We start from the raw sequence: 54,137 nt of genomic DNA, 5'->3' as shown, positions 1-54,137 counted from the left end.
CAACGCCGCTTCGAGTTCGCGATAGGCCGCCAATACGAGCCTGCCATGATCGGTTACGACAGCCCCGCGCCGCGCCCGCGGGCCGTCGCGTCGACCAGCTTCTTGTCGAAACACCGGTTCATTACGTCGACCTGAAGCCACGTGTAGCAATAGCTTATACCGAGCGCCCGGCCGGCGGCGGAGATCGAGCCGTGCGCCGGTATGGCGTCGAGCAGGTCGGCCTTGCCCGGTCCCATGGCGCGCTCGCTGCCGCAGATCAGCTGCGGTTTGAGCTTCAACGCGCCAACCCGGGGAACCACTTACTTGCCGATCAGGACGTCGCTGGCCTTGACGATCACGGTGACGTCATCGCCTTCGGCGAGGCCGAGGTCGGCGACGGCTTCCTCGGTGATGCTCGAGGTGACGACGTTGCCGCCGCCGATGTCGATCTTGACCGTGGCATTGACCGCGCCCGGTGTCACCGAGACGATCCTGCCCTTGATCTGATTGCGCGCACTGATCTTCATGTTAGTCTCCTTTGGCGCGCCTATATCATCACTTCCTGGCGAGAAGGAGCCGTTGCTGCCGCAGCGACGGCACTATGCTTCTGGCGACGGTATCCGAAACTGCTAGGCGGCTACCGGCCATTTTCGTGTCGACAGGCCGCACCCCTTCGGCCGCAAACCGTGCGTTGGCCTGCGGTCTCGACGGATTTTGTGCGCCTAGTCGACGAAAGCCGCTTTTCGGCTTTAAGAGCGCTTTGCGAGGCGGATCGATCGTAGTTGGTGCAAACGCAGATGGTGCTCAGACGAGCGAGGATGGATTTCTGGGGGAGCGGCCCGAAGGCGCGTGAGGCGGGGGGGTACAGTTTCCATCTGCTGAACGCGAACGCTCCCGAAGAGGAGGTTAGACGGCATAGCCACGACGAGGCGCATTTCGTCCTTGTCCTCGCCGGCGGATACATGTCGTCGGCCGTTGGCGCCCCGCTGGTGTCCGATACGCCGGTGCTGATCTACAATCCGCCCGGCACGACGCATCAGGATCGGTTTCATGGCGGAAGAGGGCGATTTCTCGCCATATCCGGCGGGACAGGCGGCGACGCGGCGGCGCTTTGCATGCGCGAGCCCTATGCCTACCGACTTGCCCACAGCATTGCGCAAGAAATCGACTTAATGACGCCGTTCAGGCTGGAGGCGCGCGCCCTACAGCTTCGCGGTTTCGTCTCTCCGCTATCATCCGATGAGCCGCGCGCTGCCGGACGCCCGCCGGGCTGGCTTAATCGTGCCGTCGAGATGATCTTTACCAGCGACGATCCTGATCTTTCGGTCGCTGCGGTCGCATCCAACGCCGGCGTTCATCCGGTCCATCTCGCCCGCGTGTTCCGACGTTTTCTCGGCTGTTCACCCGGTGATTATCTGCGCGGCCACAGGATGGAACGTGCCGCAGCCATGCTTGGAAAGGGCATTGCCTCGCTTGCTGCAGTGGCGCAATCGACAGGCTATGTCGATCAGGCACATCTGAACCGGACATTTCGATCTCGTCTCGACACGACGCCAGCCCGGTGGCGAAAAATGCGGTATGTTGCGCCGATACAAGACGCGGAGGGTAGTACGCGTCAGGAACCCGCTGCTTCCCTTTAGGAATACAGCCAGTGAGACCTTTCAAATTCGCCAGCGTTGCGATCGGCGCTATCGGGCTGTGCGCGGCTGCCCCCATACCGCAGCACGATCCCGCTATCACTCAGGCGCTTGCAGTCTTCGATCATGACGAACATCTCGATCTGCGCGGGGTCGTTGTGCTCCGCCATGGACGAGCGATCGCGGAGCGCTACTACAATGGCGAAACAGCGACCGACCTCCACGACATTCGCTCCGCCGGAAAGAGCGTTACGTCGCTTCTGGTCGGAATAGCGATCGACCGAGGTAAGATACGTAGCGTGGAGGACACGGTCTCAACCTATTGGCCAGAAGCCGAGGGCAGTGCGATCGGCGACGTTGCCCTGAGGGATGTCCTGACGATGCGGTCCGGCCTCGCCGCTTTCGATGCGGATCCAACATCGCCAGGCAACGAAGACAAACTCGATGCGGCGTCGGATCCACTATTGTTTCTGCGTTCGGTTCCACGGGCCGAGCCGCCGGGGACGCAATATCACTACAACTCTCTCACCGCCTATACTGCCGGCGTCATAGTAGCGAAAGCAACCGGTCGGTCGATGGCTGAATTTGCCCGCACATCGCTGTTCGATCCGCTGGGCATTCATCGGTGGCAATGGGCATCGGATGCTGCCGGTTATACGAAAGGCCAGGGGAACCTGTCTCTCACGCTTCGCGATTTCGCCGCGATCGGCGAGATGGTGCGAGGAGAAGGTCGGTACCGAGGGCACCGGATAATAAGTGCGGGTCGGATACGCGACGCGCTCGCGCCCAAAATCGCGATCTCCGCCAGCGACCCGTATGCCGACGGCTATGGCTATTTCTGGTATTCGAAGGTCCAACAGATCGATGGCAAGCCCGTCGCGGTATCATTCGCGTCGGGTAACGGCGGCAACAAGATTTACGTCATACCGAGCCGCAATATGGTTGTTGCCATCACATCGAGCGCCTACGGCCATGCGTATGGACAGCGGCGTTCAGAATCGATTCTGAGGGCCGTCCTCTCAGCTGACCGACCTTAGCGAGCGCCTGGTTTATATCCGGTCTGGGTAAGCCGATCCCGTGTGCAGGCACCGCCCTTCTAATCGGGTGCTCAGTCGGCGATGATCCGCAGTAGCATGTCGATCAACACGGCCTGCTCGCTGGCTGTAAGCGGTGCGAGCGTTTGCTCGGTCGAACCCGCGAGCCTCGCTTCGACCTTGCTCGTCATCACCTGCCCGGCGGCGGTCGGGTCGACCAGCAGCAGTCGCCGGTTGGCTGGATCGGGGCGCGTTGCGACGAGCCCCGCGGCGACCATCCGCTTGATCAGCGTATGCGTGTTGGCGGATTCCATCCCGATTTGCCGGCCCAGCTCGGCCTGGGTCAGCGCGCCGCTTGCCAACGTAATCAGCGCCGTTGCCTGGACCGGCGACAGGTCGCCGAGGTCGGCGAGCGCCGCCGAGGAATTCTTACGAGCCACGGCATAAGCGCGCCGCAGCAGGTGGCCGACATAGCGCTCGACGCCGATCGCCGTCGCGTCGTTGCCTTTGCCTATCTGCGATCGTCTGGTCGACGCCATGATCGGCCTTCCTTGATCAGGGCATCGCGGCTTGTCCAGTCCCGGGCGGCGGCGTCACCCGGCGCTGAGCGCGGCCGCCGCATAACTTGCCTGCCCGATCTTCGCGTCGTCGAAGATTGCCCGGTCTTCGACCCACTGGTGGGTCTTGTCGTACATCGCCGGCGAATAGGGCTCGAAGACGATCCGTTCACCCGGACCGAAGGCGCCGACGTTGATCCGGTCATGGTAGATCGCGGGCACTTCATTCAAATAGAAATGCGCGTATTGCTGATGATGCAGGTCGATATCGTGTTGGGCACGACGCAGCGCTGCATAGTATTTCTTCACGTCATCCGCATCAACCCCGTCGGGCACCAGGCCGATGATCATGAAGCTGGTGTCGGCGATCTTGCGAAAGCCCAACTGCTCGGCGATGTAGAGCTGGATGCCGAACAAGGTCGACGCGGCAGCTTCGCCGCGGTCGAGCCGGGCGAGCCGCTGGTCGGGCGACCCGGCGAAGTTGAGCTTGATCCGATCGGGCGCCATCGCGGTTTCGAGCGCCTGGATCGTCGCATAGTGGCTGCCCGACTGATACCCGACATCGACGGTCACGCCGGCAAGGTCGTCGAGCGTGCGGATCGCGGAATCGGCGGGGACGAAGATGCCGCACGGCGAGACCGAATAGGCGTCGCCCCACAACCGGCCATGCGCGTTCGACGCGGCCATGTTGACCGTCCAGTGACACGCGCAACTGATGCTCGCGTCGCGGCCCTTTTCATAGGTCTGGTAGGCGCCCGACGGATCGTCCTGCGTCGAGGCATCGAAGCTGGCAAATTCGACCTGGCCGAGCGTGTAGTCGGTCAGGCCGGCGTCGGCGAAATAGCCATTGGCGTCGGCGATCCATTCCTGCAGCCGGCCGTGGGTATGAATGCGAAACGTCATGGGTCGTCTCCTGTCCAGCCAGCTCTCGCGGCTGCTATGCTATGATCATAATGTTATGATCATAGCAAGACAGTATCTCACCTGTTCAAGCGGGGCGGCGGCGCTTTGCGGTGAGCAGCAGCGTCGCGGCATAGGTCCATGTCACCGCGATCACCGCTCCGGCGAGCGCCGCGACCCACCACGTCGAGCCGTCGCGGAACAGCAGCGTGCTGACGAAGATGTTGCCGATCGCGCCGGGTGCGCACACCGCGGCATAGCCGACGAAGCCGCGCAGGAACGCTGCCCCGCGCAAGCGCAAGTCGCGGTAGGTCAGCGTGTTGGCGAGGAGATAGTTGAACGCCATCGCCGCGATCACGCCCGCCGGCAGCGCGACCGCGAACGAGATGCCCGCGTGACGGAACAGGCTCCCGATCACCATCAAATTGATCGCCAGTCCGAAAAGCCCGGCCCCGGCGAACATCAGGAAGCGCACCGGCACATAGCGGCCGAGCATCTTCTCGAGGAGCAGGACAAAAAATTCGTGCGCGACGCGCGGGTCGAGTTTGCTCGTGCCGGCATGGCGCGGGCGGAAGGTATAGGGGATCTCGCGGATCGCCAGCGGTGCGGGGCTCGACGCGACAACGTCCATCAGGATCTTGAAACCGATGTTCGACAGGTGTGGCGCGCTCGCCATGAACGCGTCGTGGCGCACGGCAAAGAAGCCGCTCATCGGGTCGGCGATCGTCGTCCGGAGCGTCGCGTTGGTCACCCGCGTCGCGGTGCGGCTGATCAGCTCGCGGACGCCGGTGAAGCCCGATGCCGCGCCGCCGTCGACGTAGCGGCTGCCGATCGCGAGGTCGCAGCCGCCGCCGCCGTCGTCGCCGGTCACCGCCTCGTACATCTTGGGGAGCAGCACCTCGTCGTGCTGCATGTCGCCGTCGATCACCGCGATTACCGGCGCGGCGGTGGCAAGCACGCCCTCGGTTACCGCCGAGGCGAGGCCGCGCCGTCCGAGCCGCTGGATGACGCGAATACGGCGGTCGTACGCGCCGATCTGGCGGAGCAAAGCGGCGGTGCCGTCGGTCGAATCGTCGTCGACGAAGATCGCTTCCCACGCCAGCCCGTCGAGCGCGCGGTCGAGCCCCGCGACCATCGCCGCGATATTGCCCGCCTCGTTCAACGTCGGCACGATCACCGCGAGCGCGAGCGGTGACCCGAGGTCGGGGGCCGGCCGCGTCGTCTGCCGCTGGGTCGTGAGCGAATGAAGCGTCATCGAGATTTACTCCGGGGAAGCAGCAACGCGGTGTCGTCGGGCGCGGTCGCGACGGGGGCATATTCAGCGTCGATCAGCCGCGGCAGCGGTTGCGGCAGGCGTTCGCCATCGCTCGACAAGAAATCGGGATGTCGGGTCAGGACGATCGCGCCAAAGCCGTGGCTGGCGATCCGGGTCGCGAGCGGGGCGAGCGGCGCGCCGAGCCGGACACGCTGGCCTTCGTTGAAGAAGTCCCACGCAAATGGCTTCCCCGCCCAGAAGCAGGCGGCGAGCAATTCGCATGCGACCGGCCCGGGTGTCGCCGCGATCTGCGTTTCGATTGCCCCCCACGCAGCGGTCCGCGCGCCGAGGGTGTCGAGCGCGATCGTCTGCGCAACCGCATAGAATGGCAGCATGATCGTCACCGGCAGCAACGCCGCCCCGAGCGCGACGCCGGTCCGGCGCGTCTCCGACAGCGCCAGCCCGGCGGCGATCGACAGCGCGATCAACGCCTCGAACTGCGCATTATAGCTGACGCCTTCACCGCCGCGCTGGGCCAGCCCGAACGGCAGCGCGATCGCGACGAACAGCAGGGCGAGCGCGGTGTTGCGCCGCCAGCGGATCAACAGCGCGACGCCGAGCAGCGGCATCATCAGCGCGGTCGACCACGACGACTTGACCACCCGCGTAACGTCATAGACCCGGCCGTGATGGAGAACGCTGTCGACCAGCGCGTCGCCGAACAGGGTGTAAGCGATAGCTGCCGCAATGATCGCGGCACCGGCTCCGCAGGCGCACCAGATCAGCGCCGCGCGCCGGTCGGTCGCCGCCAGCCACAGCGTCGCCGCTGCGGGCAGGGCAAGAAGGTTGTGCTTGATGAACAGCGCCGCGACGACCAGCGCCGCCGCCGCTGCAATCCCCGGAATTCGGAGCGGCCGCAGGCTTGCGAGCAGGGTGGCGACCCCGCCGAGCATCACCGCGTGCGCGAGCCACTGCGGATCGTTGGTCGCTACATACTGGCCAGCGAAGATCACGACATAGGCAACGAGGATCAGCCCCGCCGCTGCTGCCCAGACGGGCCGCCCGCCGAGCTGCCGGACGATCAGCACGACGAGCGCCCCGCTCACGAGCAGTGCAAGCAGCGCGACGATCCGCCCGGCGACGATCGGGTCTCCCGCCAGCTGCCCCGCCACGCCGATCAGATAGAAAGACAGCGGCGGATAATTGTTGCTGATCAGCTCGCCCGCTGCCGGATACAGCGGCCCAAGTACCGGGGCCATCGCCCGCGCCGCGAAGTAACCGTTCCAGCCCTCGTTGTATGTCAGCGGAATGTGCCGCGGAATCGTCAGCACCGGCACGGCTAGGCACGCCGCGAGGACGAGCGCCCCCCCGGTGTGCCACCGCGACCATAATCGACGCTCGGTTCGAGGGGCTGACACGTCGGCTTACGCTTCCCGCGTTGAAATCCCCCGCAACCGCTAAAGCAACGAACCGCCGATCGGGGTCCGAGCCAGCCGCGTTTTCGAGGCTCACCGCCCGATCACGGGGGACGGCGCGTTGACGCGGCCAAGCCCCGCCCGCTAAGCCCACCCCCATGAAGCGCTTCACCGGACAGGATCGGGCGGTCACCGCCACTTGGCACCCCGCGACGCAGGCGGTCCGTGGCGGCACCGCGCGCTCCGAATACGGCGAGACGTCGGAGGCGATCTTCCTGACGTCGGGCTATGCCTATGACAGCGCGGGGCAGGCGGCGGCGCGCTTCCGCGGCGAAGAGCCCGGCATGACCTATTCGCGGTTGCAGAACCCGACCAACGCGATGTTGGAGGAACGCCTGTGCCTGCTCGAAGGCGCGGAGGCGTGCCGCGTCACCGCGAGCGGCATGGCGGCGATGTCGACCGCGCTGCTCAGCCATCTGTCGGCGGGCGATCACGTGGTGGCGGGCCGCGCGTTGTTCGGCTCGTGCCGCGTGCTCGTCGATACGATCCTGCCGCGCTTCGGCATCGAGACGACGATCGTCGACGGGCGCGACAACGATGCGTGGGCGAAGGCGCGGAAGCCGAACACAAAGGCGTTCTTCCTCGAGACCCCGGCGAACCCGACGCTCGACATCGTGGATATCGCGGCGGTCGCCGACATCGGCCACGACGCTGGCGCGCTGGTCGTAGTCGACAACGCCTTCGCCTCGCCGGTCTTGCAAAAGCCATTTCTGATGGGGGCCGACGTCGTCGCGCACTCGGCGACGAAGCATATGGACGGGCAGGGGCGGGTGCTCGCGGGCGCGGTGCTCGGCTCGGCGCAGTGGATCAACGACGTCTATCTCGCGATGGCGCGGCACACCGGCCCGGTGCTCAGCGCATTCAATGCCTGGGTCGTGTTGAAGTCCTTGGAGACGATCGACCTGCGCGTCCGCCGCGCGGTCGAGAACGCCACCGCCGTCGCCACCGCGCTCGAACATCGCGTACCGAAATTGCTCTATCCCGGACTCGCCAGCCACCCGCAGCACGATCTCGCAATGCGCCAGATGTCGGGCGGCGGGACGATCATCGCGCTGTTCGTCGCCGACCGGGTGCAGGCGCACGCCTTGCTCGACGCGCTCGAACTGATCGACATTTCGAACAACCTCGGTGACTCGCGGACGTTGATGACCCATCCGGCGTCGACCACCCACGCCAGCGTCGCCGCACCGATCCGCGAGGAGATGGGGATCACCGAGGGCATGCTGCGGCTGTCGGTCGGACTCGAGGACCCGCGTGATATCATCGCCGATCTCGACCAGGCGTTGACGCGGGCCGGGCTGTGAAGGCGTTCTTCCCCTACGCCGCGACGACAGCGGGCGTGACGGTCCGCGTCGCCCCGCGCTACCTCGACGAACAGTCCGACCCGGAAGCGAGCGAATATGCGTGGAGCTACCACGTTCGCATCGAGAACGAGACCGAGGAGGACGTCCAGCTCCTCGCCCGCCACTGGATCATCACCGACGGTCGCGGGCGGGTCGAGGAAGTCCGCGGCGAGGGCGTCGTCGGCGACCAGCCGATCATCGCACCGGGCGGATCGTACGACTATGTCAGCGGTTGCCCGCTGCCGACGCCGCACGGCACGATGGTCGGGACCTATGCGATGGCGACCCGCGAGACGCTGTTCGAGGTCGCGATTCCGCTGTTCTCGCTCGACCAGCCCGATCCCGACCGGGTGTTGAATTGATCACGGTCCCGGCCCGGTGAAGCGGACCCATCTTCCGCTCAACGCCCTCCGAGTGTTCGACGCCGCCGCGCGGCATTTGTCGTTCACCAAGGCGGCCGACGAGCTGGCGGTAACCCCGGCGGCAGTCGGGCAGCAGGTTCGCGCACTCGAGGATGTGCTCGGCACCGTCCTGTTCAAGCGGATGACGCGCAATCTCGAACTGACTCCCGAGGCCGAGCGGGCGCTGCCCGCGCTGCGCGCGGGGTTCCTCGAATTCGAGGAGTCGGTCCGCATCCTTCAGGACGCGCAGGGGTCGAAGGTGCTGACGCTCGCCGCGCCGCGCGACTTCACCGCGCGCTGGCTGACCCCGCGCCTCGCCGCTTTTGCGCGCGACCACGACGTCCGCTTCGTCGTCACAGCCGCCGACGACGGGGTCGACTTCACCCAGGCGAACCTCGACCTCGCGGTCACTTTCGGCCCGGTCCCCGACGTCGAGGGCCTCCACGGCAAGCAGCTCGGCGACGCGGCGATGGTCGTCGTTGGCGTGCCCGGGGCCGACCCCGAGCGGCGGATCGATCATCCGGGCGCGGGATGGCCGACGGGCGGCAGCTTCGCGCTGACCGTCGCCGATGCCGGGCTGGCGATCGACGCGGCGGTGGCGGGGTTCGGCGTCGCGCGCGTCCCGGTCCTGCTTGCTGCCGCGAACACCAGTGTCGTCGCGCTCGGCGATCCCGAGCCCGCGCTCGCTGGCTACTGGCTCGTCGCCCCGACCCCGCAGTGGCGGCAGGCGAAGGTCCGCGCGATCGTCGAGGCGCTGACGCGCTAAATGATTAACGCCGTCATCTCACTGTAATCTTTGCCAGCCACAGTGCCGCGACTCGAGGGAGCTCCGGCGATGGCAACGACGGCAACGGCAACGACGCACGATGAGCCCCACGCGGCGCGGGTGGCGATGGACCACAAGGTTCACCCCGCCGGGGTAATCGGCTTCCTCCTCGTCCTCGTCGCCGGCCTCGCCTTCGCCGGCTACAGCATCTTCAGCGACACGCAGCAGGTCGGCGAGACGCTCGCGCTCGGCGCGTTCGCCTTCCTTGGACTGGCGCTGGTGATCGCGCTCGGCTTCGAATTCGTCAACGGTTTCCACGACACCGCCAACGCGGTCGCGACGGTGATCTACACCCACTCGTTGAAGCCGGTCTTCGCGGTCATCTGGTCGGGCTGCTGGAACTTCGTCGGCGTGATGACCTCGACCGGCGCGGTCGCCTATACCGTTATCACCCTGCTCCCGGTCGACCTGATCCTCAACGTCGGCAGCGCGGGCGGATATGCGATGATCTTCGCGCTGTTGCTCGCGGCGGTAACGTGGAACCTCGGGACGTGGTGGTTCGGCCTGCCGAACTCGTCGAGCCACGCGCTGATCGGCTCGATCCTCGGCGTCGGCCTCGCCAACCAGTTGCTCGCCGGACCGGGCGGGACCTCGGGCGTCGAATGGAGCCAGGCGACCAACGTCCTGCTCGCGCTTCTCGTCAGCCCGGTGATCGGCTTCGTCGGATCGTACCTGCTGCTCAAGCTGATGAAGAAGGTCGTCCCCGACCCCCAGCTCTACGCCGAGCCCAAAGGTGACGCGCCGCCGCCGAAAGGCATTCGCGCGCTGCTGATCTTCACCTGCACCGCTGTGTCGTTCGCCCACGGCGGCAACGACGGGCAGAAGGGCATGGGGCTGATCATGCTCATCCTGATCGGCGTCGCCCCGACCGCGTACGCGCTCAACCGGACGATGCCCGACGCCTCGACCCCGCAGTTCGTCCAGGCCGCCGCCGCCGCGCAGACCGTGTTCCACACCAAGTCCGGCGGCATCACGATCGCTCCCGACCAGGCGAACGAAACCCTGCGCGATGCTCTGCGGACCAAGAAGACCGACGACCCCAAGGTCTTCGCCGCGCTCGACGCGACCTCGTCGCAGATCACCGCCGAGCTCAAGAACTACGGCTCGATCAAGCACGTCCCGGCAGCCGCGACGAAGAACCTGCGCAACGAGATGTACGTCGTCTACGACACGCTGCGGCTGATGACCAAGGACGAGGACAAGGCGAAGCAGGCCTTCCCGAATGGCGGCGACAAGACGCTCAAGGATTACCAGAAGCTGCTCGAGACCGGCACGCGCTTCATCCCGCCGTGGGTCAAGATCACCGTCGCGCTCGCGCTCGGCCTCGGCACGATGATCGGCTGGAAGCGGATCGTCGTCACCGTCGGCGAGAAAATCGGCAAGACGCACCTGACCTACGGCATGGGCGCGGCGGCCGAGCTGATGGCGGCATCGACGATCCTGCTCGCTCAATTCAAGGGCATGCCGGTGTCGACCACCCACATCCTGTCGAGCGGCGTCGCGGGGACAATGGTCGCCGACGGTGCCGGGCTGCAGGCGTCGACCGTCCGCAACATCGCACTCGCGTGGGTCACGACGCTCCCCGCCGCAATGGCGATCGCCGGGGTGTTGTACTGGGTCTTCCTCGGCATCGTTCACACGATGGGGATGAAATAGCGCGAGCTCGATTGAAGCAGCCGGTCCGCGGGGTTTCCCGTGGCGGTCCTCAATCGAGCCGAGTGATCTCGCAGCCGGTGAAGAACAGGAAGGTCGGGTTGTGCGCGGGGTTCGGCCCAAACAACCGCCCGATAAGCAAGGTCTGCTGCTTCGTCGCGGGCGGGATCGAGATCAGCACGTGACCGCCGGTCATCGCGGTCGTGCTCTTCTTCGTGTCGTAGTCGTTATCGTAGACAAAGTCGGTCACCAGATAGCCGACTTGCGCCTCGCTGCCCTTCAGCTTGCAATCGAAAACATAGGCTTTGGCGTGCGGAGCGAGGAGGATCGACAACGTCGATCGCGGGCTGCGGTCATCATACTCGTCGAGCATCCACCCGGTCGCGGCGGGCTTGGTGTAATCGTATGTCACGACCTCGGCCCCGTTGACGTTCAGCGCGGCAATATTCGCGACGACCGGATGCTGCGGGCCGAGAGCGAACGGAATAGCTGGAATCCCGCGATATTGAGGCACCAGCCGCCGGATCGCCGCCGCGCGCGCGTCGGGAGTAAGCGGCGTCGGCGCGCTATACGCCTTGAACTGGTCGGCGAAGGGCGCCGGCGCAGCTGTCGCGCCCGTCGTCTGGAGCACAGCGAGCGTCATTATTAGTCGTCGCAGCATACCAACTCCCCCTATCACCTCACGCGCAACTTGACCTCGGCAAGCCCGACGACATGACGGTCGCCCGCAGCGCCGCCGGTGCATGCAAGGCTTCGTGCCGAAGATCATCCGAGCATCACCCGCCACGTCGCGAACACCGCCGGAAGCACCAGGATGATCGACACCGGCACACGAACGAAGCTCGACCGCACGGTCCAGTAAAGCGCGGCGAGCGCGACCACGACGATCAGCGCGATAACACCGATGCCGCTCTGCAGACCCTTGCCGGCGGCGTCCTGACCACGGTCGCTGGCGAAGATCAATGCGAAGCAGAAAGCCGCGTCGATAAGCGACACCGCCCAGAATCCCCACTCTGCGCCGACCGGACGCCCCACCGACATTGACCGATCCCGATCGTTACGGCTCCGACCCTATCCCGGTCCGTTGTCGTACGCTAGTGTCGATCAACGGCAACGAGGGACATCGGCAATGGCAGCACGAGGAACGAACGCGTACGCACCGATGATGCTCGCGGCACTGCGGATCATGACGGCGTTGCTCTACATCGAACACGGCGCGATCAAGCTGTTCGGCTTCCCCCCTGGTGCCGCCCCCGGCAAGGTTCCGCTGATGGGACTGTTCGGCGTCGCCGGGGTGCTCGAATTCATCGGCGGCGGCCTGATCCTGCTCGGCCTGTTGACCCGCCCGGTGGCGTTCCTCCTCGCCGGGCAGATGGCGGTCGCCTATTTCATGGCGCACGCCCCGTCGAGCCCATTCCCGGCGATCAACCACGGCGAGCCCGCAATCCTGTTCTGCTTCATCTTCCTGTATCTGGCGGTCGCCGGGCCGGGGGCGTTGAGCGTCGACGGCGGGCGTCGGCGGTAGGGCGGGAAGGCGGTTCCCAACCTGCCGTCGCGATCTGCCTCGGTCATGCAAGGCGGAGCAGAATTGCCCCGGTGGCAATGATGCCGACCCCGACGATCCGCGCGCGACCAACCCGCTCATGAAGCAATAGTGCGGATATCGCGGTGCCGAACAGGATCGAGGTCTCCCTGAGCGCCGCGACCACGGCAATGGGCGCGACCGACATCGCCCATAAGGCAAGACCGTATGAGCCGACCGTGCCGGCTCCCCCGATCAGTCCGAGGTGCCAGTTGCGCCGGACATAGCTCCCGAAGGACCGGCGTGACCGCGCCAGCGCCCAAGCCGACAAAGCGGTGCCGCTCAACAGGAATATCCAGAGTGTATAGGCTGCCGGTGCGTGTGACCGGCGGACACCGGCGCCATCGATCAGCGTATATCCGGCGATGACGACGGCGTTGCCGAGGGCGGGGACGATGCCCGCCCTGTTCGCGCCGCGCGGGATCGCGCCCGCCATGCTCAAGATGCCCGCGCAGATGACGCCCAGACCAAGCCACGCGGAGGCCGACAGCGGCTCGCTGAGCCAGATCACACTCGCCAGGGCAACCAGCAGCGGAGCCGTCCCGCGCATCAGCGGATAGGTCAAGCTCATGTCCGCGAGATGATAGGCGCGCGCCACGAGCACGAAATAAACGATCTGGAACACCGCGGAGGCCGCGATGAACGGCCAGCTCTCGCGCGCTGGAGCCGTGAGGAACGGCAGGCAGACGGTTGCCAGCAACGCCGCGGCTCCGGTCACGAGCACCGTTGTCAGAAGTGTGTCGCTGCCACCCTTCACGATCGCGTTCCACGTCGCATGGAGTGCTGCCGCGAAGATGACGATTGCGAAGACCGATATGTCCATCGGGCAAATGCTAGACGGGCACCGCACGAATGTCTGCCGCTGCGACGGCAATTCTGGTTCGCGCTAGGACGGTAACCGGGCGCAAACAGCCTTCACCGTAATGGGGCTTGGCAAAGTTCGCGCGTCTCCCTGCAGGTGTTCGCGCTGTCCTACACCCACGCGACTGGCGTATGTCTCCTGGTCGAGTCGTGCGTCGTGTTCTTTCTCATTGTTGGTCGCGATCTTCTTTCGTCCCTCCATTTCAGAGGGGTTGGGGGCGGGGCAGTCGCCGTGCGCTATCCGCCCGAGACAGCCCCAACCCCGGGCCGCGCCAAGCGGCGCATCTCTCGCTCATCCCCTGAGTCGAAGGCCGCCCGAAGGGCAACGGGAGGGGAGGCAGCGAACTGCCTCGCTCGTGTGGACTTAGTGGACTTCCGCCGTGCAGCGCCGCGCTCCACCCCAAACCGTCATTCCCCCTGACGATTTCGGGGCGAAAACCCGGTCGTTGTGTGGACTTATGTAACCTTTCGCACCCCGACCTGCCCCTCATACAGCGACTCGCTGCCGTGTGAACGTCCCCGCAAACAGCGACTCGCTGGCCCGTGGACTTCCGCTGGGCAGCACCGCGCTCCACCCCAAACCGTCATCCCCGCCTGCGCGGGGATAACGAGAGAAGTTGGGACCAACGTTTCCAGGGCGAAAACCCGGTCGTTGTGTGGACTTGTGTAACCTTCCGCCGCGAGCTGGGTGCAGACTTGCAAGGGTCAGGCGTCGATTGCCTCGGCCTCGACCTGTCGCGCGCTCGCCTGAATGAAGGCGAAGCGGTGTTCGGGGTGGCGGCCCATCAGCCGCTCGACGAGGTCCTTGACGTCGGCGCGGGCGTCATAGTCGGCGGGCATCGTCACCCGCAGCAGGGTGCGCTTGGACGGGTCCATCGTCGTTTCCTTGAGCTGCGCCGACGCCATCTCGCCGAGCCCCTTGAAGCGACCGATTTCGAGGTTCGTTTTGCCCTTGAACACCGTCCGCATGAGTTCCTCGCGGTGGGCGTCGTCGCGGGCATAGGCGACGGTTCCGCCATGCGCGAGCCGGTAGAGCGGCGGCTGGGCGAGGTACAGATGCCCGTCGCGAACTAGCCCGGGCATTTCCTGGAAAAAGAAGGTCATCAGCAGCGTCGCGATATGCGCCCCGTCGACGTCGGCGTCGGTCATGATGACGACCTTCTCATACCGCAGCGCCGCCGGGTCGTAGCGGTCGCGGGTGCCGCAGCCGAGCGCCTGGATCAGGTCGCCGACCTCGGTATTGGCGAGAATCTTCGCGGTGTTGGCGCTGGCGACGTTCAGGATCTTGCCGCGGATCGGCAGCACCGCCTGGGTCGTCCGGTCGCGCGCCTGCTTCGCCGACCCGCCCGCCGAGTCGCCCTCGACGATGAACACCTCGGTGCCGACGGGGTCGCTGCGGGTGCAGTCGGTCAGCTTGCCGGGGAGGCGGACGTTGCGCTTGTTGGTCGCGGTCTTGCGCTGGTTGGCAAGGTCGGCGCGGCGGCGCAGGCGGTCGTCCATCCGTTCGAGCAGGACGCCGAGGAGCGTCCGGGCGCGGGCCTCGTTGCCGGTCAGCCAGTGGTCGAAATGGTCGCGGACGGCGGTCTCGACGAGCCGCGCCGCCTCGGGGCTGGTCAGCCGGTCCTTGGTCTGGCTCTGGAACTGGGGGTCGCGGATGAACAGCGACAGCATCAGCTCGGCGCCGGTCATCACATCCTCGGGGGCGAGGTCGGTCGCCTTCTTCTGCCCGATCAGCCCGGCGAAGCCCTTTATTCCCTTCGCAAGTGCAGCACGAAGCCCGGCTTCATGGGTACCGCCGTCGGGGGTCGGCACGGTGTTGCAGTAATAACTCGTCGCGCCGTCGCCCCACATCGGCCACGCCACCGCCCATTCGACCGAGCCGCGGTCCTCGGGCAGGTCGGCCCGGCCGGAGAACAGTTCGCCGACGACGAGCTCGCGGTCGCCAAGCTGCTCGGTAAGGTGATCGGCGAGGCCGCCGGGGAACTGGAAGGTCGCCGCCGCCGGGGTCGCGTCGGTGATCAGGTCGGGGTCGCACTTCCAGCGGATCTCGACGCCGCGGAACAGATACGCCTTCGACCGGGCGAGCTTGTACAGGCGGGCGGGCTTGAAGTGGGCGTCGTCGCCGAAGATCTGGGTGTCGGGGGTGAAGGCGACTGTCGTCCCGCGCCGCCCGGTAACCGCGCCGACGCTGTCGAGGCCCGACGTCGGCAGGCCGCGCGAGAAGGTCTGCCGGAACAGTGCCTTGTTGCGCGCGACCTCGACGGTCAGGTCGGACGACAGCGCGTTGACCACCGAAATGCCGACGCCGTGGAGCCCGCCGCTGGTGGCATAGGCCTTGCCGGAGAACTTCCCGCCCGAATGGAGCATCGTCATGATGACCTCGAGCGCCGACTTTCCGGGGTATTTCGGATGCTCGTCGACCGGGATGCCGCGGCCGTTATCGGTGATCGTCAGCCGGTCGCCGGCGTCGAGCGTGACCTCGATTCGGGTCGCGTGACCGGCAACCGCCTCGTCCATCGCATTGTCGAGGACCTCCGACGCGAGGTGGTGGAGCGCGCGCTCGTCGACCCCGCCGATGTACATCCCGGGGCGGCGGCGAACCGGTTCGAGGCCCTCGAGGACCTCGATGTGGCTGGCGTCATAGTCGGTCGAGGCCGCAGTTGCGGCGAACAGGTCGCTCATGGGGTAGCTATAGAACGGACGCGGAACGTAGCCAAGCATGGCCGGAACGTGAAAATAGTTCTTGCAAATGCCTTTGCTGCAGTGCACAACAAACTTGCCGAAAGGCGATCCTCCCCAAGGATTTTACTAGGCCGGTGGTTCGCCACCGGCCTTTTTTTTATGCCGCCCTTATGCGGGCCGCCAAGCTCTCCCTGTCTGGCACGGTTGTTGCAGCGCACAAGCCGTTAACCTCGGCGCTCAGCCGGAGCCAACGCAGAGCAGGGAGAGAATGATGAACAAGCAGATTTTGGCCGGGACAATGCTGGCCCTCGCGGTCGTCGCGCAGCCCGCCATCGCGCAGGACGCACCCGCCGCCGCCACGCCGCCCGCCGCCGCCCCCGCGGCGCCGGTCCTGTCGCCGGCCATCACCGGGCCGCTCGCCGGGAATAGCGCGCCGACCAACTTCGACCTCGGCGACTTCGGCAAGGTCTATGTCACCGGCGTCGCCTCGGGCATCGCGCGCTTCCAGGATCACGCCGTCACCGGCGCGGGCGACCACGGCTCGTACGGCGACCTCAGCAATGCCCAGATCTTTATCCAGAAGATCGACGGGGTCTTTCAGTTCTTTGTCCAGGCCGGTGTCTATTCGCTGCCCTCGCTCGGCACCCCCTACACCCGCGCCACCCGGGTTACCGACTCGACCTTCGGGCCGCTGCCGCAGGCGTTCATCAAGATCGCCCCGACCGCCAATTTCTCGATCCAGGCGGGTAAGATGCCGACCCTGATAGGCGCCGAATACACATTTACCTTCGAAAACATGAACATCGACCGTGGCCTGCTGTGGAACCTCGAGCCCGCCGTCAGCAAGGGCGTCCAGGCGAACTACACCGCGGGGCCGCTCGCGTTCTCGGTCTCGCTCAACGACGGCTTCTACTCGTCGAAGTACAGCACGATCTCGGGCTCGGTTGCCTACACGATCGACCCGAAGAACGTCCTCGCTTTCGCCGCGAGCGGGAACACCAAGACGACGACCAAGTCGACCTTCTCGACCCCGGGCATCCTCAACAACAGCTCGGTGTATAACCTGATCCTGACGCATACCGACGGGCCGTGGATCATCCAGCCGTACGTCCAGTACACCCATGTCGACAATCTGGTCCCGCAGTTCGGGACGACGTCCGCCTCGACGATCGGCGGCGCGATCCTCGCCAAGTACAGCTTCACCCCCGAGTTCAGCCTGCCGGTTCGCGGTGAGTATGTCAGCTCGTCGGGCACCCGCGGCGGCACCGCGGCGAGCTTCCTGTACGGCACCGGGAGCGACGCCTACTCGATCACCGTCAGCCCGACGTACCAGTACAAGATCTTCTTCGTCCGGGCCGAAGGGTCGTACGTCAAGGCGATCCATGCCACCGAGGGGGCGGCGTTCGGCAAGTTCGGGAACGACACCTCGCAGCTCCGCGGGGTCCTCGAGCTCGGCGTCCTCTTCTAGAGCCTGAGACTGCGCCGCTGCTTGCTTTTTGAGCCAGCGCGGCGCATTTGCCTGTTAATTATGCATGCTATCGCGGTTCGAAGTCTTCGTCGTGCTCAACCGCTGTTGCGTCCCGGCAACACTACTCGAGCCATATGCGCGATCCTTGTCGCGGCAGGGGCAGCCAGCCGGGCACAGGCGGTCGAGTTCGACGCCTCCGCTGCTCTTCTCACCGACTATCGCTCGCGGGGAGTATCGCTGAGCGACCGGCAGCCGGTGGCCGATGCGAGCGTCCAGGCCAGCTTGGCCGGGTGGTTCGCCGGGGCGGAGGGGGTGTCGACCGCCCGCCCGCGCGACCTGCGGCAGGACCGGGGGACCGACGCCGAGATCGATCTGTCGGCGGGATACAGCCGACAGGTCGGGCTGCTCACCCCATCGGCCGGGGTCATCGCCTACATCTATCCCCGTCACGGCCCGACTGAGGCCGAGGTGTTTGGTTCGGTCGCCGGGTCGCTTGGTCCGGCGACGGTGACGCTCGGGGCGAACTATGCCCCCGATCAGGCGGGGGTGTCGGGGGGCAACTTATATACCTATGCCAAAGCGGCGGTCGGTATCCCGTTGACGCCGGTCACGGTCAAGGCGTCGGTCGGGCGCGAGAAGGGGGCGTTTGATCTTGGACGAACCAAGATCGACTATAGCGCGGGGGTCGACTACCGCGTTAGTATCGTCACCATCGGGGTCAAATACGTCGGCAACGATGTACCAAGAAACGTCGCCCCGTTCATTCGCCACGCCACCGCCGGCACCGTCGTCGGCAGCGTCACGCTGGCGTTCTAGACCCGATCAGCCCGGCAAATTCAGCAAGGACCGCCTCGTACAGGTCGCGCTTGAACGGCACGATCAGCGATGACAGTTCGGGCAGCGTCGACCAGCGCCAGCTGCGGAATTCGGGATGCTCGGTCGCGATATTGACGTCGGCATCGGTGCCGGTGAAGCGCATCGCGAACCACTTTTGCCGCTGGCCGCAATAACGCCCCTTCCAGATCGTGCCGATCAGGTCGTCGGGCAGATCGTAATACAGCCAGTCGCGTGATTCGCCGAGAACCTCGGCCTTGGTGATCCCGGTCTCCTCGGCGAGCTCGCGGAACGCGGTTGTAATCGGCTCCTCGCCCGGATCGATCCCGCCTTGCGGCATCTGCCACGCCTCGAGCTTCGAATCGAGCCGCTGGCCGGTGAACACCTTGCCCTCGGCGTTGAGCAGCATGATCCCGACCCCGGCGCGGTATGGCAGCCCCGATGGGTGAACCCGGTCGCTCATTTCGCTGCTCCAGTCGCGGGGCTTAAGGGGATTACCGCCGGGGCGAGCGCGTCGAGGCGTGCCACGGCCTGTTCGGGTGAGAACGGGGGCTTGCCGTGATTGCGTTCGGCATATTGGACGGTCCAGCTGTCGGCGGTGTCGCGATAGACGCCGATAACGCCGTGCTCGGCTCCCGCCTGGTCGGGCGCGCCGCAGCCGATCACGACCATCCGGCCGGTGACCCCGGCGAACGACTTCGTCGGCCCGAGGTCGCGAAAGATCTTCGCGGGACACGCCGGCGGCTCGAACTTCGCCGCAAGCTGGGCGTCGGTCACATGCGCCGCACCGCCGCCGCGCGTGCCGGTGACGGTAATCATCCGGGTCCAGTTGTCGACCGTCTCGCCGTCGGGGACATATTCGGCGATGAAAAATCCGCGCTGCTCCTGACGGTCCGCCAGCACGAACGGTCGCGGCAGTTTGAGCCGGACGACGCGGCCATAGACGCGCTGGACGGTTTCGACGGTGTCGGCCTTCTGCGTCCGCCACAACTGCCGCATTACCGCGTCGCCGCCGGGCGCCCCCTCGGCGGCGACGGTGGTGGATACCGCGAGCGACAGCGGGGCGGATGCCGCGATGATCAGCGCGGTGGTCAAAACCCGGTTCATTCGGCGGCCACCGTCGTCTGCGGCGCCGCGGCGGCGGCCATCGCAGCTTGCGTAGCGTGCGCCTCGTCGACCATCGCCCGCAGGGCCGCGAGGCAGGCGTGGAGGTCGTCCTGCGTGCTCGGGATCGCCAGCCGCAATGTCATACAGCCGTGGATTTGTCCCGCCGCTTCGCGGAAGACGACCGGCACCCCCGCCGAAACCAGCTTGGCGGCGTACGCCCGGCCCTGGTCGCGGAGCGGATCGAGGCCGCAGGTGAAGACCATTGCCGGCGGCAAGCCGGCGAGCGAATCGGCATGAATCGGCGAGGCATAAGCGTGATGAAGGTCGGGCTCCGACCCCATATAATGCTCGGTGAACCAGCGCATGCCGCCGTTGGTCAGCAGATAGCCCTCGGCAAATTCCTGCATCGAGCCGCTGTTCGCGGTCATGTCGACACCGGGGTAGATCAGCCATTGCGCGACGATCGGCACCGGCAATTTGCCGCCCAGCTGCTGCGCGACCACCGCGGCGAGGTTGCCGCCTGCGCTATCGCCCGCCGGGATCAGCCCGGTGACCGTGTGGCCGACCGGCTTCGGCGTTTCGGCAAGCCAGCGCATCGCGGCGAGGCAATCCTCGGTCGCGGCGGGAAAACGGTGCTCGGGTGCAAGGCGGTAATCGACGCTGACGACGGTCATCCCGGCAACGCGGGCGATCTCGGCGCAGAGCGAATCGTGGGTTTCGAGGTCGCCGATCACCCAGCCGCCGCCGTGGAAATAAACGAGGACGGGTCCCGGGCCGGGGTCGGCGGCTGCGCTGTACACGCGCGCCGGGATCGCGTGGCCCTGCGGCGAGGGGATGGTGACATCGGCGACATGGGCGAGGTCGCCGCGTGGCAGCTCGGCGACCTGCGCCAGCATCCGCATCATCTCGCGCGCCGGCCCGGGCTCGCCGTCTTCCATCTTCGGGCCGGGGGCGCTGCTGAGCATCGCCAGCAAATTGGCAACGTCGGGTCTGACGAACGGCACGGCTCTTCTCCCAAGGTTTTGCGGCAACATAGACGTGGCGGGCCGCGGTCGCCAAGGGGCGAACCTGATCGGTGGCGCACCGCGGAAGTCCACGAAGTCCACACGAAGCGCGGGTATTTTGCGGTCATCTTGGCGCGAGGTACCACCGGTGCGGTCCGGCCTCCGCACTGCCGGAAGTCCACGAAGTCCACACGAAACGGGTGTTTTTGCGGTCGAACATTTCGCGATGCCGGCCTGCTCGAAAAAGCGGCGCGTCGGCGGAAGTCCACGATGTCCGGACGAGACGGAGGTGTTTTTGAACGACCCGTCGGTGAGCTCGAAGAAGCGGCGCGACGGCGGAAGTCCACGAAGTCCACACGAAGCGGGACTAGTTTGCAGCAGCCTTTCAACCCGGCCTAGTCCTGCGCGACCGAGCGGGTCGCGATTGGCGCGGTGAAGGTCGTCCATCATCATCCAGCGAGGCTAAGCCATTCAACTGCCTGTAGGACAGGCTTTTCGTACGTGACCCTGTCACCACGGCCCGCAACTCTTTGACTGCAACCAACGTTACTAATTCGATAATATTGCGCGGGTGCGGAGGGTCGGTCGATGGGGACAGAGGATTGGCGTCGCCGCCGCGCCGAAGAGCTTTTCGGGGCCGATCGCGGTCCGGGTCAGCAGACTGATCGTCGGGCTACCGGCAATGACCGTCGTGTCGCGGGCAACGACGATGTCCTGCCGATGGCATCGTCTGCGGGCCAGACTGCGTCGTCGTCGCCGACCGCGATCGAGCGACCGGCCGCGCCCGCATATCGCGCTCGCCCGGCCGCGAACGCCGCGGCGGCGGTGGCACCCTCGGTCGCATCGCGTCCGGGGTCAACGCCGGTTGTCGCACCGGCATCGTCCCGGCGTTTCCCGATTTTATGGACACTGTTCGCGGCCGTCGCTTTAGTCGCGGCGGGCGCGGTCGGTTGGCTGGTGCGAGGCAATATCGGTACGCCGGTCGCCTCGCCTCCTGCACCGGTCGAGGCGCGAGCTGCGCCGGTAGCGTCGCCCGCGCTACCGCTGGCGCACACGCCTTCGCTGCCGACGACCATATTGCCGAAGCCAGCAACGAACGCGCCGCCCATAACTGAAGCGTCCACAAGCGCCGAGCCGCCAGCCGCGCCAGCGCCATCGTCGACGCCGCCTGTTACCGAGCAGCCGCTCCCTGTTCTGAAACGCACCCCGAGCCCGCAGACCGGCGAACGCGCACGGTCCCGCGAACGGAGGCTCGAGGAGCGCACAGTGGAAGCGCGGCGCGCGGTCGTGCCGGTCGCGACGCCCGGTCGCGCCACGCGGACCAGCCGTCAGCAGGGCGCGGCGCAGGCACCCGGCTTCAATTGCCGCCGCGCGCGCAACGACATCACCGCGGCGATCTGTTCCGACGCCGGGCTGGCGGCGCTCGACAGACAGCTGACGTCGCGATTTGCCGCGCTTGACCGCAGCGTCGATCCGGCCACGGTGCAGCGGATCCACCACGGCGAGACGACTTTCCTGAATGCCCGGCAGACGTGTCCCGACCGCGATTGTATCGCCGACGCCTATCGCCTGCGTCTGCGCGAGCTTGACGAGGTCGGCCGCTAGCGGGCAACGCGCGGGGCGATGACCGTCGCGCTCGTCCATCATCCCGACTATGTCGCGCCGCTGCCGCCGGGGCACAGCTTTCCGATGGATAAGTACGGCTTGCTGATGGTCGCGCTCGAGCGACTCGCTGCGGATTTCGAGGCGCACACCCCCGATCCGGCGCCGCGCGCGTGGATCGAGGCGGTGCACGAGCCCGCCTATGTCGCGGCGGTGTTCGACGGCACGCTGACCCGGGAACAAGAGCGGCGGATCGGCTTTCCGGTGACCGCGGCGATGGTCCGGCGATCACGACTTGTTATCGGCGGGACGTATCTCGCGGCGCGGATCGCGCTCGAAACGGGCTTTGCCGCCAACACCGCCGGGGGGAGTCATCATGCGCTGCCCGATGGCGGGGCCGGGTACTGCATCTTCAACGACCTCGCCATCGCCGGCGCGCAGTTGCTGGCGGAGGGCCGGGTGGCGACGCTCGCGGTGGTCGACCTCGACGTTCATCAGGGCGACGGGACCGCCGCGATCTTCTCCGGGCGGAACGACGCGGTGACGTTCTCGATGCACGCGGCGAAGAACTTCCCGGTGCGCAAACAGGTGTCGACGCGCGATGTCGCGCTGCCCGACAAGATGGGGGATGACGACTATCTCGCGGTCCTTGCCGACGCGCTGCCCGCATTCCTCGACACATATCGTCCCGGGCTGGTGCTGTATCAGGCCGGGGTCGATCCGCACGCCGACGACCGGCTCGGGCGGCTGGCGCTGAGCGACGACGGGCTCGCCGCGCGTGACCGCTTTGTCGTCGAGACGTGCGCCGCGCGCGGCATTCCGGTCGCGTCGACGCTCGGCGGCGGCTACGGCGCCGACCGCGAGGCGGTGGCGATGCGGCATGCGCGGTCGATAGTCGCGATGGCCGACGCGCTGGGCCACGTTACAGAAAAACTACTTGGACCCGCCGCGCCGCGGGGAGTAGACCGCCTCGCATCATGACATCCGGAAACTGTTAATGGCGACTGCGCTGCAGACTGTCGACGAGCCGACGACCAAGCCCGCTCCCCCGAAGACCCACTCCGAAACTATGGTCGTCCGTTTCGCCGGCGATAGCGGCGACGGCATGCAGTTGACCGGCGGGCAGTTCACACTGTCGACTGCGCTCGCGGGCGACGACTTCTCGACCTTCCCCGACTTCCCCGCCGAGATCCGTGCGCCGCAGGGGACAACCTTCGGCGTCTCGGCGTTCCAGATCAACTTCGGCGCGAATGGCATCGAGACCGCCGGCGACGAACCCGACGTGCTGGTCGCAATGAACCCGGCGGCGCTCAAGACCAACGTCGTCGACCTCCGCCCCGGCGGCTTGGTCATCATCGACAGCGGCGAGTTCACCGCGCGCAACCTCGCCAAGGCGGGCTATGCCGCCAACCCGCTCGAGGATAACAGCCTCGCCAAGTGGCAGGTGATGGCGTTCGACATCAGCCGCCAGACGCTGGAAGCCGTCAAGCCGTTCGGGCTCGGCAACAAGGAAGCGCTGCGCTGCAAGAACATGTGGACGCTCGGCCTCGCGCTGTGGATGTTCGACCGCGAGCGCGATCCGCTGATCGAGTGGCTGAAGAGCAAGTTCTCGAAGAACCCGGTCCTCGCGCAGGCGAACGCGGCGGCGCTCAATGCCGGCCATGCGTACGGCGAGACCGCCGAATTGGACGGCCCGCTCAAGCAGTTCGCGGTCGATGCGTCGTCGTCGGCTCCGGGATTCTACCGCACCGTGACGGGCGGCGAGTCACTCGCGCTCGGGCTCGTTGCCGGGGCGCAGCTCGCCAACCTGCCGATGTTCTTTGGTTCGTACCCGATTACGCCCGCCTCGCCGATCCTCCACGCGCTGGCGCGGTTGAAGGAGTTCGGCGTCACCACCTTCCAGGCCGAGGACGAGATCGCCGCGATCGCGTCGGCGATCGGCGCGAGCTATGCCGGCAGCTTGGGCGTGACGTCCTCGTCCGGCCCGGGGATCGCGCTCAAGGGCGAGGCGCTGGGCCTTGCGATCATTACCGAATTGCCGCTTGTCATCGTCAACTCGCAGCGCGGCGGCCCGTCGACCGGCCTCCCGACCAAGACCGAGCAGAGCGACCTGTACCAGGCGGTCTACGGCCGCAACGGCGACGCACCGCTGGTGGTGATCGCCTCGCGCTCACCGTCGGATTGCTTCGAGGTCGCGATCGAGGCGTGCCGCTTGGCCACCCAGTTCATGACCCCGGTGATGGTCCTGACCGACGGCTATATCGCCAACGCCGCCGAGCCGTGGCGCGTCCCCGACATGGCGAGCTTCGCCCCGTTCCCGGTCGCATTCCACACCGAGGTCCCCGCCGAAGGCCGCATCAACCCGTACAGCCGCGACCCCGACACGCTCGCGCGCGTCTGGATCAAGCCCGGCACGCCGGGGCTGACCCACCGGATCGGCGGCATCGAGAAGGGTGTGAAGACCGGCAACATCAACTACGAAGCCGACAATCACCAGGCGATGACCGACATCCGCCGCGACAAGATCGCCAACATTTCCAAGCACATCCCGCTCCAGGACGTCGACCAGGGGCCGTCGTCGGGCAAGCTGGCGATGGTCGGCTGGGGCTCGACCTACGGCCCGATCCGCAAGGGCGTCCAGCGCGCCCGGGCGAAGGGGCTCGACGTCGCCCACATCCACATCCGCCACATCTGGCCGCTGCCGTCGAACCTCGGCGAGCTGCTGCGTGGCTACGACAAGGTGATCGTGCCCGAGATGAACACCGGGCAGTTGAAGACCGTGCTGCGCGACCAGTATCTCGTCGACTGCCAGCCGCTCAACAAGGTCAGCGGGCACCCCTTCAAGATTTCGGAGATCGAGGCGGCAATCGACGCGGCGCTCGCAGGGAACGACCGATGAACGACATGACCCGCATCACCGTCCCCAAGGACTGGGAGACCGATCAGGAAGTTCGCTGGTGCCCCGGGTGCGGCGACTATGCGATTCTCAAGGCGGTCCAGCGGACGATGCCCGAGATCGGCACGCCGCCTGAAAAGACGGTGTTCGTGTCGGGCATCGGCTGCTCGTCGCGCTTTCCCTATTACATGGAGACCTACGGCTTCCACACGATCCACGGCCGCGCGCCGGCGGTGGCGACGGGGATCAAGCTCGCCAACCCTGAACTCGATGTGTGGATCATCACCGGCGACGGCGACGGGCTGTCGATCGGTGGCAACCACATGCTCCATTTGCTGCGGCGCAATCTCGACTGCCAGGTCTTGCTGTTCAACAACGAGATCTATGGCCTGACCAAGGGGCAGTATTCGCCGACCTCGCGGATCGGGACACGCTCGCCGTCGACCCCGTTCGGCTCGGTCGACCGCCCCGCGTCGCCGTGCGGCTTCGCCCTCGGCGCGGGTGCGCGCTTCATCGCGCGGACGATCGACACCGCGCAGAAGACGATGCCCGAGATCCTCAAGCGCGCGCATGGCCACAAGGGCACGAGCTTCGTCGAGATCTTCCAGAACTGCATCGTCTACAACGACGCGGTTTTCGACGCCTTCACCGACAAGAAGGCCGCGCCGATGAACCAGCTCAATGTCGTCCACGGCCAGCCGTTGGTCTTCGGGGCCGGCACCAAGGGCATCGTCTTCGACGCCGCCGCGATGGCGCTCAAGGTCGTCGATGTCGTCGACGGCGACACCGCGGGGCTGATGGTCCACGACGAGATGAACCGCGTCCAGGCGCAGCTGCTGATCGATATGGAGTTCGGCCCGTTCCCGATCGCGCTCGGCGTCATCTGGTGCAACCCGGCACCGTCGTTCGAAGCTGCGGTCGTCGAGCAGAATATCTCGGCGAGCGCCGGCAAGCCGACCGACCTCAACGCGCTGATCCGCAAGGGCCAGAGCTGGGAGATCGCGGCGAAGGAACTCCACGCGGTTTGAACGGCCACCCCGGACAGGGCATGTCCGGGGTTTAGCCGGGGGTTTTCAGGCATCGCGCGCGTAACCGCGGGAATGCTGCAGATGGTCGATGATCCCGCAATCCTGATGTCGCGCGTCGCCACCGGCGATCGGCGCGCGTTCGAAGCGCTGGTGAGCCGACTCTATGGCCCATGCCTCCGCATCGCGACGCGCGTCCTCAACGATCGCAGCGAGGCCGAGGACGCGCTTCAGGGCGCACTGACCAAGATGTGGACCGAAGCGGCGCGCTTCGACCCTGCGCGCGGGTCGGTCGACGGCTGGTTCCGCCGCATCCTCGTCAACCAGTGCCTCGACCGCCGCCGCCGCTTCAAGATCGTCGCGCCGATCGAGGCGGCCGCGACCGTCCCGAGCGACCTGCCCGATCCGTTCGAGGCGAGCGTCGCCAATGCCCGCGCGCGCCGCGTCGATGCGGCGATGGCGAGCCTCAACCCGCGCCAGCGCACCGCGATCACGCTGTTCCACGGCGAGGGCGCGAGCATGGCCGAGATCGCGGTGATCCTCGAGACGACGCCCAAGGCGGTCGAGGGATTATTGGCACGGTCGCGTATAGAACTTGCTAGGTTGCTCGACAGCGACCGACCCGAAACCCGGAACCCCCATGACTGAGCCCCTGCCTTTTTTTCACGATCGCGCCGCCGAGATCATCGCGGCTTACGGCGGCGATACGGCGCGCTGGCCCGATGCCGAGCGCGCGACGGCGCTGGCGGTCATTGCGGCCGACCCTGCGCTGACGGCGGCGCTGGACGAGGCACGCGGGCTCGATGTCGACCTGACGAATTGGGCACGCCGCCCGGTGCCGCTCGGCGATGCGCGGACGGCGGCGGCAGTCGCGATGCGGCCGACCCGTTTCGTCATGCGCTGGGCCGCAGGCGGGAGCATTGCTGCGTCGCTCGCGGCGGCGATCGTCTTGCTGACTCCCGCCCCGATCACGCCGTCGACGGCTGCGCCGCGCACCGCGGCGGTAACGACCTTATCCGACGAGACCGCGTTCGAGCAGGTCTTCACGCCCACTCCCGACGAGGAACATTTGCTATGAAGCGCGTTCTTGCCGCCCTGTTGCTGCTCGGGGCGACGGCTCCCGCGATGGCGCAGATGCCGCCGCCGCCGGGTGATTCGATGCCCGATGGTCCCGGGCCCGGTGGCCGTTCGATGCGCGGGCCGCACGGAATGCAGCAGATGTTCGCCTCGATGAGCCCGGCCGGCCGGGCGACGATGATGGCGGCGTTCAAGAGTGCCGACCCGCGGATGTCGCATGAAGCGAGCAACGCCGCGCGTGACCGGATGCTCGCGGTGCTCGATGCCGACCGGCTCGATCCCGTCGCGTTGAAGCGCGCGATGGACGAGGAGCGAGAGGCTTCGAGTGCCGCGAAGCTGAAGCAGCAGGGCGCGATGCTGGTCGCGTTCCAACAGCTTTCGGTTACCGATCGCCGCGCTTTCGTGGCGGATGCGCGCGCTATGCGGGCGCGGATGGATGCCCGGATGGCCGAGATGCGCAAGCGTGGCGGCGGCCCTGATGGAATGATGCCACCCCCGCCGATGGAGTAGACCCTAGGGCTGGTAGCCGGTCTGCGCCGCGATCCGGTTCCAGATCGCTCGAGCGAGCAGCGCCGCGACCGGGCCGGGCTCGCCACCCGCAATCGCGTGACCGTCAATTTTTACAACCGGCAACACTGGCACCGTTGTCGAGGTGATGAACGCCTCGGTGGCGCCAAGGGCTTCGTCTAGACTGAACGGTCGCTCGACCAGCGGTATTCCCGCAGCAACCGCCGCCTCGATTACCGCCGCGCGCATCACTCCCGGGAGAATGTGCGGCGACTGCGGATGAGTGACGATCGTGCCGCCGTCGACGATCCATGTGTTCGTCGAACCGCCCTCGGTGACGGTGCCGTCGTCGCGCACCAGCCACGCCTCGAACGCGCCGGCGTCACGCGCCTCCTGCTTTGCCAGCACGTTCGCGAGCAGCCCCGTCGTCTTGATATCGCAGCGCCCCCAGCGCTGGTCGGCGACGCTGATCACCGCGACGCCTTTCGCCTGTTGCGCGACGCGCTGCGCGAAATCGAACGGGCGGACGGTCATCACCAGTGTCGGCGCGCGTGCGCTGGGGAAGCCGTGATCGCGCTTCGCCGTACCGCGCGACACCTGGATATACAGCAATGCCTCGGTCACGCGATTTGCTGCGATCAGCCGCCGTGCGACGAGGTTGAGCGCGGCGTCGGCCATCGGCGCGGCGATGCTCAGTTCGCCGAGGTTGCGCCCCAGCCGTGCGAGGTGGAGCGGCCAGTCGAGCAGCCGCCCGTTGAGGACTGCACACACCTCATAGACACTGTCGGCGAACTGGAGCCCGCGATCCTCGACCGGGACCGACGCACTGGCGAGCGGGATAATCTGGCCATCGACATAGGCAAGACGCGGCATTTGGCGCTTTCACGGTTGCGGAGAGTTGGGGGTAGACCGCGCCGGAGAGGGAGACAATATGGCCGAGCCGCAGATCATCTGGTTCCGTAACGACCTCCGCCTTGCCGATCAGGCGGCGGTGCGCGCGGCGGCAGCGGCGGGGCCGGTAATCGCGGTCTATGTCCTCGACGACGAGACGCCGGGCAAATGGCGGATCGGCGCGGCGCAACGGTGGTGGCTGCATTACAGCCTCGTCGCGCTCGCCGCCGATCTCAAGAAGATGGGCGGGGCGCTGGTGTTGCGGCGCGGCCGTCCCGCGGTCGAACTCGCAGGCGTGGCAAAGGCGGCGAATGCGACCGCGGTCCACGCGCTCCACCACTACGAGCCGTGGGCGGTGACCGAGGAGGCGGCGGTTGCGAAGGTGCTCGACCTGACGCTCCATGACGGGGCGTATCTCGCGCCGCCGGGGACGACGAAGTCGGGGTCGGGAACGCCGTACCGGATTTTCACCCCGTTCTGGAATGCGCTGCAGCACGCGATGCCGCCCGGCGATCCCGAGCCCGCGCCGATGATCCGCTTTGCCAAGCCGCCCAAGAGCGACGATCTCGACGACTGGAAACTGCTGGCCGCCGATCCCGACTGGTCGGGCGGGTTCGACGTCTGGACTCCCGGCGAGGCGGGGGCGCACGCCGCGCTCGACACCTTCGCCGACGTCGCTGCCGACTATGAGCACGGCCGCAACTATCCCGCCAAGCCGCTGACCTCGCGCCTGTCGCCGCACCTCCACCATGGCGAGATTAGTCCGGCGCAGGTCTGGGCGGCAATTAGCGGGCGCGGCGAGGGGCCGGTCAGCTACCGCCGCGAGATCGGCTGGCGCGACTTCGCGATCAACGTCGTCCAGCAATTCCCGCGCCTCGGTGACGAGCCCAACCGCCCGCAATTCGCCGACTTCCCGTTTCGCGACGACCCGAAGGGGCTGCGCGCGTGGCAGCGGGGGCGGACCGGCTACCCGATCGTCGACGCCGGAATGCGCCAGTTGTGGACGACCGGGTGGATGCACAACCGGGTGCGAATGATCGTCGCGTCGTTCCTGACCAAGCACCTGCTGATCGACTGGCGGCACGGCGAGCGTTGGTTCTGGGACTGCCTCGTCGATGCCGATTACGGCAACAACAGCCTCGGCTGGCAGTGGATCATGGGGTCGGGCGTCGACTCGTCGCCGTTCAACCGCATCTTCACCCCCGTTGGCCAAAGCGAGAAGTTCGACGGGGGCGGGGCGTATATCCGCGAGTGGGTGCCCGAATTGGCGAAGCTGCCCGACGACGCAATTCACGCGCCATGGGACGCATCGCCGATGGCGCTGAAGGCGGCGGGGGTCGACCTCGGCAAGACGTATCCGCACCCGATCGTCGATCATGCAAAGGCGCGCGCGCGGGCGCTGGCGGCGTATGCCGAGACGAAGGGGTGAGCGGCGAGCTAGACCGCTTCGTCGACGCTCAGCGCGACACCTATTCGGGCGCGCTCGGCGAATTGCAGCGCGGGCGCAAGACGAGCCACTGGATGTGGTTCGTGTTCCCGCAGATCGCCGGGCTCGGCCACAGCCAAACCGCGAAATTCTATGCGCTGCAATCGCTCGACGAAGCGCGGGCGTATCTCGCGCATCCGGTCCTCGGACCGCGGTTTCACGAGTGTATCGCCGCGCTCGCCGCGCTGCCACCCGTAACGGCGGACGCGGTGTTCGGCGGGATCGATGCGATCAAGCTGCGGTCATCTCTGACGCTGTTCATCGCGGCGGGCGGTGGCGATGACGTCGTCGCCGCGCTCGACCGCTGGTACGGCGGGCGATCCGACGACGCCACCCTTGGGCTGCTCGGGTCGTGAGGCGATCGCGCCGTTGCGGTCCGCGCGGGCGTCGTTAATAGCCGCGCAATGGACATGCCGACTTCACGGGGCGCGCACCTCGTCGCCCGCGACCGTCGCCTCGCGCTCGGCGGCGGGATGCTCGGGCGCTTTGCCGCCGGGCGGGCCGAGGCGGTGGTGGCGCGGATCGATGCCGGGCTGGCGACGGGGTCGCTCGACGCGACATTACCCGATGGCCGGCGGGTGCTGCTCGGGGGCCGGGCACCGGGAGCGGTGGCGGCGATCAGCTTGCGCAACTGGCTGCCCGTCGTCCGCCTGATGCTGTCGGGATCGGCGGGGTTCGCGCGCGCGTATTTCGACGGCGACTGGACGTCGCCCGACCCGGTCGCGATCTTCGAATTGTTCGTCGCCAACCGCACCACCCTCGGCAGCGCGGCACGAGCGCAAGGCGCGACGCGGCTGCTCAACCGGCTGGTCCGCGCGGTCGAGGAGCGCGTGCATCCGCGCCGCAACATCGAATTTCACTACGACCTCGGCAACGACTTTTACGCCGCCTGGCTCGACCCGGGCATGACCTATTCGAGCGCGCTGTTCGACGGCACCGACGACCTCGAAGCGGCGCAGACCGCGAAGATCCGCGCACTGCTCGACGCGGTCGGGGTCAAGCCGGGCGACCGGCTCCTCGAGATCGGTTGCGGCTGGGGCAGCCTCGCCGAGATTGCGACGCGCGACTACGGCGCGACCGTCCACGGCATCACGCTATCGGCCGAGCAGCTCGCTTACGCCCGGGCACGGGTGCCGGGGGCGACGTTCGGCCTCACCGATTACCGCGCGGTCACCGGCACCTACGACCATGTCGTCAGCGTCGAGATGTTCGAGGCGGTCGGCGAGCGGAACTGGCCGACCTTCATGGACGTCGTCCGCGCGCGGCTCCGCCCGGGGGGACGCGCCGGGCTCCAAGTCATCACCATCGCCGACGACGTGTTCGACGCCTATCGTGCATCGACCGACTTCATCCAGGCGTACATCTTCCCCGGCGGCATGCTGCCGAGCCCGAACCGCCTGCGCGGCGTGGCAACAGCGGCGGGTTTCCGCGTTGCCGCCGAGCGCAACTTCGGCGGCGATTACGCGCGAACCCTCGCGTGCTGGCGTACACAGTTCGATGCGGCAGCGGCGGCCGGGCGGCTACCCCCGGGCTTCGACGATCGATTCATAACCCTTTGGCAGTATTACCTGATGTACTGCGAGGGCGGGTTTCGCGGCGGCGGGCTCGATGTCGTACAGACGGTGCTGACAATTGTATGAACTCGTACAGACCGCGTCCGTAACGAGGCGCGTAGCAACTCCACATGGTGGAGTACCGCTTCTACTTTCTCGACCACGAGGACAAGATTCTTCGCCGGGAGGATGCTGTCTGCGCGGACGATCCGTCGGCGGTCGCCACTGCAACCGAGCGCGACCATGCCCATTCGATCGAGATCTGGGCGGGCAAGCGGATCGTCGCGACGGTTTTGCCGGGGCGGACCCGGCACGAGGACTAGGACCGTAGCGCCTCGATCGGGCTGAGCTTCGCCGCGCGGGTCGCGGGATACCAGCCGAAGAAGATGCCGATCGACGCCGACACCGCGAAGGCGACCATCACCGCGCTCGGCGTCACGCTGGTATCGAAGCCGATCGCCCCGCTCGCCAGCGTCGCCAGCCCCCAGCCGAGCGCGACGCCGATGCCGCAGCCGAGCAGCGACAGCATCAGCGCCTCCAATAGGAACTGGAGCCGGACCGCGGCGCGGCTCGCCCCGATCGCCATGCGGATGCCGATCTCGCGCGTCCGCTCGGTCACCGATACCAGCATGATGTTCATGATCCCGATCCCGCCGACGACGAGGCTGATCGACCCAATCGCCGCGAGCAGCAGCGAAATCGCCGCCGTTGTCGACGACAATGTATCGGTCACCGCGGTCAAATTGTTGACGGTGAAATCGTCGGGCGCGGTCTTGTCGATGTGGTGCGCCCGCCGCAGCAGCGCGGTGATCCGCTCCGACACGTCATCGAGGTTCTCGGCGGCGTCGACCCCGACCGAGATCGCGCGGATCGACCGGCGGAAGGCGTTACCCTGCAATTGGCGGAGCGCGGTCGTCAGCGGCACGATGATGACATCGTCGCGGTCGATTCCGCCAAAGCCCTGGCCGCGCCGCGCCATGACGCCGATGACGGTGAAGCTGATCCCCTTGACGCGGACGCTCCGCCCCATCGGGTCGTTGGCGCCGAACAGATTGTCGGCGACCGAATGGCCGATCAGCGCGACGCGCGCCCCCGCACGGTCCTCCATGTCGGAAAATGTCCGCCCATCGTCGGGGCGCCAGTCCTGCACGGTGAAATACGACGGGGTCGTGCCGGTGACCGTCGTCGCCCAGTTCGACGCGCCCGCGACCGCCTGCGCCGGAATCTGCGTCGAGGGCGCCGCCGCGACGACGTTCTTGAGCCGCGCGATCTCGTCGCCGTCCTCCAGCCGCAACGTTGCCCCGGTCCCCGCACCGCTGTTGAACCCGCCCTGCTTGCTCGACCCGGCGGTGACGATCAGCATGTTCGAGCCGAGCCCCGAAATCGCGTCGGACACCTGCTTCTGCACGCCCCCGCCGATCGCCAGCATCAGGATCACCGCGGCGACGCCGATGATCATGCCGAGCATCGTCAACGCCGACCGCAACCGGTTGGCGACGAGCGCGGACCACGCCTCGGCGAGCATCGCGTCGATCATCGCTCGACCTCCCACTTGCCGGTCGCACGGCGGTAGATGGCGACGGTGCTCACCTGGACGACGTCCTTTTCCCAGAAAATCTGACCGCCGATCCCGCCACCGTATTCGAAGACCCGGCTTTCGGCGACAATGCGGTCCTCGGGAAGCGAGGTCAGGCGGGCGAACGCCGGGATGATGCCCTGATCAAACCACGGACGTTGCCAGCGCCTTGGCGTGTAGAGCTCGAGCTGCTCCTTGCGGTCGGGCGAGGTGTAGACGCTGATCAGGTGCGAGCCGCCAGCGAGCCACACGCCGAGAAAGGTGCCTAGAAGCATTCCGGCGGCGAGTGCCGCCGTCACGCCGCGGGCGATCAAGCGTCCGCCTCGACGGTAACTGCCGTCGTCAACCCGCGGCGTCGGCAACGCTGCCGCATTCACGCGTCTACCTCCCAGCGCCCGGTCGACCGGCGGTAAAGGGCGACGCTGCCGACCTGGACGAAATCGCGCCGCCAGATGACCCCGGCGCTGCCGCCGCCGATGTCGACGACCCGGCTTTCGCCGACAACGGCGTTGTCGCCTGTCGTCGTCAGGCGGATGACGACGGGCATGATGCCGGAATGAAAATACGGTCCCTGCCAGCGCGCCGGCGAATAATATTCGAGCCTCTCGCGGCCATCAGGCGAGACGACGATCCCCTGGAGCGTTGATCCCCCGGTCGCCCAGATCCCGAGGTACGCGCCAACAGCCATGCCGGCGAGAACAGCAGCGTACCACAGGCTCCTCATGGCGCGACTGTCACGACGACCGGTGTGGGCAGCTTCTTCCGCTCGACATCGCTATGGACGAAGAAATCGCGACCCTTTCCGAACATCTGCCGATATTCGTTGAATGAACCGTTGCTGACGTAATAAAAGTTGCCGCGGCTCCAATCACCATCGTTGTCAGCAGTTTTGGGATCGATCGGAATTCCGATCGGCGAGAATAGCACTTTCTGGACGCCGTAACGGCTCCAGAAGCCCAGCGGTTGGGAGCCGATGAAATCATAAGTGTCGCGCAAATAGGTCCCGACCTCGTCGATCGCGAGCCGGTATTTTCCATCGGCTTGCGGCGTGACCATTCCGGTGACCGCGAGCTTGACCGAGCCTTCGCCAATCGCAGCATAAAAATCGTCGAGCGGATCCCAAACGCCGCTGGGGACCGGGTCCAAATTCATCTGACACGTCGCTTCGATCGTCGCGACCGAGGCACCAAGGTCGCCGAAGCGGAAACTACGCGTCCGATCAGCGGGGTCGAGAGAAACCACGCCCGGAACTGTTCGCTCAGGCGGTTGACGCCTCGTTCCAGGCGAGGCGGCGTCGACCAGCTGTTGAGCAGATGATGCTGGGCACTGGTGAAACGGCCGAAGCCCGATGCCCATCGCATCGTCGCATGCCGGGTGTCGATCTTGTCACCGGAAATGGTCGCGATCGAAACCTCGCCGCGCTTTTCCGGTATCGTCATCGTCCATGCGTCGCCGTTGAACCAGCGGTCCATCATCGCCGCGCCGACGGTCATGCCGCGGAGGCGCATAGTCGCCGGGATATCGCGGATCGTGAACGGCATTCTTAGCTCCCCCCCTGCGCGATAACGCGCAGTTGGCCAGCCGGGCTCATCCCACCACCTCCGGCGCATGCCCGTAAAGCGCCGCCTCGGTCGGCGGACCGTCGTAGAACACCAGCCCGTCCTGAATCCGCACGACGCGGTCGGTCGCCTTCGCCACTTCGGGGTCGTGGGTGACGATGACCACCGTCACGCCCTGCTCGCGGTTGAGCGTCTTGAACAGGCCAAGCACCTCGGTCCCCGTCTTGGTATCGAGTGCGCCGGTCGGTTCGTCCGCCAGCAGAAGCTTCGGGCTGTTCGCCAGCGCGCGCGCAACGGCGACGCGCTGCTGCTGTCCGCCCGACAGCTGCGACGGGCGCGAGCGTGGCTTGTCGCCGAGCCCGACCTGCGTCAGCAGCGCCTGCGCCTTGGCCTCGCGGTCGGCGCGGCTGAGCCCGGCATAGACCAACGGCAGCGCAACGTTGCCGAGCGCGCTCAGCCGGGGGAGCAGGTTGAAGCTTTGGAAGACGAAGCCGATGCCGCTGTTGCGCATCCGGGCGAGCGCGCGTTCGGACAGCGTCGCAGTGTCGACGCCCTCGAAGCGGTAGACTCCCGTGGTCGGTGAATCGAGGCAGCCGATGATGTTCATCAGCGTCGACTTGCCCGATCCGCTCGGCCCCATGATCGCCATCAGCTCGCCGTCGGCGACGTCCATGCTGACGCCGTGGAGCGCGCGGAACGACCCCGCCTCGCCGATATAATCCTTGACCACACTGGTCAGCGAGAGGACCGGGGCCGCCGTCATTTCTTCGGCTTCGCCCCGCTTCCCGGCGGGCCGAGGACGCTGCCCTTCGGCTTGTCCTTGAGCGTATCGGCGGTGATGATCTTGTCGCCGACCGCGAGTGGCCCGGCGGTGACGATGCTGTTGTCGGCGTCGGACGCGCCGATCTTGATCCGCACCGGTTCGGGGGTCGATCCCTTGAGGACGAACACCGTCAGCCCGTCGCTGAGCGGCTCGCCGGGCTTGCGCTTGGCGGGCTTATAGTCGGCGGGCTTGTAGCTGAGCGCGGCGTTGGGGATCAGCAGCGTGTCCTTGTGGTCCGACACGAGGAACGACGCGTTCGCGGTCATCCCCGGCAACAGCGCGCCGTCGGGGTTCGCGACGCCGACGATGACGGTGTAGGTCACCACATTCTGCTGCGTCGTCGGGTTCAATCGGATCTGGCGGACGCTGCCGGTGAAATTGCGGTTGCCGTACGCATCGACGGTGAAGCTGACCGGCTGGCCGATCCGCACCTTGGCGACATCGGCCTCGGCGACCGCCGCCTCGATCTGCATCTGCGTCAAGTCGCGGGCGATGGTGAACAGGGTCGGGGTGCTGAACGACGCCGCGACGGTCTGGCCGAGGTCGACCTGGCGGCTGATGACGACGCCCGACACCGGCGAGCGGATGATCGTGTAGCCGAGGTTGGTGCGGTCCTGCTTGATTTGCGCCTCGGCCGCCGCGACCTGCGCCGCCGCCGATGCCTCGACCTGCTGCGCGGTCTCGTAATCCTGGCGGCTGATGTAATTCTGCTTGAACAATTCGGCCGAGCGGCGCGCGTTCGCGGTCTGGAGCGACAGGCTCGAGCGGATGTTGGCGAGGTTCGCCTCACTCGCCGCGAGCCGCGCGGCATAGACCGAGGGGTCGAGCTCGAGCAGCAATTCGCCCGCCGTGACGCGCGAATTATAATCGACCAGCAGCTTGGCAACGGTGCCCGAAACCTGCGTCCCGACGCTGACGACGCGGACCGGGTTGATCACGCCGTTCGCGGTGATCGCCTCGCTGAGGTCGCCCTTGGCGATCGGCTGCGTCGTGTACGCGGCGGCGGGGTCGGGGCGATGGGTCGCCTTCCAGCCGAACCACGCCGCCGCGGCCAGTCCGAGGACGAGGAGGATGATCCAGCGGCGGCGCGTCATCGGCTGCTCCTGTTGGCATCGACTGCCGTGCTGACGTCGCCGATCGCGCGTGCGAGCCGCGCCTGTGCATCGCGGACCCCGAAGTCGGCGCTGACCAATTGCTGGCGCGCACTCGCGAGCGCCGACTGGGCGTTGAGCAGGTCGGTGAAGGTGCCGACGCCCGCCTTGAAGCGCCCCTGCGCGATGTCGGCCGAGGCGGTGGCGCTGTTGATCAACTCGCGCGCGGTCGACAGCACGCTGATCTGGGTGTCGAGCGCGGTCGCCTGGGTGAAGACGTCGAGCCCGGCCTGCTGGCGCGTCTGCTCGAACAGCGCCGCCTGGCGGTCAGCCTCGGCGCGCGCGGCGGCGACGCGGTAGGTCCGGTCGTAGCCGTTGAAGAACGGGATCGTCACTGTCAGCCCGACACTCGCGCGGTTGCTGTCGCTCGTCGAATTGGCATAGCCGAGGTTGTCCTGCGCGCTCGCGGCGAGCGACGGCAGCAGGTCCGACCGCGCCGCGCGGATCTGCGCGGTCGCGGCGTCGCGGTTCGCCGCGGCGATGCGGAGGTCGGGGCGAAGCTTCTCGGCGTCGGCGATCAGCACGGTGACGTCGCGGCTGAGCTTGTCGGCGGAGCCGAGCGGGGGGGCGGGAGCGAGCGGCAGGACCGTCGTCGGCGGCAGGCCGACCGCGACCGCGAGCTGCCCCGCCGACGTCCGGGCATTGCCGCGCGCCTGCGCCAGCGTCAGCTCGGCCTGCGCCAGCGAGGTCCGCGCCTGCAACTCGTCGGCGGGGGTCGCCACCCCGGCGCGGGTCCGGCCGGAGGCGAGGTCGAGTGACGAGCGGTTGAACGCGACGGTCGACTGCGCCGCGGTCGTCGCCGCGATGTTCGCCTGGAGGCTGTTGTACGCGGTGACGGTGTCGAGTGCTACGGTCTGCGCGGTGTCGGCGACCTGCCCCAATGCGGCGCGCTGGCTCGCGCGGGCGCTGTCGATCCGTGCCGCGCGCCCGCCGAAGTCGAAGATCAGGTAGTTGAGCGCGAGGCTCGCCGACGAGCCGAAGTCGGTCGAGTTCGACGTCGCGCTGAAGCTCTGGCCGTTGCCGAGGACGAACTGCTGGCTGCTCAGATAGTCGGTGCGGCTGAGCGTCGGACCGACGGTCGCCGACAGGCTCGGCAGTTCGGCGGCGCGGGCGATACCGACCTGCGCCGCCGCGCTCCGGCTCGCCGCCCACGCCACCGCGGTCGCCGGATTATGGCACAGCGCGAGGTCGACGAGGTCGGGCAGCGTCAGCGGGCCGACCGGATCGGCAGCACACGGCGCGGTCTGCGGCGGCATCAGGTGGCGCGGGTCCTCCGACGCCGCTGCCGGGACTGCGAGCAGGGCGGCGATGAGCATTATTGCGCGGAGCATGTCGCCCAGGAGATAGCGTGCCGGAGGCGTAACGTCGAGGGCGGTCGTGGTCGCACACCTCCCGAAATTCGGAGAGTTCAGAACGGGATCGGCGCTCCGTCCCACGCAAACAATCCACCGCTATCGGCGGGTGTCAGGCGGTCGAGGACGTCGAGCATTGCGCGCGCCGAGAACGCGGGGGCGAACAGCTTGCCGGGCGCTACGCCGCGCTGGAACGGGGCCGAAAGGCGGGTGTCGACCGTCCCGGGGTGGAGCGCGGCGACGACGCTCAGCGGGGCGCGGCGGGCGTGCTCGATCGCGGCAGTGCGGAGCAACTGGTTGAGCGCGGCCTTCGATGCTCGGTAGCCGTACCAGCCGCCGAGACGGTTGTCGGCGATCGACCCGACCCGTGCCGACAGTGCCGCGAAGGCGGTCTTACGGTCGTTCCGGAGCAACGGGAGGAACGCCGCCGCGACGAGTGTGGGGCCGATCGCATTGACCGCGAAGCTGCGCGCGAGGCGGGCGGTGTCGAGGTCGCGCAAGGCTTTTTCGGGGCCGCCGACGGCGTCGTGGAGCAGCCCGGTTGCGACGATGACGAGGTCGATCGGGCCGCCGATGCGCGCGGCGGCTGCGGTGATCGACGGGGGGTCGGTAAGGTCGAGGTCGGCGCGGGAGAGGGCGATGACCTCGCCACGGTCGCGGAGGAGGTCAGCGAACGCCGTGCCGATGCCGCCGGATGCGCCGATGACGACGATACGGGGGTCGGCGGCGAAGCTACTTAGAAGGTCCATCATCTCTGACGTGTTTCGCGGGCCGCTTTAAATTCGTCATCCCCGCGAAGGCGGGGACCCATCACCACAACCGGTCGGGATGATGGGTCCCCGCCTTCGCGGGGATGACGAACTAAATTCGGGGCATGGAGCAAGATGCGGTCGAGCACGCAAACGCGACCGGCTCAATCCTTCTCCAGAGTGCACTGCAGCGGATGCTGGTGCTCGCGCGCAAAATCCATCACCTGCGTCACCTTGGTCTCGGCGACCTCGTACGTGAATATGCCGCAAATCCCGACGCCGCGCTGGTGGACGCTGAGCATGACCCGCGTCGCATCCTCGATCGTCATCCGGAAGAAGCGCTGGAGCGTCAGGACGACGAACTCCATCGGGGTGTAGTCGTCGTTGAGCATCAGCACCTTGTACAGCGCCGGCTGCTTGGTCTTCGGCTTGGTCTTGGTCGCGACACCGGCGCCGCCGCGGCGGTCGCGGTCGTCATCGTCGTTGCCGGGGCCGGCGTGGGGGGTAAGGTTCATGGGCGCAATATACGGGCGCGGCCCCATCGCGTTCAAGGGGCCAGACATGCAAACGGGCGGGGGATCGCTCCCCCGCCCGTTGCAGTTAGTCGCAGCAAACCCAGCGCGGACGCCGGGAGCGCGGCTTAAAGGCCGACCTTGCCGACCATCGACTTCATCGAGTCGGCGGCGACGGTGGCGCGCGCCTGCATCGGCTCGAACACTTCGCCCATCAGCTTGACCATCGTCTCCGACAGCTTCGACATCTCGGCGACGGCCGCATCGAACTGCGTCTTGGCGAAGTCGTTCTGGAGCTGCATCAGCTCGTTCGGGGTCTTGACCGTCGTCATCGCGCGGGCGGCGGCGGTGGTCTCTTCGAACGACTTGCGGGCGAAGTCAGAAACTTCACGCGCGATCGCTTCGATACCCTGCGCCGCGGCGCGCGACGAAGCGAGCATCGCCTCGACGTTTCCACGCGCCATGCCGGCCATCTCGTCGACCGACTTCATGCCGTGCTCGATCGCTTCGCGCGACTTCGACGCGACCTGCTCGAAGGTCGCCTTGCCCTGCGCCATGGCGTTTTCGGTCTGGTTGGCCATCGTCGACTTCATCTGCTCGGCGCCGTTCTTCATGGCGTCGGCGGCGGTGGTGTAGGCTTCGGTCATCTGGGTATCCTTCGACTTGAGGGGCTCCGGTACGGGTACGACCGGAGGCAGGGCTTGGTTACTTGTTGACGAGGGGTTAACGACCGGCGGCGGCGGCGGTGCCATCGGCGGTGAAGCAACTGGCGGCAACGGCAGCGACGCGACGGGCAGAACCAACTTGGCGGCGAGGACCGGGGGCAACGGTTGTGCGGCGATGACCGGGGGATTCGGCTGTGCGGCAATGACCGGGGGAATCGGCGTCGTGGCAGCGACGGGCGTAACCGGTTTTGCGGCGGCAGGCGGCGCGGGCTGAGCGGCCAGGACCGGCGGCACCGGCTTTGGCTTCGGCGCGGCGGGCGGCGCTTTCATCACAGGTTTCGCAGCGATGATCGGCTTGGCAGGAGCCATGACCGGCGGGGTTACGGGTTTCGGTGCCAAAACCGGCGGCACGATCGCCTTCGGCGCGGCGACCGGAGGCTTCGCGATGGTCTTTTTGTCGACGGCCATTCCGCACTCCACGAGCTATGCTGCAGTGCAACATAGTCCCGCTTTGTGACAACTGCAAGCGTCTCGATACTAATTTGCGCGGATTAGTGGCCCCCTGCCGCACCAACTCCAGAAGCCGCCAGCGCGCCGTTGAGATCGGCCATCAGGCGCGCCAATGCTGCATCGCTCGTCGCCTCGGCGCGCGCGACGAGCACGTCCTGCGTGTTCGACGCGCGGAGCAGCCACCAGCCGTCGGGGGTCGTCACGCGGACCCCGTCGGTCGCGTCGACGGTTGCGCCCGACGCCGCGAGCCGCGCGCGCACTTCCTCGACTACCGCGAACTTGCGTGTGTCGGCGCAGGGGAAGCGCAGCTCCGGCGTGTTGACCAGCGCCGGCATCGCGTCCTTGAGCGCCGCGAGCGAGTGCCCCGACGCCGCGACTGCGCCGATCAGCCGGACCGCGGCGTACAGCCCGTCGTCGAAGCCGTAATAATCGTGCTTGAAGAACAGATGCCCGCTCATCTCGCCCGCCAGCGGCGCGCCGGTCTCCTTCATCTTCGCCTTGATCAGCGAGTGGCCGGTCTTCCACATCAACGGCTTGCCGCCCAACTCGGCGACGCGGTCGAACAACGCCTGGCTCGACTTGATGTCGCCGATGATCGTCGCGCCCGGCAGCGCCTTCAGCACCGGCTCGGCGAGCAGCCCGAGCAATTGGTCGCCCCAGACGACGCGGCCCTGACCGTCGATCGCACCGAGCCGGTCGCCGTCGCCGTCGAACGCCAGCCCCATGTCGCAGCCGTTCGCTGCAACCGCGGCCTTGAGGTCGGCGAGGTTATGCTCCTCGGTCGGGTCGGGATGGTGGTTGGGGAAGTCGCCGTCGACGTCGGTGAACAGCAGGATGTGCTTGCCCGGCAGCCGCGCAGTCAGCCGCTCGACGACCGGCCCGGCCGATCCGTTGCCCGCGTCCCACGCGATCGTCATCGCCGGCGGAGAAAAGCCCTTCATCAGCCGGTCGACGTAGCGGTCGATAAGGTCGACGCTGTGCGAGGTGCCCGCGCCGTCCTCCCAGTCGCCCGCCGCCGCCATCGTGCCCAGCCCGGTGATGTCGTCGCCGTAGAACGGGCCGTGGCCGAGCATCATCTTGAAGCCGTTGTAATCGGGCGGGTTATGCGAGCCGGTGATCATCACGCCGCCGTCACACTCGAGCTCGTGGACCGCGAAATACAGCATCGGCGTCGGCCCTAGCCCGATCCGTACCGCGTCGACTCCGCTCTCGTTGAGCCCGGAGACGAGCGCCGCCTCGAGCGCGGGCGACGAGTGCCGTCCGTCGTAACCGACCGCGACCTTGCTCCCGCCGGTCCGCCGGATGCGCGTGCCGAAGCCGCGCCCGATCGCGTGCGCATCGGCCTCGCCAAGGGTTTTGCCGATTACGCCGCGAATGTCGTATTCTCGGAGCGTGCTCGGATCGAAAACATGGGTCATCGCAGGGACTCGTCTGCCGGAGGATCGAAAGACGCCATGCCGCGATTGATCCTGCTGAACAAGCCGTACGGCGTTCTAGCGCAGTTTACAGATGGTGAAGGCCGCGCGACGCTGGGTGATTACGTCGACGTTCCCGGGGTTTATCCCGCGGGGCGGCTCGACCGTGACAGCGAGGGATTGCTCGTCCTGACCGACGACGGCGCGCTTCAGGCGCGGATCGCCGATCCGAAGTATAAGCTGGCGAAGACGTATCTCGTCCAGGTCGAGGGCGACCCCGACGCCGCAGTGCTCGACCGGCTGCGGCGCGGCGTCACGCTCAACGACGGCCCGACCCGCCCCGCCGAGGTGGAGCGAATCGATCCGCCCGACCTGTGGCCGCGCGATCCGCCGGTCCGCTTTCGCAAGACTGTGCCCGACTGCTGGCTGCAGCTGACGATCCGCGAGGGCCGTAATCGGCAGGTGCGGCGGATGACGGCGGCGGTGGGGTTGCCGACGCTGCGGCTGGTGCGGTGGAGTGTCGGGGAGTGGACGGTCGCGGGGCTTCAGCCGGGCGCGTGGCGGGAGGGGTAGTGCTGATGTGCTGCTGAGCGATGTCTGGATCGGGTGGTGAGCGGTCGTTCCTCACACATGCCTGCTGTTTGCATCGGCTAGTCTTTCAGCTAGGCGGGCAATACTAACGGACGGGGATCGGTTCGCTTATCCTCCATCAACTCGTCCATTCGCCGCACTTCAATTATTTTATTTCTTAGAGCGTCCTTTTGCTCAACAGGCGGCATAGAACGCAGCCCAGGAAAAAACTCGTTGAGCAAGTGATCAATTTCCTCAGGATCACCATATTTAACTAGATACCATACCGTCAGGACCTGTGCTTCCATCGGAGCCGGTATTACCTGCATGAGGTCGAACCACCCTTCGCATAGTCGAGCCTCGTTTTCGCCCTCCAAGGGCATAGTCAACAAATCCTCGTCATCACGCTCCCGACCATCCCGATGGTTCGCGTGCTTCATGGCATTCCAAAGCAGATTGCGAACCCTGACCAGTTCGCCTTCCGTCAGCGTGGGATGTACTTCGAGCGAGAACGCCGAGAAAGGCTTGCCGACTTTTTTCGCAAGCGCGTTTGCGATTTCGGAGCCGCCCGCCGCAAGTGCGTGGACTGAAACAGGGTCAAGATCAGCTAACCACAGGAAAAGGGCAGTACCCAGTTGCCGACGCGCAGCATCAGCCTTCCGCGTGCGCGCCGGCCGGGTGTCATTCATAGGAGCGTCTTAGCGGCAAACCTTGTGTCCGCAATGGGGGCGAAAGACGACGTGGTTAGTCCTTTAGATCGAGCCCGAAACTTCCCTGTTTGACCAACGTGCTAATCAGCTTGATCGCCGCGTCGGAGTTTATCGCCGCCGCGTCGAGCACGAGGCGGTCGGTCGCTGCCAGTCGTTCGGCGAGTATGGCAATTTCGCCATCGCACTCGAAACTCTGCCCATCGACGAACAGCACGACGTCATCGCCCTCGCGAATGAAGGCGAACCGGCTCGCCGGATTGCGGCGCAGCGCGGTACCCCCCGCGAGCGCCTCACGGAGCGCGCCCGGCTCGATCGGCGCGTCGGATGACCAGTCGACGTCGTTCTTCGGCGCGCTCGTATATCCCCCGAACCAGCGCGCGAACGCCTCCCGGTCGAGCAGCGTCTCTGTGATCATCGCATGCAGCCGCGCGATCGCGTCGGGGGCGATCTCCCCCGGATTGCCCTGCAGCCCCAGCCCGGGATCGGCATAGCGGTCATCGTCGCCCAGTCCGTCGAGCAGGTGATCGCACCAGTTCGACACCAGCTCGGCCCGCGACGGGGCGCGAAAGCCGATCGAATACGTCATGCAATCGTCGCCGACCGCGACCCCGTCATGCGCGATCCCCGGCGGCACGTAGAGCATGTCGCCCGGCTCGAGCACCCACTCGTCAGTCGGCGTGAACTCCGCCAGCAGCCGCAGATCGTCGTGCGGCAGCAGCGCGGTGGTGGCGTCGCACCGCCCGCCGACCTGCCAGCGGCGGCGGCCGAGTCCCTGGATCAGGAACACGTCATACTGGTCGAAGTGCGGCCCAACCCCGCCGCCGTCGGTCGCATAGCTGACCATGACGTCGTCGATCCGCCAGTTCGGCACGAAGCGGAACGGCTCGATCAGCGCGGCAACCTCGGGGACCGCGTGGTCGACCGCCTGAACGAGCAGGGTCCACGGCTTCTTGCCCGGCTTGGCGAAACGCGACGGCTTGAACGGACCGTGTTCGAGCTTCCACGTCTTCTTCGTCCGCGTCACGATCCGCGCCTCGACCCCGTCCTCCCCCGCAAGTCCCGCGAGGTCGTCCGGGTCGAGCGGGTTGCGCCACGCCGCGCCGCCGCCGCGGATGAGCAGCGGCTTCTTCTGCCAATAGTCGCGGAGGAAGGCCGCGGTGTTGAAGTCGGGCGGGAACATCGTCGCGTTCACCGCCGCGCCAGCAGCAGGTCGCGCGCCGCCGTCACCCGCCGCGCTAGATCCGCCGTCCCCCCTTTGTCGGGATGGACCTGCGCAATCACCCGCCGCCACGCCGCATTGATCGCCGCCGCATCGTCGCTCGGCGCGACCCCGAGCACCGCGCGCGCCTCGGCCAGCTCGGTCGGGGCGGCGGCAGGGGCCTTGCGCTTGCTCGCGAACCACCATCCCGCGAGCGCCACCCCAGCCGCCGCCGCGAACAGCACCTGACCCGTCTCAAGCAGCCGCGCGATCAACACCCCGCCGCCGCCGAGGATCGCCAGCCGCTTGAGGTTGGGCAGCAGCACGCCCTCCTTGTGGAGCCACCACGCGAGGCCCGCCGCGAGGAGGATCGCGAGGATCATGCCGCCGCGCTGGCCTCCGCCGCACCCTCCGCGTCGCCCGCAGCGCCAGCGCCGTCATTGCCAACTGCAGCTGGCGGCACCTTCGCCGGAAGGTTCAGCCCCGCGACCAGCGCGCGCAATTCCGCGCGCGCCGCGACATGGCTCAGGCTGAAATCCTCGAGCGCATCGACGTCGAGCAGGGTCAGTCCGCGCGGGAACAGTTCGCGGAAGATGACGCGCTCCGACAGGCCAGGGACGACGCGGAAGCCGACGCGTTTGGCCAGTTCGTCGAGCGCGCCTCCGACGCGCTTCATGTTGCGCGCCTCGAGGCTCGACAGGCGGTTGCGCAGCACGACCCAGTCGACCGTGCCGCCGTCGACCCGCCCGCGCGCCTTGCGCGCGTCCCACACCATCTCCGAATAGAAACTGAGCTTGCGGACCTTGAACGTCTCGGGGTCGACCTGGCCGATCAGGTCGAAGTCGACGAATGAGTCGTTCATCGGCGTGACGAGCGTATCGGCACGCGCCAGCGCGGCGCGGCCCATCGCCGAATCGCGCCCCGGCGTATCCACGACGACGTAATCGAGCCCGCTCCACGCATCGAGGCGTTCGCCGAGCGCAGCGACGTCGCCGTCTCCGTCGGCGATCACCGCGATCTCGGGCTGGACGAGCGCCAGCTCGCGCTTCTTGGCGAATGCCGCGCGGTTTTCGAGATAGCGCGCGACCGTCCGCTGGCGCGAGTCGAGGTCGACGACGCCGACGCGGTGCCCGTCATGAGCGAGCGCGACGGCGATATGCACCGCCGTCGTCGACTTGCCCGACCCGCCCTTCTCGTTGCCGAGCACGATCAGATGTGCTTGCTGCGCGCGCATTGCCTCGCCCTAAACCGCCCCGGCGCGGTGTTTCGTGTACCCGTCCGCCCAAGTCAAACCCGGAGCCCCTGCCGTTGACCCTGCCCACCGCGCCCTCGACCCTGCCGATCGTCCGCTCCGTCGCCGACCTGCGGAGCCACATCGCCGGCTGGGGTGGCGCGCGTGTCGGCCTCGTCCCGACGATGGGCGCGCTCCACGCCGGACATCTCGCGCTGGTCGCAGCGGCGCGCGCGGCGGGGGCCGAGCGGGTCGTCGCGAGCCTGTTCGTCAACCCGAAGCAGTTCGGCCCGGCGGAGGATCTCGACCGTTATCCGCGCGACGAGGCCGCCGATGCGGCGGCGTTGACGGGAGCTGGATGCGACCTGCTGTGGGCTCCGTCGGTCGCCGACATGTACCCGCCGGGGTTCGCCACGAGCATCGCGGTGGCGCGGCTCGGCGATGGTCTCGACGGCGCGGCGCGGCCCGGGCATTTCGACGGCGTCGCGATCGTCGTCACCAAGCTGCTCCTCGCTGCTGGTCCGGCGATCGCGGTGTTCGGCGAGAAGGACTGGCAGCAGCTCGCGATCATCCGCCGCTTCGTCGCCGACCTGACGCTGCCAGTCACGATCGTCGGTGCCCCGATCGTCCGCGACCCCGATGGCCTCGCGCTGTCGTCGCGCAACATCTATCTGACTGCCGACGAGCGCCAGCGCGCGCTAACGTTGCCGCGCGCGCTGGTGACGGCGCGCAATGCGATCGTCGGGGGGGCGCAGGTCGCCGGGGCGCTGGCCGAGGCGGCGGCGGCGATCACCGCGGCGGGGTTCGAGGCGCCCGATTATGTCGCGCTGGTCGACGCGGATCTGTTGCCGATGACGACGTTGAGCGGCCCGGGGCGGTTGCTCGCAGCGGCGCGGATCGGGACGACGCGGTTGATCGATAATGTGGCGGTCGTGCCGGGCTGAGAGGGCAGCTGTCGCTGTCGCTTTCGTTGCTGGCGTCGCTGTGGATTCATCTCGAACAATTCCCTGTCATCCCCGCGAAAGCGGGGACCCAAGGTCACGACCCTCGTTGACCTTGGGTCCCCGCTTTCGCGGGGATGACAAGGAGGGGAGGCGCGATGATCGGGCTGAATCGCGGCGAGACGCGGTGCCCGAAGCGGCAAACGACGGAAACCGCTCGACAAAACCAGTGCGCCAGAAGCGCGCCTCTGGGTCGCAGCCGATCGCATCGAAGTGCGGCCCTGTGCGGGCCCTGTGCGGCACCCCTCACCCCTTGCGAAACGGCCCCTCTTCATCAAGCATTTCAATGCCTTCGACCACTGCTTCACGCTCTGCGGCGAGGAAGTCCGCCACCGCCCGCCGGAACCCCTTGTCGGGGATAAAATGCGCCGAATAGGTTGGTGTCGGACGGTAACCGCGGGCGAGTTTGTGGCTCCCCTGCGCCCCCGCCTCGACCCGCGCGCGGCCGTTGGCGATCGCCCAGTCGATCGCCTGGTAATAGCACAACTCGAAGTGGAGGAACGGCACGTCCTCGCTGCACCCCCAGTAGCGGCCGTACAGACAGTCGTCGCCGATCAGGTTGAGCGCCCCGGCGATGATCAGCGGACCGCGCCGCGCGACCGCGAGCAGGACGCGGTCGGCCATGCGTTCGCCGAGCAATGTGAAGAACTTGCGCGTGAGATAGGGCCGGCCCCATTTGCGGCTGCCGGTGTCCTGGTAGAAATGCCAGAAGGCGTCCCAATGCTCCTCGGTGATCGCCGCGCCGGTCAGCAGCTCGACGGTGATGCCGTCAGACAGCGCGCCCTCGCGCTCCTTGCGGATCGCCTTGCGCTTGCGCGACGACAGCGCGGTCAGGAAATCGTCGAAGGTCGCATAGCCCTCGTTGACCCAATGGAACTGCTGGTCGATCCGGACCAGCCACCCCGCCGCCTCGAACAAAGGAACCTGATCGGGTACAATGAAGGTCGCATGCGCCGAAGACAGCTTGTTCTGCACCGTCAACGCCTCGGCAGCCCCCAGCAAAGCAACGCCAAGTGATTGATCGCGCAGCAGTAATCGCTCGCCGGTAGCCGGGGTGAACGGCACGCACGACTGCAGCTTGGGATAATAACGCCCCCCCGCCCGGGCCCAGGCATCGGCCCAGCCGTGATCGAAGACATACTCGCCCTGGCTGTGCGATTTCAAATAGTTGGGCATGATTGCTGCGGGTTTGCCGTCGTCGCCGTCGATCACGAGATGGACCGGCTGCCACCCCGTCCCCCCGACCGCGCTCCCTGAATCCTCGAGACACGTGAAAAACGCGTGCTGCAAGAACGGGTTACCCGACCCGGCGCATGCATTCCAATCGTCGGCGGCGATCTCGCGAGCGTGCGAAACGATGCGAGCGGTAACGGTTTCAGCCATGCCCAACCCTACCGCGCCACCGCGATCAAAAGCACCCTCAGTCGCGCACCGCGACAATCGCGTCGACCTCGACCGCGACCCCGAGCGGCAGCGCGGCGACGCCGACCGCGCTCCGGGCGTGACGCCCGATCTCGCCGAACACCGCGACCATCAGGTCCGACGCGCCGTTGCCGACCTTCGGCTGGTCGGTGAATTCGGGGGTGCAGGCGACGAAAACGCCAAGCTTAACAACGCGCTCGACCCGGTCGAGATTGCCCAGCACCGCCTTCATCTGCGCGATCAGCCCAACCGCGCAACGCGCGGCGGCGGCGGCGCCCTCCTTGGTCGTCATGTCGCCGCCGAGCTTGCCGCGGATCAGCGCGCCATCGGTGTCGAATGGGATCTGTCCCGAAATGTGGAGCAGCCCGCCATGGACGACCCCAGGAACGTAGTTGGCGGCGGGGGCAGCGGCGTGCGGCAAGACGATGCCCATTTCGCTCAGGCGGGTTTCTGGGTTCATCGCGTCACTCCCAAGGCGGCTTGCAGGATCGGCAGCGCCGACGGCCAGTCATCGACCCGCGCATCGGCATCAGGGCTCGCCGGGATCAACGCGTGCAACCGCGGATCGGCGACCATGTGAAGGCGGAACACCTCGGGCGCGGCGCGCTTGACCGAGCCATGATGCGGCGGCAAGTCGTCGACGAACGCGCCCTTGGTCGCGCCATATTCATCCATCAGCGCGCGCACCGGGCGGCCCTTCGGACCGTTGTTGGTGACGACGCGGTACGGCATGCCGAGGCGGGCGAGTTCATTCGTCCGCACGGTGTTGTGGCGATCGTCGACGTTGGTCAGGATGACGACGTCGCAGTCCTTCGCCAGTGCCGCGAGCGCGTCGGCGGCTCCCGGCGAGGGCGTCTGCGTCGGCATGTGGGTGTCGAAGAAGCCATTGAGCAGCGGCAAGAAATTCTCGGGCTCGACCGCCGTGCCGTCGGCGCGGCGGATGTTGCCCGACAGCGCGAAGCTTTCGAGATTCAGCGTCAGATCGTGCTCGGCGGCGAGATAGTCGCCGAACGGGCCGACGAAGTGCAGCAGGACCTCGTCGCAGTCGCAGATCACAAGCGGGCGGCTCATCGCGCCAGCGCCCGGTTCGCGGCGGTCAGCGCGGCGGGGGGGACGTCGAGCGCGGCTGCCGTCGCGATCAGGCTCGGCTCATGCGCTTCGAGGAAACCGAGCACCGCCGAAAGGACCGCGGGCGAGTCCGCCTGCGCGCGGAGGGTTGCGACGTCGAGCCCCGTCAGGTCGAGGAAACGCGGGCCGAGGTCGGTGTCGCCGACGATATGGCCGAGCGCCCGCAGACCGAGCATCTCGGCGGCGGCGAGCGATGGATCCGATTTTAGTGTTTGCATCGGCACGCTCTACCGGGCGAAGCGGCAGCGCGTCGAGCGAGAATTTTTGTTATCAGCCGCCCCGACGAAGCTGCGGTCAGGCGGGTAGCAAGCCGGCTTCCGGCAGCTACTTGATCTTGGCTTCCTTGAACTCGACATGCTTGCGCACGACGGGATCGTACTTCTTGAACATCAGCTTTTCGGTCTGCGTGCGCGGGTTCTTCTTGGTCGTGTAGAAGAAGCCGGTGTCGGCGGTGCTGATCAGCTTGATCTTGATCGTAGTCGGCTTGGCCATGACGCGTCCCGTGTATTGCTAGAAGCGCGTGAACCTCGGGGCCATCGCGACAGACCGCGCTCTCTGACGGCAGGGGGCGTGAAAGTCAACCACTCAGCTGTCATTCCCGCGAAAGCGCGGACCCAAAGTCTCAACTGTCGATGACCTTGGCTCCCCGCTTTCGCGGGGATGACAGCTGATTAGTTGCGCCGCCCGCGACGGATGCCCGGTGGAATGCGGCTCTGTCCGGCGCGACGCCCGGTGCGGACGCGGTCGTTGCGCGGGCCGGGGCTCTCACCTTCGCCTAGCGGGAGCTCGAAGCGCAGCGCGCCGGTGATCGGATTGGCCTCGGCGAGGCGCAGGTCGAGCTTCTGCCCGGCGGCATAGCGCGTGCCGCTGCTGCTGCCCTCGAGCGTCCGGGCGTCCTCATTGAAGACGAAATATTCGGCGCCGAGCGTCGATACCGGCACCAGCCCGTCGCCGCCGATGCCCTCGACGGTGGCGAAGAAGCCGAACTTGGCGACCCCGGTGATCCGGGTCGCAAGCGTTTCGCCGACGCGCTTCGACAGATAGGCGGCGACGTAGCGGTCGACGGTTTCGCGCTCGGCCTCCATCGCCCGGCGCTCGGTCATCGAGATATGCTCGCCGGTCCGCGCCATCAGCCCGGCTTCGGCGTCGCTCAACCCGTCGTCGCCGAGCTTGTACGCGCGAACCAGCGCGCGGTGGACGACAAGGTCGGCGTAGCGGCGGATCGGCGAGGTGAAATGGCCGTAGCTGCGCAGCGCGAGTCCGAAATGGCCTTTGTTCTCAGGCGAATAATACGCCTGGGTCTGTGTCCGCAGCACCTGCTCGCTGACCTGCTGCGAATAGGTCGCGTCCTTCACCGCTGCGAGCAGCTTGTTGAACGTCTTTGGCGCGATCACCTGGCCGAGCGCGAACGGGATGCCGAAGGTTTCGAGATAATCCTTGAGCGCCACCAGCTTCTCGCGGCCCGGCGCTTCGTGGACGCGGTACATGCACACCGTCCGCTTTGCCTCGAGCGCCTGCGCGGCGGCGACATTGGCGGCGATCATGAAGTCCTCGATCAGCCGGTGCGCGTCGAGGCGTTCGCGGGTGACGATCGCGGTGATCGTGCCGGTCGGGTCGAGCTCGACGCGGCGCTCGGGCAGGTCGAGGTCGAGCGGGGCCCGGGCATCGCGCGCCTTGGCCAACGCGCCCCATGCGCCCCACAACGGCAGCAGCGTCGCCAGATGCTCGCCCGACGCGGAATCGATCGTCGCCTGCGCCTCTTCGTACGCGATGTTGGTCGTGCAGCGGACGACGGCGCGGGTGAAGCGGTGAGCTGCAAGGGTGCCCTCGGCAGTGATCGTCATGTGGCAGGCGAGGACTGCTCGGTCCTTGTGCTCGACGAGCGAGCAGGCGTCGGCAGACAGGATTTCGGGGAGCATCGGGACGACGCGGTCTGGGAAGTAGACCGAGTTGCCGCGCTCGCGGGCGGCCCGGTCGAGCGAAGTGCCCTCGCGGACGTAGAAGCTGACGTCGGCGATCGCGACGATTGCATCCCAGCCGCCGTCTTCACGCGCGGCGGCCCAGACGGCGTCGTCGTGGTCGCGCGCGTCGGCGGGGTCGATCGTCAGGATGGGCAGGTGGCGCAGGTCCTCGCGTTCGCCGAGCGGCTGGTGTGCGGCCTCCTCCGCCTGCTCGGTCGCGGCGTCGGAGAAGCGGTGCGGCAGGCCCTTGGCGTGGATCGCGATCAGCGAGAAACTGCGCGGCGCAAATGGATCGCCGAGCACCTCGACGACGCGCGCCGACTGATGCGGCGCACGCCCCGACGGCTCGGCGAGGACGAGGTCGCCGACCTCAGCATCGCCCGTGTCGAGGACGGAGAAGTCGATCCGCGCCTTCTTGTCGACGGGCACGAGGCGGTACCCGGCGGCGTCCTTGCGCAGGATGCCGAGGACGAATTCTTCGGTCTTGGCGAGCAGCTTCATCGGGAAGCCGGTGTAGCCGCCGCCAGTCTCCTCGATGCGCGCCAGCACCCGGTCGCCGATCCCGAGCGCGCCGCGGCGCTTACCCTCTATGATCCGGACCTTCGGCGGGACGCCGGGATGGTCCCAGCGGTCGGGGGTCGCGACCGGCGGCCCGTCGCCCGCCTCGATCACGCGGAGGACGGTGACCTTGGGCAGGCCGCCGCCCTTGTGGACCTGGCGCTTGGGGCCGACGTCGAGCTGCCCTGCGTCGGTCATGTCGCGCATCAGGCTTTTCAGCGCGATCTTGTCTTGTGCGTGGAGGCCGAAGGCGCGCGCGATCTCACGCTTGCCGACCGGCGTTGCGCTGGCGGCGATGAAGCCGAGGATCTGCTCGGCGGTCGGCAGGCCGGGGGGCGGAGGCGGGGGACGGCGCGGCATCGCTCAAGCTTGTGAGGCTACACCCGACCTCCCGCAATCAAAAAGGGCTGCCCTTGCGTAGGGCAGCCCTTTGCGATGCCTGTCGTGCCGAGGATCAGGCGAGAACGACCCGTGTCGGTGCGCGGCGCAAACGCAGGCCGACGAGCCCGAAGCCCGCGAGGAGCAGGAGCCACGATGTCGGTTCGGGGATGAGCCCGACGGTATTGTTGTCGTTCTCGAACATGCCGCCGTAGCCCTGGATCAGGCGAACCTGATCGAAGCCGCCGAAGACGTGATAGTTGATGAATGCGAACGCCTGGGCCCGGTCCTTGCCGAGAAACGACGCATTCGGGTTGCCGAGGTAGCTCGCTTCAAGCCCCATCGCCAGCGGCGAGATATGGTCGACCTCGACACCGCCGCGCCAGAATTCGATTGCGTTGTTCGTGTCGATCGCCGATGCCCACAGCCCGAAGTAATTTGCCGGACCGGTGATGTCGATCGTGACGGTGCCGTGACCCATCGTGAAGTAACCCGATCCGCCGGCACCGCCATACTGCGTGCCGGTGGCAATAACGTCGTGCGCTGAATAGACACCGCTATAGCTGCTGCCGCCGAAATCGGTCGTTAACGTTACGTTAGTTCCGGCCGGTCCCGAAAAGGCTTCGACGCCTGACCGCGACAGCGCGACAGTGGTGCTCTGCACGCCGGCCGCTTCCACCGAAATGACGGTGACGGCACTGGCCGAACTTGCCGCAATGCCGGCGAAGGCGAGGACGGTCATGGCGGCAAGCTTGGTGGTGGTGAGCTGAGTCATCACAAATCCTCGTTTCGATTACGTAACGAGAACGATGCAAAGACAGTGCCAAGTCAACACCCGACGCCATTCCAGTGGGTTGGACAATCTACCCACGAAAAGCGCGCGACAACTGTAAGATATCCCGACGATATCGGAATAATGGATGATTAACTCATCGATAAATTCGAGTAATCTACCAGAACCGACTGTGATTAAAGGTTACTTTTTCACGGATTTTGTAGCTTTCGGCTTGGCGGCGGCGGTCTTGGCGGGCGCCTTCCGAGCGGGGGCTTTCGTGGGGCGTTTCTTGCCCTTGGCCGGCATCGCCGCGCGTGCGTCGATCAACGCTGCCGCCGCGTCGAGCGATAGCGCCATGCCGTCCTCGCCCTTCGGCACGTTGGCGTTGGTCGTTCCGTCGGTCAGGTAGGGACCGAAGCGGCCTTCCATCAGCTTGATGACGCTGCCCGAAACCGGATGCGGTCCGACTTCACGCAAGGCCTGTGGGGCATTGCGGGCCCGGCCCGGGTTTGCCGCGGCGTCGGCGAGCTTGGCCACCGCCGAGTTCATGCCGGTCTCGAACACCTCCGCGCTCGACGTCAGCCGGGCGTATTTGCCGGCGTGGGCGAGATAGGGGCCATAGCGGCCGATGCTCGCGGTGATCGGGCTGCCGGTCTCGGGGTGGAGGCCGACCTCACGCGGCAGCGACAGCAGCTGGAGCGCGGTGTCGAGATGCTCCTCGCCCGTTACCGGCATGTCCTTGGGGATCGACGCGCGCGGCGGCTTGGGGTCGCCCTTGGCGCCGTCCTCGCCGAGCTGGACGTAAGCCCCAAAACGGCCGGAGCGCAGGCTGACTGGCTGGCCGGTCGTCGGGTCGTCGCCGAGCACGACCGGCCCAGTCGATTCCTTGAGCTCGCCGCCCTCGCCGAACTGGCGGGTGTAGCGGCAGTCCGGGTAGTTCGAGCACGATACGAACGCGCCGAACTTGCCGGTCTTGAGGCCGAGGCGACCGGTGCCGCACGTCGGGCAGAGGCGCGGGTCGGAGCCGTCCTCCTTCGGCGGGAACAGGAACGGCGACAGGAATTCGTCGAGCGCGACGGTGACGTCCGACGGGCGGATTTCGAGGACTTCCTTGGTCTTCGGCGAGAAGTCCTTCCAGAAGTCGCTGAGGACGGTGAGGTAATCGAGGTCGCCCGCCGACACTTCGTCGAGCCGCGTTTCGAGCTCTGCGGTGAAGTCGTAGCTGACGTACTTCTCGAAATAGCGTTCGAGGAAGGCA

The 54,137-nt window shown here is 67.0% G+C and carries 59 protein-coding genes and 1 pseudogene (2 of these 60 running past the window's edge); 22 read left to right on the top strand and 38 right to left on the bottom strand.

All coding sequences use genetic code 11. The features are described from left to right. Nucleotides 1-236 (bottom strand): annotated as a pseudogene (locus tag KTC28_RS22905) (winged helix-turn-helix domain-containing protein); its annotated part reaches 9 nt to the left of the window's first position; the annotation flags it as partial. A 63-nt stretch (nt 237-299) separates the two neighbouring features. After that, nucleotides 300-506 (bottom strand): TOBE domain-containing protein, encoded by a 207-nt coding sequence (locus tag KTC28_RS16735; RefSeq protein ID WP_216709964.1) that lies wholly within the window; start codon nt 504-506, stop codon nt 300-302. Nucleotides 507-797: 291 nt separating this feature from the next. Here KTC28_RS16735 and KTC28_RS16730 point away from each other — a divergent pair, with 291 nt between their 5' ends. Beyond that, a complete protein-coding gene (locus KTC28_RS16730) occupies nt 798-1,619 on the top strand; it encodes a helix-turn-helix transcriptional regulator (RefSeq protein ID WP_216709963.1) in 822 nt (273 codons plus the stop codon). Nucleotides 1,620-1,630: 11 nt separating this feature from the next. Further along, nucleotides 1,631-2,653 carry a serine hydrolase domain-containing protein gene (locus KTC28_RS16725; RefSeq protein WP_216709962.1) on the top strand — a complete coding sequence of 341 codons (1,023 nt, stop codon included), beginning with the start codon at nt 1,631-1,633 and terminating at the stop codon, nt 2,651-2,653. A gap of 71 nt (nt 2,654-2,724) precedes the next feature. Here the strand turns inward: KTC28_RS16725 and KTC28_RS16720 are convergent, their stop codons facing one another. The 4 genes from KTC28_RS16720 to KTC28_RS16705 form a co-directional block, all read right to left on the bottom strand. Further along, nucleotides 2,725-3,189 carry a MarR family winged helix-turn-helix transcriptional regulator gene (locus KTC28_RS16720; RefSeq protein ID WP_216709961.1) on the bottom strand — a complete coding sequence of 155 codons (465 nt, stop codon included), beginning with the start codon at nt 3,187-3,189 and terminating at the stop codon, nt 2,725-2,727. Nucleotides 3,190-3,243: 54 nt separating this feature from the next. Continuing rightward, nucleotides 3,244-4,110, bottom strand: a complete 867-nt coding sequence (locus KTC28_RS16715) for an ABC transporter substrate-binding protein (RefSeq protein WP_216709960.1) — start codon at nt 4,108-4,110, stop codon at nt 3,244-3,246. A gap of 85 nt (nt 4,111-4,195) precedes the next feature. Beyond that, the gene (locus KTC28_RS16710) at nt 4,196-5,362 is read right to left on the bottom strand and encodes a glycosyltransferase family 2 protein (protein WP_216709959.1); all 1,167 of its coding nucleotides are present in this window, start codon (nt 5,360-5,362) and stop codon (nt 4,196-4,198) included. Beyond that, nucleotides 5,359-6,780, bottom strand: a complete 1,422-nt coding sequence (locus KTC28_RS16705; RefSeq protein ID WP_216709958.1) for a glycosyltransferase family 39 protein — start codon at nt 6,778-6,780, stop codon at nt 5,359-5,361. The genes KTC28_RS16710 and KTC28_RS16705 overlap by 4 nt, the downstream gene beginning before the upstream one ends. A gap of 155 nt (nt 6,781-6,935) precedes the next feature. Here KTC28_RS16705 and metZ point away from each other — a divergent pair, with 155 nt between their 5' ends. The 4 genes from metZ (at nt 6,936) to KTC28_RS16685 (ending at nt 11,063) form a co-directional block, all read left to right on the top strand. Further along, nucleotides 6,936-8,141, top strand: a complete 1,206-nt coding sequence (gene metZ, locus KTC28_RS16700; protein ID WP_216709957.1) for an O-succinylhomoserine sulfhydrylase — start codon at nt 6,936-6,938, stop codon at nt 8,139-8,141. Then, the gene (gene apaG / locus KTC28_RS16695) at nt 8,138-8,542 is read left to right on the top strand and encodes a Co2+/Mg2+ efflux facilitator ApaG/CorD (RefSeq protein ID WP_216709956.1); all 405 of its coding nucleotides are present in this window, start codon (nt 8,138-8,140) and stop codon (nt 8,540-8,542) included. Before metZ ends, apaG begins: the two co-directional genes overlap by 4 nt. A gap of 16 nt (nt 8,543-8,558) precedes the next feature. Further along, on the top strand, nt 8,559-9,347 hold the full coding sequence (locus KTC28_RS16690; protein WP_216709955.1) for a LysR family transcriptional regulator: 789 nt from the start codon (nt 8,559-8,561) through the stop codon (nt 9,345-9,347). Between the two features lie 69 nt (nt 9,348-9,416). Next, nucleotides 9,417-11,063 (top strand): inorganic phosphate transporter, encoded by a 1,647-nt coding sequence (locus KTC28_RS16685; protein ID WP_216709954.1) that lies wholly within the window; start codon nt 9,417-9,419, stop codon nt 11,061-11,063. 49 nt (nt 11,064-11,112) lie between these two features. Here the strand turns inward: KTC28_RS16685 and KTC28_RS16680 are convergent, their stop codons facing one another. Next, entirely contained in the window at nt 11,113-11,703 is a 591-nt protein-coding gene (locus tag KTC28_RS16680; RefSeq protein WP_216709953.1) for a hypothetical protein, read from the bottom strand. Between the two features lie 122 nt (nt 11,704-11,825). Next, entirely contained in the window at nt 11,826-12,101 is a 276-nt protein-coding gene (locus KTC28_RS16675) for a hypothetical protein (RefSeq protein ID WP_216709952.1), read from the bottom strand. An 88-nt stretch (nt 12,102-12,189) separates the two neighbouring features. Between KTC28_RS16675 and KTC28_RS16670 the strand changes: the two genes are divergently transcribed. Further along, on the top strand, nt 12,190-12,585 hold the full coding sequence (locus KTC28_RS16670) for a DoxX family protein (protein ID WP_216709951.1): 396 nt from the start codon (nt 12,190-12,192) through the stop codon (nt 12,583-12,585). Nucleotides 12,586-12,628: 43 nt separating this feature from the next. Here the strand turns inward: KTC28_RS16670 and KTC28_RS16665 are convergent, their stop codons facing one another. Together KTC28_RS16665 and parE are read right to left on the bottom strand one after the other, a co-directional pair. Next, nucleotides 12,629-13,465, bottom strand: coding sequence for an EamA family transporter (locus KTC28_RS16665; RefSeq protein ID WP_216709950.1), 837 nt, complete (start codon nt 13,463-13,465; stop codon nt 12,629-12,631). A gap of 743 nt (nt 13,466-14,208) precedes the next feature. Further along, nucleotides 14,209-16,185 (bottom strand): DNA topoisomerase IV subunit B, encoded by a 1,977-nt coding sequence (gene parE, locus KTC28_RS16660; RefSeq protein ID WP_216709949.1) that lies wholly within the window; start codon nt 16,183-16,185, stop codon nt 14,209-14,211. A 271-nt stretch (nt 16,186-16,456) separates the two neighbouring features. Here parE and KTC28_RS16655 point away from each other — a divergent pair, with 271 nt between their 5' ends. Then, entirely contained in the window at nt 16,457-17,653 is a 1,197-nt protein-coding gene (locus KTC28_RS16655; protein ID WP_216709948.1) for an outer membrane beta-barrel protein, read from the top strand. 105 nt (nt 17,654-17,758) lie between these two features. Beyond that, nucleotides 17,759-18,469: a TorF family putative porin gene (locus tag KTC28_RS16650; protein WP_216709947.1), complete on the top strand. Its 711-nt coding sequence runs from the start codon at nt 17,759-17,761 to the stop codon at nt 18,467-18,469. Here the strand turns inward: KTC28_RS16650 and KTC28_RS16645 are convergent. From KTC28_RS16645 to KTC28_RS16635, 3 genes are read right to left on the bottom strand one after another with little or no spacing between them, the layout of a single operon-like run. Further along, complete coding sequence (locus KTC28_RS16645) at nt 18,453-18,950, bottom strand: RNA pyrophosphohydrolase (protein ID WP_216709946.1); 498 nt, start codon at nt 18,948-18,950, stop codon at nt 18,453-18,455. The two genes, KTC28_RS16650 and KTC28_RS16645, sit on opposite strands and share 17 nt — an antisense overlap. Continuing rightward, complete coding sequence (locus tag KTC28_RS16640; protein ID WP_216709945.1) at nt 18,947-19,594, bottom strand: hypothetical protein; 648 nt, start codon at nt 19,592-19,594, stop codon at nt 18,947-18,949. The genes KTC28_RS16645 and KTC28_RS16640 overlap by 4 nt, the downstream gene beginning before the upstream one ends. Then, a complete protein-coding gene (locus tag KTC28_RS16635) occupies nt 19,591-20,598 on the bottom strand; it encodes an alpha/beta hydrolase (RefSeq protein WP_255602108.1) in 1,008 nt (335 codons plus the stop codon). Before KTC28_RS16635 ends, KTC28_RS16640 begins: the two co-directional genes overlap by 4 nt. Nucleotides 20,599-21,186: 588 nt before the next feature. On the opposite strand from KTC28_RS16635, the gene KTC28_RS16630 reads away from it, so the two are divergent. The 7 genes from KTC28_RS16630 (at nt 21,187) to KTC28_RS16600 (ending at nt 27,708) form a co-directional block, all read left to right on the top strand. Beyond that, nucleotides 21,187-22,203, top strand: coding sequence for a lysozyme inhibitor LprI family protein (locus KTC28_RS16630; RefSeq protein WP_216709943.1), 1,017 nt, complete (start codon nt 21,187-21,189; stop codon nt 22,201-22,203). Between the two features lie 18 nt (nt 22,204-22,221). Next, nucleotides 22,222-23,181 (top strand): histone deacetylase family protein, encoded by a 960-nt coding sequence (locus KTC28_RS16625; protein WP_216709942.1) that lies wholly within the window; start codon nt 22,222-22,224, stop codon nt 23,179-23,181. Between the two features lie 16 nt (nt 23,182-23,197). Then, nucleotides 23,198-25,099: a 2-oxoacid:acceptor oxidoreductase subunit alpha gene (locus KTC28_RS16620; RefSeq protein ID WP_216709941.1), complete on the top strand. Its 1,902-nt coding sequence runs from the start codon at nt 23,198-23,200 to the stop codon at nt 25,097-25,099. Then, the gene (locus KTC28_RS16615) at nt 25,096-26,124 is read left to right on the top strand and encodes a 2-oxoacid:ferredoxin oxidoreductase subunit beta (protein ID WP_216709940.1); all 1,029 of its coding nucleotides are present in this window, start codon (nt 25,096-25,098) and stop codon (nt 26,122-26,124) included. Before KTC28_RS16620 ends, KTC28_RS16615 begins: the two co-directional genes overlap by 4 nt. Nucleotides 26,125-26,205: 81 nt before the next feature. Further along, nucleotides 26,206-26,769, top strand: coding sequence for a sigma-70 family RNA polymerase sigma factor (locus KTC28_RS16610; protein WP_216709939.1), 564 nt, complete (start codon nt 26,206-26,208; stop codon nt 26,767-26,769). Further along, entirely contained in the window at nt 26,762-27,199 is a 438-nt protein-coding gene (locus KTC28_RS16605) for a hypothetical protein (protein ID WP_216709938.1), read from the top strand. Before KTC28_RS16610 ends, KTC28_RS16605 begins: the two co-directional genes overlap by 8 nt. Beyond that, nucleotides 27,196-27,708: a periplasmic heavy metal sensor gene (locus KTC28_RS16600; protein ID WP_216709937.1), complete on the top strand. Its 513-nt coding sequence runs from the start codon at nt 27,196-27,198 to the stop codon at nt 27,706-27,708. Before KTC28_RS16605 ends, KTC28_RS16600 begins: the two co-directional genes overlap by 4 nt. 3 nt (nt 27,709-27,711) lie before the next feature. Here the strand turns inward: KTC28_RS16600 and KTC28_RS16595 are convergent, their stop codons facing one another. Further along, nucleotides 27,712-28,578, bottom strand: a complete 867-nt coding sequence (locus KTC28_RS16595; protein WP_216709936.1) for a D-amino-acid transaminase — start codon at nt 28,576-28,578, stop codon at nt 27,712-27,714. 58 nt (nt 28,579-28,636) lie between these two features. Here KTC28_RS16595 and KTC28_RS16590 point away from each other — a divergent pair, with 58 nt between their 5' ends. Genes KTC28_RS16590 through KTC28_RS16575 form a run of 4 tightly spaced genes read left to right on the top strand, consistent with a single transcriptional unit; the run spans nt 28,637 to nt 31,958 of the window. Beyond that, nucleotides 28,637-30,025, top strand: coding sequence for a cryptochrome/photolyase family protein (locus tag KTC28_RS16590; RefSeq protein ID WP_216709935.1), 1,389 nt, complete (start codon nt 28,637-28,639; stop codon nt 30,023-30,025). After that, nucleotides 30,022-30,438 (top strand): DUF1810 domain-containing protein, encoded by a 417-nt coding sequence (locus KTC28_RS16585; RefSeq protein ID WP_216709934.1) that lies wholly within the window; start codon nt 30,022-30,024, stop codon nt 30,436-30,438. The genes KTC28_RS16590 and KTC28_RS16585 overlap by 4 nt, the downstream gene beginning before the upstream one ends. Before the next feature lie 48 nt (nt 30,439-30,486). Further along, entirely contained in the window at nt 30,487-31,722 is a 1,236-nt protein-coding gene (locus tag KTC28_RS16580; RefSeq protein WP_216709933.1) for an SAM-dependent methyltransferase, read from the top strand. Between the two features lie 44 nt (nt 31,723-31,766). Further along, on the top strand, nt 31,767-31,958 hold the full coding sequence (locus KTC28_RS16575) for a hypothetical protein (protein ID WP_216709932.1): 192 nt from the start codon (nt 31,767-31,769) through the stop codon (nt 31,956-31,958). Here KTC28_RS16575 and KTC28_RS16570 read toward each other — a convergent pair. From KTC28_RS16570 to pgmG, 12 genes are all read right to left on the bottom strand, one after another. Continuing rightward, entirely contained in the window at nt 31,955-33,172 is a 1,218-nt protein-coding gene (locus KTC28_RS16570; protein WP_216709931.1) for an ABC transporter permease, read from the bottom strand. The genes KTC28_RS16575 and KTC28_RS16570 overlap by 4 nt on opposite strands. Next, nucleotides 33,169-33,525, bottom strand: a complete 357-nt coding sequence (locus KTC28_RS16565; protein ID WP_216709930.1) for a hypothetical protein — start codon at nt 33,523-33,525, stop codon at nt 33,169-33,171. Before KTC28_RS16565 ends, KTC28_RS16570 begins: the two co-directional genes overlap by 4 nt. Nucleotides 33,526-33,584: 59 nt before the next feature. Beyond that, entirely contained in the window at nt 33,585-33,935 is a 351-nt protein-coding gene (locus tag KTC28_RS16560; RefSeq protein ID WP_216709929.1) for a hypothetical protein, read from the bottom strand. Continuing rightward, the gene (locus tag KTC28_RS16555) at nt 33,932-34,453 is read right to left on the bottom strand and encodes a DUF6402 family protein (protein ID WP_223132259.1); all 522 of its coding nucleotides are present in this window, start codon (nt 34,451-34,453) and stop codon (nt 33,932-33,934) included. The genes KTC28_RS16560 and KTC28_RS16555 overlap by 4 nt, the downstream gene beginning before the upstream one ends. Beyond that, a complete protein-coding gene (locus tag KTC28_RS23320; RefSeq protein WP_369426593.1) occupies nt 34,360-34,686 on the bottom strand; it encodes a DUF6402 family protein in 327 nt (108 codons plus the stop codon). The genes KTC28_RS16555 and KTC28_RS23320 overlap by 94 nt, the downstream gene beginning before the upstream one ends. A 112-nt stretch (nt 34,687-34,798) precedes the next feature. Beyond that, nucleotides 34,799-35,533 carry an ABC transporter ATP-binding protein gene (locus tag KTC28_RS16545; RefSeq protein ID WP_216709927.1) on the bottom strand — a complete coding sequence of 245 codons (735 nt, stop codon included), beginning with the start codon at nt 35,531-35,533 and terminating at the stop codon, nt 34,799-34,801. Beyond that, on the bottom strand, nt 35,530-36,687 hold the full coding sequence (locus tag KTC28_RS16540) for an efflux RND transporter periplasmic adaptor subunit (RefSeq protein ID WP_216709926.1): 1,158 nt from the start codon (nt 36,685-36,687) through the stop codon (nt 35,530-35,532). The genes KTC28_RS16545 and KTC28_RS16540 overlap by 4 nt, the downstream gene beginning before the upstream one ends. After that, complete coding sequence (locus KTC28_RS16535) at nt 36,684-38,075, bottom strand: TolC family protein (RefSeq protein ID WP_216709925.1); 1,392 nt, start codon at nt 38,073-38,075, stop codon at nt 36,684-36,686. Before KTC28_RS16535 ends, KTC28_RS16540 begins: the two co-directional genes overlap by 4 nt. A 77-nt stretch (nt 38,076-38,152) precedes the next feature. After that, nucleotides 38,153-38,845 carry an SDR family NAD(P)-dependent oxidoreductase gene (locus KTC28_RS16530; RefSeq protein WP_216709979.1) on the bottom strand — a complete coding sequence of 231 codons (693 nt, stop codon included), beginning with the start codon at nt 38,843-38,845 and terminating at the stop codon, nt 38,153-38,155. A 164-nt stretch (nt 38,846-39,009) separates the two neighbouring features. Next, nucleotides 39,010-39,360, bottom strand: coding sequence for an ATP-dependent Clp protease adapter ClpS (gene clpS / locus KTC28_RS16525; protein WP_216709924.1), 351 nt, complete (start codon nt 39,358-39,360; stop codon nt 39,010-39,012). Nucleotides 39,361-39,485: 125 nt separating this feature from the next. Beyond that, nucleotides 39,486-40,490 (bottom strand): phasin family protein, encoded by a 1,005-nt coding sequence (locus KTC28_RS16520; protein ID WP_216709923.1) that lies wholly within the window; start codon nt 40,488-40,490, stop codon nt 39,486-39,488. Nucleotides 40,491-40,573: 83 nt separating this feature from the next. After that, nucleotides 40,574-41,950: a phosphoglucomutase/phosphomannomutase PgmG gene (gene pgmG / locus KTC28_RS16515; protein WP_216709922.1), complete on the bottom strand. Its 1,377-nt coding sequence runs from the start codon at nt 41,948-41,950 to the stop codon at nt 40,574-40,576. A 36-nt stretch (nt 41,951-41,986) separates the two neighbouring features. Here pgmG and KTC28_RS16510 point away from each other — a divergent pair, with 36 nt between their 5' ends. Next, nucleotides 41,987-42,520: a pseudouridine synthase gene (locus tag KTC28_RS16510; protein WP_216709921.1), complete on the top strand. Its 534-nt coding sequence runs from the start codon at nt 41,987-41,989 to the stop codon at nt 42,518-42,520. 89 nt (nt 42,521-42,609) lie between these two features. Here the strand turns inward: KTC28_RS16510 and KTC28_RS16505 are convergent, their stop codons facing one another. Genes KTC28_RS16505 through KTC28_RS16490 form a run of 4 tightly spaced genes read right to left on the bottom strand, consistent with a single transcriptional unit; the run spans nt 42,610 to nt 45,659 of the window. Further along, nucleotides 42,610-43,206, bottom strand: coding sequence for a hypothetical protein (locus tag KTC28_RS16505; RefSeq protein WP_216709920.1), 597 nt, complete (start codon nt 43,204-43,206; stop codon nt 42,610-42,612). A 55-nt stretch (nt 43,207-43,261) separates the two neighbouring features. Next, nucleotides 43,262-44,407, bottom strand: coding sequence for a ribosomal protein uL16 3-hydroxylase (locus KTC28_RS16500; protein ID WP_216709978.1), 1,146 nt, complete (start codon nt 44,405-44,407; stop codon nt 43,262-43,264). 8 nt (nt 44,408-44,415) lie between these two features. Further along, nucleotides 44,416-44,808 (bottom strand): J domain-containing protein, encoded by a 393-nt coding sequence (locus KTC28_RS16495; RefSeq protein WP_255602105.1) that lies wholly within the window; start codon nt 44,806-44,808, stop codon nt 44,416-44,418. Beyond that, a complete protein-coding gene (locus KTC28_RS16490) occupies nt 44,805-45,659 on the bottom strand; it encodes a division plane positioning ATPase MipZ (RefSeq protein WP_216709919.1) in 855 nt (284 codons plus the stop codon). The genes KTC28_RS16495 and KTC28_RS16490 overlap by 4 nt, the downstream gene beginning before the upstream one ends. Nucleotides 45,660-45,760: 101 nt before the next feature. On the opposite strand from KTC28_RS16490, the gene panC reads away from it, so the two are divergent. Next, nucleotides 45,761-46,600, top strand: a complete 840-nt coding sequence (gene panC, locus KTC28_RS16485; RefSeq protein ID WP_216709976.1) for a pantoate--beta-alanine ligase — start codon at nt 45,761-45,763, stop codon at nt 46,598-46,600. Between the two features lie 303 nt (nt 46,601-46,903). On the opposite strand, the gene KTC28_RS16480 is transcribed toward panC, so the two are convergent. The 8 genes from KTC28_RS16480 to topA all read right to left on the bottom strand — a co-directional run. Next, nucleotides 46,904-48,040 (bottom strand): GNAT family N-acetyltransferase, encoded by a 1,137-nt coding sequence (locus KTC28_RS16480; protein ID WP_216709918.1) that lies wholly within the window; start codon nt 48,038-48,040, stop codon nt 46,904-46,906. Between the two features lie 37 nt (nt 48,041-48,077). Next, nucleotides 48,078-48,539, bottom strand: a complete 462-nt coding sequence (locus KTC28_RS16475) for a RidA family protein (RefSeq protein ID WP_216709917.1) — start codon at nt 48,537-48,539, stop codon at nt 48,078-48,080. Then, on the bottom strand, nt 48,536-49,150 hold the full coding sequence (locus KTC28_RS16470) for an HAD family hydrolase (RefSeq protein ID WP_216709916.1): 615 nt from the start codon (nt 49,148-49,150) through the stop codon (nt 48,536-48,538). Before KTC28_RS16470 ends, KTC28_RS16475 begins: the two co-directional genes overlap by 4 nt. Then, entirely contained in the window at nt 49,147-49,425 is a 279-nt protein-coding gene (locus KTC28_RS16465; protein ID WP_255602104.1) for a DUF3572 family protein, read from the bottom strand. The genes KTC28_RS16470 and KTC28_RS16465 overlap by 4 nt, the downstream gene beginning before the upstream one ends. A 106-nt stretch (nt 49,426-49,531) precedes the next feature. Then, on the bottom strand, nt 49,532-49,699 hold the full coding sequence (gene rpmG, locus KTC28_RS16460) for a 50S ribosomal protein L33 (RefSeq protein ID WP_216709915.1): 168 nt from the start codon (nt 49,697-49,699) through the stop codon (nt 49,532-49,534). A 179-nt stretch (nt 49,700-49,878) separates the two neighbouring features. Continuing rightward, complete coding sequence (gene rnr, locus KTC28_RS16455) at nt 49,879-52,086, bottom strand: ribonuclease R (protein ID WP_216709914.1); 2,208 nt, start codon at nt 52,084-52,086, stop codon at nt 49,879-49,881. Between the two features lie 94 nt (nt 52,087-52,180). Next, nucleotides 52,181-52,879 (bottom strand): Npun_F0296 family exosortase-dependent surface protein, encoded by a 699-nt coding sequence (locus tag KTC28_RS16450; RefSeq protein ID WP_216709913.1) that lies wholly within the window; start codon nt 52,877-52,879, stop codon nt 52,181-52,183. 201 nt (nt 52,880-53,080) lie between these two features. Then, nucleotides 53,081-54,137 carry the 3' portion of a type I DNA topoisomerase gene (gene topA, locus KTC28_RS16445; protein ID WP_216709912.1) on the bottom strand. Its footprint extends 1,544 nt past the window's final position, so the window shows 1,057 of its 2,601 coding nt (coding positions 1,545-2,601); its start codon lies beyond the right edge, outside the window; the stop codon is at nt 53,081-53,083.

The organism is Polymorphobacter megasporae (genome assembly GCF_018982885.2).
Taxonomy (GTDB): domain Bacteria; phylum Pseudomonadota; class Alphaproteobacteria; order Sphingomonadales; family Sphingomonadaceae; genus Polymorphobacter_B; species Polymorphobacter_B megasporae.
Note: the sequence above shows the minus strand (reverse complement) of the source record. Positions and strands in the feature narration are given on the sequence as shown.

What these genes read in the sequence shown, in the direction of transcription:
- KTC28_RS16735 (WP_216709964.1), bottom strand. Translation starts at nt 506, where the DNA reads ATGAAGATCAGTGCGCGCAATCAGATCAAGGGCAGGATCGTCTCGGTG.
- KTC28_RS16730 (WP_216709963.1), top strand. Translation starts at nt 798, where the DNA reads ATGGATTTCTGGGGGAGCGGCCCGAAGGCGCGTGAGGCGGGGGGGTAC.
- KTC28_RS16720 (WP_216709961.1), bottom strand. Translation starts at nt 3,189, where the DNA reads ATGGCGTCGACCAGACGATCGCAGATAGGCAAAGGCAACGACGCGACG.
- KTC28_RS16715 (WP_216709960.1), bottom strand. Translation starts at nt 4,110, where the DNA reads ATGACGTTTCGCATTCATACCCACGGCCGGCTGCAGGAATGGATCGCC.
- KTC28_RS16710 (WP_216709959.1), bottom strand. Translation starts at nt 5,362, where the DNA reads ATGACGCTTCATTCGCTCACGACCCAGCGGCAGACGACGCGGCCGGCC.
- metZ (WP_216709957.1), top strand. Translation starts at nt 6,936, where the DNA reads ATGAAGCGCTTCACCGGACAGGATCGGGCGGTCACCGCCACTTGGCAC.
- KTC28_RS16685 (WP_216709954.1), top strand. Translation starts at nt 9,417, where the DNA reads ATGGCAACGACGGCAACGGCAACGACGCACGATGAGCCCCACGCGGCG.
- KTC28_RS16680 (WP_216709953.1), bottom strand. Translation starts at nt 11,703, where the DNA reads ATGACGCTCGCTGTGCTCCAGACGACGGGCGCGACAGCTGCGCCGGCG.
- KTC28_RS16675 (WP_216709952.1), bottom strand. Translation starts at nt 12,101, where the DNA reads ATGTCGGTGGGGCGTCCGGTCGGCGCAGAGTGGGGATTCTGGGCGGTG.
- KTC28_RS16670 (WP_216709951.1), top strand. Translation starts at nt 12,190, where the DNA reads ATGGCAGCACGAGGAACGAACGCGTACGCACCGATGATGCTCGCGGCA.
- KTC28_RS16665 (WP_216709950.1), bottom strand. Translation starts at nt 13,465, where the DNA reads ATGGACATATCGGTCTTCGCAATCGTCATCTTCGCGGCAGCACTCCAT.
- parE (WP_216709949.1), bottom strand. Translation starts at nt 16,185, where the DNA reads ATGAGCGACCTGTTCGCCGCAACTGCGGCCTCGACCGACTATGACGCC.
- KTC28_RS16655 (WP_216709948.1), top strand. Translation starts at nt 16,457, where the DNA reads ATGAACAAGCAGATTTTGGCCGGGACAATGCTGGCCCTCGCGGTCGTC.
- KTC28_RS16645 (WP_216709946.1), bottom strand. Translation starts at nt 18,950, where the DNA reads ATGAGCGACCGGGTTCACCCATCGGGGCTGCCATACCGCGCCGGGGTC.
- KTC28_RS16640 (WP_216709945.1), bottom strand. Translation starts at nt 19,594, where the DNA reads ATGAACCGGGTTTTGACCACCGCGCTGATCATCGCGGCATCCGCCCCG.
- KTC28_RS16630 (WP_216709943.1), top strand. Translation starts at nt 21,187, where the DNA reads ATGGGGACAGAGGATTGGCGTCGCCGCCGCGCCGAAGAGCTTTTCGGG.
- KTC28_RS16625 (WP_216709942.1), top strand. Translation starts at nt 22,222, where the DNA reads ATGACCGTCGCGCTCGTCCATCATCCCGACTATGTCGCGCCGCTGCCG.
- KTC28_RS16620 (WP_216709941.1), top strand. Translation starts at nt 23,198, where the DNA reads ATGGCGACTGCGCTGCAGACTGTCGACGAGCCGACGACCAAGCCCGCT.
- KTC28_RS16615 (WP_216709940.1), top strand. Translation starts at nt 25,096, where the DNA reads ATGAACGACATGACCCGCATCACCGTCCCCAAGGACTGGGAGACCGAT.
- KTC28_RS16610 (WP_216709939.1), top strand. Translation starts at nt 26,206, where the DNA reads ATGGTCGATGATCCCGCAATCCTGATGTCGCGCGTCGCCACCGGCGAT.
- KTC28_RS16605 (WP_216709938.1), top strand. Translation starts at nt 26,762, where the DNA reads ATGACTGAGCCCCTGCCTTTTTTTCACGATCGCGCCGCCGAGATCATC.
- KTC28_RS16600 (WP_216709937.1), top strand. Translation starts at nt 27,196, where the DNA reads ATGAAGCGCGTTCTTGCCGCCCTGTTGCTGCTCGGGGCGACGGCTCCC.
- KTC28_RS16595 (WP_216709936.1), bottom strand. Translation starts at nt 28,578, where the DNA reads ATGCCGCGTCTTGCCTATGTCGATGGCCAGATTATCCCGCTCGCCAGT.
- KTC28_RS16590 (WP_216709935.1), top strand. Translation starts at nt 28,637, where the DNA reads ATGGCCGAGCCGCAGATCATCTGGTTCCGTAACGACCTCCGCCTTGCC.
- KTC28_RS16580 (WP_216709933.1), top strand. Translation starts at nt 30,487, where the DNA reads ATGGACATGCCGACTTCACGGGGCGCGCACCTCGTCGCCCGCGACCGT.
- KTC28_RS16575 (WP_216709932.1), top strand. Translation starts at nt 31,767, where the DNA reads ATGGTGGAGTACCGCTTCTACTTTCTCGACCACGAGGACAAGATTCTT.
- KTC28_RS16570 (WP_216709931.1), bottom strand. Translation starts at nt 33,172, where the DNA reads ATGATCGACGCGATGCTCGCCGAGGCGTGGTCCGCGCTCGTCGCCAAC.
- KTC28_RS16560 (WP_216709929.1), bottom strand. Translation starts at nt 33,935, where the DNA reads ATGAGGAGCCTGTGGTACGCTGCTGTTCTCGCCGGCATGGCTGTTGGC.
- KTC28_RS23320 (WP_369426593.1), bottom strand. Translation starts at nt 34,686, where the DNA reads ATGATGGACCGCTGGTTCAACGGCGACGCATGGACGATGACGATACCG.
- KTC28_RS16545 (WP_216709927.1), bottom strand. Translation starts at nt 35,533, where the DNA reads ATGACGGCGGCCCCGGTCCTCTCGCTGACCAGTGTGGTCAAGGATTAT.
- KTC28_RS16540 (WP_216709926.1), bottom strand. Translation starts at nt 36,687, where the DNA reads ATGACGCGCCGCCGCTGGATCATCCTCCTCGTCCTCGGACTGGCCGCG.
- KTC28_RS16535 (WP_216709925.1), bottom strand. Translation starts at nt 38,075, where the DNA reads ATGCTCCGCGCAATAATGCTCATCGCCGCCCTGCTCGCAGTCCCGGCA.
- KTC28_RS16530 (WP_216709979.1), bottom strand. Translation starts at nt 38,845, where the DNA reads ATGGACCTTCTAAGTAGCTTCGCCGCCGACCCCCGTATCGTCGTCATC.
- clpS (WP_216709924.1), bottom strand. Translation starts at nt 39,360, where the DNA reads ATGAACCTTACCCCCCACGCCGGCCCCGGCAACGACGATGACGACCGC.
- KTC28_RS16520 (WP_216709923.1), bottom strand. Translation starts at nt 40,490, where the DNA reads ATGGCCGTCGACAAAAAGACCATCGCGAAGCCTCCGGTCGCCGCGCCG.
- pgmG (WP_216709922.1), bottom strand. Translation starts at nt 41,950, where the DNA reads ATGACCCATGTTTTCGATCCGAGCACGCTCCGAGAATACGACATTCGC.
- KTC28_RS16510 (WP_216709921.1), top strand. Translation starts at nt 41,987, where the DNA reads ATGCCGCGATTGATCCTGCTGAACAAGCCGTACGGCGTTCTAGCGCAG.
- KTC28_RS16505 (WP_216709920.1), bottom strand. Translation starts at nt 43,206, where the DNA reads ATGAATGACACCCGGCCGGCGCGCACGCGGAAGGCTGATGCTGCGCGT.
- KTC28_RS16500 (WP_216709978.1), bottom strand. Translation starts at nt 44,407, where the DNA reads ATGTTCCCGCCCGACTTCAACACCGCGGCCTTCCTCCGCGACTATTGG.
- KTC28_RS16495 (WP_255602105.1), bottom strand. Translation starts at nt 44,808, where the DNA reads ATGATCCTCGCGATCCTCCTCGCGGCGGGCCTCGCGTGGTGGCTCCAC.
- KTC28_RS16490 (WP_216709919.1), bottom strand. Translation starts at nt 45,659, where the DNA reads ATGCGCGCGCAGCAAGCACATCTGATCGTGCTCGGCAACGAGAAGGGC.
- KTC28_RS16480 (WP_216709918.1), bottom strand. Translation starts at nt 48,040, where the DNA reads ATGGCTGAAACCGTTACCGCTCGCATCGTTTCGCACGCTCGCGAGATC.
- KTC28_RS16475 (WP_216709917.1), bottom strand. Translation starts at nt 48,539, where the DNA reads ATGAACCCAGAAACCCGCCTGAGCGAAATGGGCATCGTCTTGCCGCAC.
- KTC28_RS16470 (WP_216709916.1), bottom strand. Translation starts at nt 49,150, where the DNA reads ATGAGCCGCCCGCTTGTGATCTGCGACTGCGACGAGGTCCTGCTGCAC.
- KTC28_RS16465 (WP_255602104.1), bottom strand. Translation starts at nt 49,425, where the DNA reads ATGCAAACACTAAAATCGGATCCATCGCTCGCCGCCGCCGAGATGCTC.
- rpmG (WP_216709915.1), bottom strand. Translation starts at nt 49,699, where the DNA reads ATGGCCAAGCCGACTACGATCAAGATCAAGCTGATCAGCACCGCCGAC.
- rnr (WP_216709914.1), bottom strand. Translation starts at nt 52,086, where the DNA reads ATGCCGCGCCGTCCCCCGCCTCCGCCCCCCGGCCTGCCGACCGCCGAG.
- KTC28_RS16450 (WP_216709913.1), bottom strand. Translation starts at nt 52,879, where the DNA reads ATGACTCAGCTCACCACCACCAAGCTTGCCGCCATGACCGTCCTCGCC.